Raw genomic sequence first — 56,917 nt, 5'->3', positions numbered from 1 at the left:
GCGTACGGCCAGCGCGACGTTCTCCGCGGCGGTCATCGAGCCGAACAGGCTGGCGTGCTGGAGGGTCTGCCCGATGCCGAGCCGGGCGCGGCGCACCTCGGAGAGCCGGGTGATGTCCCGCCCGCCCAACGAGACCTGTCCGCCGGAGACCCGTAGCAGCCCGGTGATCAACCGGAACAGCGTGGTCTTGCCCGCCCCGTTGGGCCCGATCAGGGCGTGCCGGGCACCCGGCCGGATCTCCAGATCCACGCCGTCGACCGCCCGCAGCGCACCAAAGGTCCGGCTCACCGACTGGCACGACAGCGCCGCGGTCACGATCGCCTCGCCTCCTCCAACGCGCGGGCTGGGGGAGCTGTGGGCCGGTTTCGGGTGGGCCACTGGAGACCGGCCGCGCCCCGGGGGAGCAAGTACACCACGAGGATGAACACCAGGCCGAGCAGCAGCGGGCCGTGCCCGTCGATGTCCGGGCCGACCACGTCCCGTACGACGATCACCACGGCGGCGCCCAGGCACGGACCCCACAGGCTGCCGGACCCGCCGATGATCACCGCGAGCAGCGCCAGCGCGGCCGTGGTGAAACCCAGATCCGACGGTGTGACAAGGCGTTGCTGCGCGGCGAGCAGCCCGCCGGCCAGCCCGGCGATCGCACCGGACAGGACGAAGGCCAGATATTTGTAGCGCCGGGTGGCGTAGCCCAGCGCACGCATTCTCGGTTCGTTGTCCCGGATTCCGCGCAGCGCCGCGCCGAAGGGGGAGCGGGACACCAGCCACAGCACCAGAAATCCGACGACGAACGCGGCCAGCACGTACCAGTAGACACCGGCGACGGCCAGCGGGGTGTCGCCGATCCGGGTGGCCGGGACGCCGTAGAGGCCGTTGGAGCCGCCGGTCACCGGCTCCCAGGTTTCCGCCGCCTGCGCGACGATCTCGCCGATGGCCAGGGTGAGCATCAGGAAGAACACCCCGTGCGTGCGCACCGCCACCCAGCCGGTGGCCGCAGCGGCCACCGCGCCCGCGCCCAGGGCGATCACCAGCGGGACCGGGCCGGCGCTGCCGACGTTCTTGGCGAACCAGGCCGCGGCGTAGGCCCCGACCCCGACGTAGGCGGCGTGCCCGAGCGCGGGCAGGCCGGCGAACCCGACCAGCAGGTCCAAACTCGCCGCCAGCAGCGCGAACACCAGCATCCGGGTGAGCGTGGTGGTCGCGTACGGGGCGAGAAAATACGGCGCGGCGGCAAGCACCAGCACGGCCGCCCCGCCGGCGTATCCCAGTCGGGCCCGCATCAGCTCGCTCCCGACCGGGTGAAGAGGCCTTGTGGGCGTGCGATGAGCACGATCGCCAGGGCGCCGAACAGGACGAACGAGGCCGCGTCGGCCAGCAGCGCCCGGCCCAGCGACTCGATCTGACCGATCAGCAGCGCGGCGACCAGCGCGCCGCGCACCGAGCCCAGCCCGCCGATCACGACCACGACCAGCGCCAGGATCAGCACGGTCGCGTCGAGGCCGGGCCGGGCGCCGTAGATGGGCGCGCCGAGCACCCCGGCGACCGCGGCCATCAGTGAGCCGAGGCCCAGCACGGCGAGCCGGACCTTCCGGTTGTCCACCCCGATCGCGGACACCATGTCCCGGTCCGCCACGGTGGCCCGGACCAGGGAGCCGACCGTGGTCCGCTCCACCACCAGGTGCACCACCACGGCCAGCACCGCCCCGGCCCCGATCAGCGCGAGCCGGTACACCGGGTACGCCTCGCCGAGCACCGTGACCGTGCGGTCCAGCCCGGGCGGCGGGTTCACCGCCCGGACGTCCCGGCCGAAGAACACCGCCAGCAGTTCGGACACCACCAGGGCCACGCCCAGCGTGAGCAGGGCCTGGTCGAGGTGACCGCGCCGGCGCAGCGGCTCGACCATGACCGCGAGCGCCCCACCGCAGGCGAGCCCCACCAGCCCGGCGACCACGAGCGCGAGCGCAAAAGCGCCCCAGCCCGGATCGGCACCGGCCAGCATCCAGGCCAGGTAGGCGCCGAGCAGGAACAGCGCCCCGTGCGCCAAATTCAGCACGTCCATCATGCCGAAGATCAGCGACAGCCCGATGGCCAGGATGAACAGCAGGAAGCCGATGGCGACCCCGTTGAGGATGCTGACCAGGTTCGCATCCAGCCAGGTAAGCACTGGGCCATCACCTCGCAAGCTCGGTGATGGCATACCTGTCGCCTCGCAGGTTCGGCGGCAGGGCTGCGTTCAATGGCTCGCTCGCAAGCTCGCTCACTCACACATCCTGCGACAGGTCACCGAGCTCGGCCACCACCGTGTTGACGTAGCCGCTGCCGCTCTTGTCCACCTTGCGCAGGTAGAACTTCTGCTTGGGCGTCTGCCCGGCGAAGCTCCACGGGCCGCGCGGGCTGTCCTCGATCGTGCCGACCGAGCCCAGCGCCTTCGACACACTGTCGCCGTCCACCCCGCCGGCCGACTTCAACGCCCGGTTGAGCACCGCGGCCGCGTCCCAGGTCTGTGCCGAGTAGACGGTCGGCGGTTCGTTGTACTTGGCCTTGTAGGCGGCGACGAAATCCTTGTTCGCCGGGTTGTCCAGCTCGCTGGTGTAGTGCAGCGCGGTCTGCACGCCCAGCGCGGCCTCGCCCTGGGCCTTGAGCACCCCGCCCTCGGTGAGGAACCCCGAGCCGTACAACGGAATCGTGCCGGCCAGCCCGAACTGGGCGTACTGCTTGACGAACGCGACGGCCTCGGCACCGGCGAAGAAGCAGAACGTGGCCTTGGCGCCGGACGACCGGATGGTGGACAGGAATGGTTGGTAGTCCTGGGTTTTGCCGAATGGCGGCTTGGCCGAGCCGGCGATCGCGCCGCCACCGGCCTGGAACGCCTTGGTGAAGCCCGCGATCGCCTCGGCGCCGGCGGCGTAGTCCGGAGCGATGGCGTACACCGCGTCCTTGAAACGCTGGCCGGCCAGGTGCTTGCCCATGGCCGCGGCCACTTGGGCGTTGGTGAACGAGGTGCGCCACACGTACGGCGATGCCGCCTTCGCGGTCAGGTCCCCGGCGCCGGCGTTGCTGATCAGGAGCAGCTTCTTCGCCTCGATCACCATGTCCCGCACGCCCAACGCGGTGGACGAGTTCACGATGCCCACCAGCACGTCGCACTGGTCGCTCTGCAGCAGCTTCTGCACCGCCGGCACCCCGGTCTGCGGTGTCTCCCCCTCGTCACCGACCACAGTGGACACCGTGTAGTTGCCGAACTTCCCGTTGTTCTTCTCCAGCCACAGGTCCCAGGCCCGCTTCATGTCCGTGCCCAGCGGGGCGTACACACCCGCCTGCGGGATCACCAACCCCACCTTGACCGAACCGCCCCCACCACCACCGCTGCCGCCCCCGCCGCCCGACCCACCTCCGACGCTGCTGCCGCACCCGGACAGCGCCAGCCCCGACAGCGCCGTCCCGCCCAGCAGGCCCAGCGCACCCCGTCGAGATAACCGCCGCTCGTTCATCGCACCCGCTCCCGCCTTCGCTGGCAGTCGACAATTCGGCTGATGTGCGCAAGTAGTCTGTTGAACGACAGAGCCCGTGTCAACGCACGAATAACACAGGATCCGGCAGTAACCTCAGGGGACCGTGACGGCACCCAGCCACAATCAACCCGGTATCTGCACTGTTCGCCGGAACGCAACCACCGCATTCAAATCCCGGAGAGGCGGGCTAGCTGCAGTCGAAGCTCGCGGCGGAGTTCGGGTCGCCCCTGCCGTCGTAGCGGGCGGCGCCCGGGTAGGCACAGAGCGGGCGGGTCCGCACCACCTGACCATTCTCCACTGTGGACGCGATGATGCGGTCCGGAGCCGACCGGTGCTCCACCCAGTTCACCAGCGTGCCGAACATGTCGAAGGTGTTCGGGCCGGACCCGCCGCCGCAGTGTCCGACACCGGGCGCCAGGAACAGCCGGGCGAAATCACCAACCCGGTGCGTGCGATCCAGCACCCGCTGGTAGTAGTCGATGCTGCCCTGGGGGAAGATGAGCGGGTCGGCCCAGCCGTGCCAGATGAGCAGCCGCCCGCCGGAGGCGCGGAACCGGGACAGGTCGGGGTCGTCGGTGCCGATGACGTCGTTGAACAGCCGCTGCGAGGCGCGAAAGTCCCGCTCGAAGCCGGCGTAGTCGAGCGTCTTCCAATCGAACTGCGGATTCTGCTCGACCCAGAACCGGATGTGGTTCTCCGCGATGGGAAAGGGCACCGGTCCGGCAAGAGCGTTCAATGGTGTGCCTGGCGTCAGCCCATACCACAGGGACCGGCCGCCGGTGGTCCGCGGCCCGTCCCAGATCGCCTGGATCACCCCGGCGTCGGCGGCGGTGAACGCGCCGCACGGCGTCGCCTGGCCGATCAGGGACCGGGGGTCGAAGTCACACCGGCGTGGATCATCGAGCACGCCGTCGACCACGCCGTCGTTCCGGTCGCATCGGGCCACCGCGGCCTCGGTGGCCGCGGTGAGCTTGCACGCCGCGATCGGGGCGCCCAACTCCTGCCGCATGACCACCTGCGGCCACAACTCGGCCGGAATGAACCGGTCCCAGTTGATCGCCGGGGCACCGGAAAGAATGCCGTCGTAGGCGCCGGGCAGCCGCTGCGCCAGCATCAGGCCCTGCCGGCCCCCGGTCGAGCAGCCGTTCCAGTACGAGAACTCGGCCGGCCGGCCGTAGAACGCCCGGATCAGCGTCTTGGCCGTCAGCGTGAGCTCGATCAGCGAGCGGGACGCGAAATCGGTGATCAGCTGCTGGTTGAGCCGGCCGTCCGGCCCCAGCGCGAACGACCCGTCCCGCACCTGGTGCCCGGTGTCGGTCGACGCCGTCGCGTACCCGGACCGCAGGGCGTTGGCCAGCGCCGGATAGCTGATGGCTCCGGCATATCCGCCGCCGCCCACCGCTTCGAACCGCCGGTTGTACGTACCGGTCGGCAACCACACCTCGATGCCGATCTGCGGCACCACGGTCAGCACGACCCGGCAGAACTCCGGCAGGCCGGTCATCCCGGCCGCCTCCCCGTCCGTGTCGAGCTCCGCCGAGGCGCTCGACACCTCCGGCAGGCGGACCTGCGCAAGGTCGGCGCACGCCACCCGCCGGGACGCCGACGCCGCCCCCGGAGTTGCGACCCACACCGTGGTCATCGCCACCACGAGCGCCAGAAACCCAACCAGCCAGCGACGAACGCGAGTGCGGGACATGGTGCCCTCCAAGCTCGCCCCTTCGGGAGCACCCGACATGGTAGAACCGCGCCGCCGAAACTGTCTACAACCTGTTTGCGTGCCGTGGGCATCCTGACGAATGTCACGGCCGCCCGACTGTCTATAGAGGACTCGATTTCCCAGGCTGGTCACAGGCGGCGCACAGGTCGGGCGGGGAGCATGGGGCAGGTGGTGGCGCGACGGCTGACCAGGCGGCAGGTGCTGCGGGCCGCCGGTGGCGCGCTGCTGCCCGTGTCGCTGCTGGGCGGCAGCCTCGGTGGCGAGGCGGTGCTGGTGCCGCCGGCAGCGCTGTTCCCGGTGGAGCGGCGGCAGTTCGCGTTCTCCCGCGGGCCGGACCGTCCGCTGCGGACGGTGGTGTGGTCGCCGGTCGCCCCCGGCCCCTTCCCGCTGGTGTTGTTCAGCCACGGGCTGCACGGCTCGCCCGAGCGGTTCGCCCAGATGATCGCCGACATCGCCGGGGCCGGGTTCGTGGTCGCCGCGCCGGCCTACCCGAACACCATGGCCGGCACGGCGGCGTTCGACGCCGGCGACATGCCCAACCAGCCGGCCGACGCCGCCGCGGTGATCACCGCGGTGCTCGCCGGCGAGCTGGCCGGGCGGGTGCTGCCGGACCGGATCGGTGCGGTCGGGCACTCCGCCGGCGGCTACACCACCGCCGGGCTGCTCGCCGGGAGGTCGCGCGACACCCGCGTGCGCACGGCGGTCGTGCTGGCCGGCGGAGCCATGAACGGGGCCTTCACCGGCCCGGCCACCGAGGTGCTGTTCGTGCAGGGCGACCGCGATCCGATCGTGCCCTACGCCGCCGGCCGGGCCGCCTACCAGGATGTGCCGTGGCCCAAGGCGTTCCTGACCCTGGCCGGCGCCGATCACGAGTCGTGGATGTTCGACCGCTCCCGGGCCGCGGTCGTCACCACCCGCACGGTCCTCGGCTTCCTCCGCGCCTTCCTGCACGCGGACCCCTCCGCGCGGACCCGGCTGGACACCGACGGCGCCCTCCCCGGCGTCGCCCGGCTCGAGGCCGAATGTCTACAACGGGGTTGCGCACCGGAACCGTTCTGAAGATGATTATTGACCGTGACCGGGTGTGCGGCTACCGTGACTTGCTGGGAGCGCTCCCAGAAGCAGATGGCTTCACATGGGAGGAAAGAAATGCAGCGCAGCAAAGTCACGATCGCCGCATTCGTCACGAGCCTGCTGATCGGCCTCGCCAATCCTGTGTTTCCATCTTCGGCGTCCGCCGCCACCCGAATTCGATGGGTTTCATCGGCTGCTCGATGGCGGAGAACGTCTCGCAGGGCTATCGCGCGGCCGGTGGCACGCGCATGTGGGGTCCTTACCGGACGGGCGGCCTGGTCGTGCAGTCGTGGACCAACCCCAACTCCACCGCCTGGCAGAAGTTCGACCAGCAGTCGGCCAGGTTCAGTGCCATGAAGGTGACCTTCAGGACGCTCAATGCCCCGAAGGTCACCTTCATGGCATCAGGCATCGTCAAGGGAGTGCCGCATGCCTCGTAAGCCAGTCCTGTACGCCGTCATCGCCGCCCTGACCGCGGCGCTCGCCTTCGTGCTGGCGCAGCCCGCGGTCTCGGCCGCCACACCGGTGCGGATCATGCCGCTCGGCGACTCGATCACCGCCGGCCCCGGGTGCTGGCGCGCCCTGCTGTGGGATCACCTGCAGCGGACCGGATTCACCGACATCGACTTCGTCGGCACCCAGCCGGGCGGCGGCTGCTCGGTGCCGTTCGACGGCGACCACGAGGGGCACGGCGGCTTCGCGGCCACCGGCATCGCCGACCAGAACCAGCTGCCGCCGTGGCTGGCCGCGACCCACCCCGACATCGTGCTCATGCACCTGGGCACCAACGACATGTGGGGCGGCTTCATCCCCACCAGCGCCATCCTGACGGCGTACTCGAAGCTGGTCGACCAGATGCGGGCCAGCAACCCGAACATGAAGATCATCGTCGCGAAGATCATCCCGATGGAGCCGAGCGGTTGTCCCACGTGCCCGCAGGGGGTGGTTGCGCTCAACAACGCGATCCCGGGCTGGGCGGCTGGAAAGACCACCGCGCAGTCGCCGATCACCGTGGTCGACCAGTGGACCGGCTTCAACGCGGCCACCGACACCAACGACGGCGTGCACCCCATCGACTCCGGCTTCCAGAAGATGGCCGACCGCTGGTACCCCGCCGTGACGGCCGCACTCGGCGGCACCCCGCCGCCGGCCACGACGACGACGCCACCCCCGACCACCACGACCACACCCCCGCCCACCGGCGGGTGCACCGCGACCTACCGCGTGATCAACCAGTGGAGCGACGGCTTCCAGGGCGAGGTGACCGTGCGCAACGGCAGGACGGCCCCGACCTCGGCCTGGACCGCCACGTTCAGCTTCGCCAACGGCCAGCGGATCACCCAGTCCTGGAACGCCACCGTGGTCCAGCAGGCAGCGGCGGTGACCGCGCAGAACGTGAACTGGAACGGCACCCTGCCGCCCGCCGGCACGGCCAGCTTCGGCTTCCTGGCAAGCTCGAGCGCCACCAACACCCCACCGGCGGTCAACTGCACCCTCAACTGAGCGCTCGTTCTCGGCGGCTTGGTTGACAAGCGAACTTGGTAAGTAGAGACTGACCGTCAGTGGAAACTTACCAGCTCGATGGATGGGGCGTGCTCGGTGATCGCACGCGTCGCACGATCTTCGAGCGGGTCGCCGAGCGCGCCCAGACGGTCGGTGAGCTGGCGGCCACGTTGCCGGTAAGCCGACCGGCGGTGTCGCAGCACCTGAAGGTGCTCAAGGACGCTGGATTGGTGGTGGACGAACCAGCCGGCAACCGTCGCATCTATCGGGTCGACCCCGAGGGACTGGCCGCGTTTCGGGCGCAGCTTGACGATTTCTGGACGAGAACATTGGCGGCCTACAAGCAGTCCGCCGAACAGGACGACGCAGGAGACGCGCGATGACCACACAAACGGGACAGACAACGGTGCGGACGCACACCATCGTGGACGCGTCGATCGAGCACGCGTTCGCGGTGTTCACCGAGCGGTTCGGGGACTTCAAACCGGCTGAGCACAACATCCTCGGGGTGGAGCTGGCGGAGACGGTTTTCGAACCTCGGGTGGGCGGCCATATCTACGACCGGGCGGTCGACGGCAGTGAGTGCCGCTGGGCGCGGGTGCTGGCCTACGAGCCGCCACACCGGGTCGTCTTCAGCTGGGATCTCGACCCGCGCTGGCAGGTCGAGTCCGATCCGGACCGAACCAGCGAGGTCGAGGTGCGTTTCATCGCCGAGAATCCGCATCGCACGCGGGTGGAACTGGAGCACCGGCATATCGACCGGCACGGAGACGGCTGGCAAGCCGTCAGCGACGGTGTCGGCAGCGACGGCGGCTGGCCGCTGTACCTGCAGCGCTACGCCGGACTGTTCGACAAGGAAGCCTGACAGCGCCGATGGTGTTGGCCCCTGACGTCGCCATGTTGGCTCGGGGCGTCGCTGTGTTGGCTTGTGGCGTCGCCGTGTTGGCCGGGTGCGCGTCGGGGTTGCCGTCAGCGGTGTCCGGCGGCGTCGTCACCAGCCAACACACCCACGCCAGAGGCCAACACAGCGACGTGGCGCGCCAACACAGCGACGCCAGAGGCCAACACAGCGACGCCATCGACCGCGGCAACTATTGCCCGAACTGGGTGGTGATCCAGTTGGTGACGGCCGCGCGGTAGGTGGGGGCCGTGGGGGACAGGGCGAGAGAGTGGCCGGTTTGGGGGAGGAGGAAAACGTCGAGCCGGGAGGTGAAGTAGGGGGATTCGGCGGCGGTGAGGTCGGCGGGGGCGGTGCAGTGGAACGCGCAGAAAAGGGTGTCGCGTTCGCCGTTGGCGATGAGGACCGGTGCGGTGATCGAGCGGGTCAGGGTACTGGTGAAGGCGAGGGTTACCAGGTCGGGGACGACGGTGGCGGCCACCTGGTCCTTGGTGGCCTCGTCGGCGGTCAGCACACCCGGTTCCACCGCGCCCGGGTCGTAGAAGACGTTGCGGGTGCCAGGAATTGTGGTGACGTAGCCGGGATCGCTGCCCCGGGCGCCCAGCACAGGGTCCAGCGGGGCGGGCTGAATGGCGTCGACGAATATCCCGGTCAGCGCCAGAAGATCCATGGAGTGGGAGAAACCGGTGAGAATGACGCCGTCGACGTCGCGATAGGTGGCGGCCGCCAGTGCCGCGATGCCCGAGCCCATCGAGTGGCCCACCAGGATGACCCGGTCGAAGCGGGTGCCGGACACCTTTCCGGAGCGGAGTTTGCCGGCGACCTGGTGAACCACCGAGGCGAGCCCGGTGCCGGTGATCAGCGCGCTGAGCGGTTGGGAGCTCGCGCCGGAGCCGGGGAGGTCGATGGCGAAGGTGGCCAGGCCGCGCCCGGCCATGTCGCGCTGGTAGGAGTAACGCCCGGAGTCGTACGGCAGGTCCCAGTATTGACCGTTGTACGTGCCGCCATGGACCAGAAGTTGCACCATTGTCGGGACGCCGCCAACCGGCCGGCAGAGTTTGCCGTGAACATTTTGCGGTAGCAGGGTGAGGGTGACGGAAAGATCGGTTTCGGTGCAGCTGATCTCCGGCGCGGCGGTCACCGGCGAGGTGCCGAGCGCACCGGCCAGGACAACGATCAACGATGCGGCAACGACTTTGAGCGGTCGCATGGATGCGTCCTCTCTGGATTGGCGGCCTGGGCGCGGCGTGCATATTACCGTCGCGCGAGCGTCACCACCCGCGGGGCGTGATTCGTCCATTCGGGTAACGGCACTGTAGGTTCACCGGCAACGGCACTAGTGTTTGTGCGCATTTCGGTGACGTGGCAGAGATGAGGCGAGTGGGTGTGAGCGGCCGAACGAACTGGGTCCCGCCGGACGTCGACGTCAGCCGGGCCAGTCCGGCCCGGGTCTACGACTATCTCCTCGGTGGGGCGCTGAACTTCCCGGTCGACCGGGAGATGGCCCGCCAGGCGATCGCGGCGATGCCCTGGGTGGAGAATCTGGCCAAATACAACCGCGCGTTTCTGGTGCGGGCGGTGCAGTTCTGCGTCCGTGCCGGAGTGCGCCAGTTCCTCGATCTCGGTTCGGGTCTGCCGAGCGTGCGCAGCGTGCACGAGGTGGCGCAGGCGCTCGATCCGCGTTGCCGGGTGGTGTACGTGGAGCAGGAACCGGTGGCGGTGGCGCACGGCAGGCTGGTCCTGGGTCCGGTCGAGGGCGCGGGCATGGTGTGGGCGGACATGTGCGACGTGGACACGGTGCTCTCGGATCCGGTGACCAAGGAGCTGCTCGCCCTGGACCAACCCGTCGCGGTCGTCATGGCGTCCTCGCTGCACTACGTGCTGGACGCCGAGCGGGCGGCGGGCATCGTGACGGCCTACCTGGACGCCGTGGTCCCGGACAGCTACTTCGTGCTCTCGCACATCACCGACAACCGGGACGTGGGTTCCTCGGAGGTCAACGCGTTGGTGGAACTGTCCAAGACCACCACGGCCGCGGGTGTGGCCCGGCCGCGAGAATGGATCGCCGGGCTGCTCGAAGGGCTGGACGTGGTCGAACCGGGCCTGGTCTATACCTCACAGTGGCGACCGGACAACCCGTTGCGGCTGGTGACCGATCTGCCCGCACACGCGTCCCTGCTGGCCGCGGTGGCCCGGAAACCCTGATGGGGCAGGCGTGTCCTCGGCGCCGGTAGCCGCGGGCCGGCTGCCGGTCCTCGGTCACCTGCTGCCCCTGGCCCGGGACCCCATGGGGTTTCTGCAGTCGGCGCGGGCTCAGGGCGCCGTGGTCGCGGTCCACCTCGGTCCACGACCGGTGTACCAGGTCAACTCCGCCGAGCTGATCCGCGAGGTGCTGGTCACCCGGGCGCACGAGTTCCGCCGCGGTGAGGTGTTCGCCCAGGCGCGCCGCGTGCTCGGCGACGGGCTGGCGAGCGCGGACGGCAGTGTCCACATGCGACAGCGGCGGACCGTGCAGCCGGCGTTTCACCCCGACCGGCTCGCCTCCTACCTCACCGTGATGTGCGAGCAGATCGACGCCGTGGCCGGATCCTGGGTCCCGCGGCAACGGCTGCGGCTCGACCGCGAGCTCGCCCAGCTCACCGTGGCGGTCACGGCGAAGGCGCTGTTCCGGGCCGAACTCGGGCACGCCGCGGTGCGCGAGGTGTGTCGCTCGCTTTCGCCGGTCCTCAATGGAATCGTCCGGCGCGCCGCGATACCCGTGGAATGGGTCAACCGCCTGCCCACACCGGCAAACCGGCGGTTCGCGGTATCGCTCGGCCGGCTCCGGATGGTTGTCGACGAGGTCGTCGGCGCCTACCGCAGGGACGGCACCGACCACGGCGACCTGCTGTCGATGCTGATCGCCGCCGAGGCCAGCGACGACGAGGTGCGCACCCAGGTGATGCACCTGCTCATGGCCGGCACCGACACCACCGCCACGACGTTGTCGTGGGTGTTCTACGAACTGGCCCGGCGTCCCGCCGTGGCCGCCCGGGTCCGGCAGGAGATCGACACCGCGCGGTTCCGGCGCACCCCCACCCTGGCCGCGCTGGCCGGGCTGACCTACCTCGACCGCGTCCTCACCGAGACGATCCGCCTGCACACGCCGGTGTGGCTGCTGGTACGGCGAGCCGCGACGGCCGTCCGGCTCGGGGACGTCACGCTGCCGCCGGGCGCGCAGGTCCTGATCAACCTGCCCACCCTGCACCGTGATCCCGACCTGTTTCCCGACCCCCTGCGGTTCGACCCCGAACGGTGGCTCATGCCGCCGAACGACCTGGAACAGCGGTCGAGGTTCATCCCCTTCGGCACCGGCGCCCACAAATGCGTCGGCGCCGACTTCGCCTGGACCGAGATGAAGGCCGCCGTCGCGCTGATCAGCACCCGGTGGCAGCTCGACCTCGATCCCCACCACCGCGTGCGGGAAATCCCCAGGGCCTTTCTCCGGCCCAGCAGCCTGCCCATGATCCCGCGGCCCTTGACCTGTTTGCGTCGCACCGCGTTGGGTCCGGCAGGGTGAAGATCGCACACAAACACTGACCATGGCCCCGATGGCAGGGCCCGCCGCGAACCTGGCGTTGTCATCAGCCGGACTTTCGCGGCGACCTGCGCGACCACCAACGACACCGCCACCCCTCGACGCCATCCAACCCACCAGCCACCACAGGCGCGATTCTGGACGGTTTAACCCGGTTCGGGACGTCGTGGACGCGCGACACGCCTACGCCGCTGCGTCACATGGCTGCGCGAGCGCGAGTCACGCCCGGCTAGGGTGTGACCCGCGCGGCGAGGACGGCCACCGCGTCGTCGATCGAGCTGGTGCCGTCCACCACGACGTCCGGGTGCTCGGGCGGTTCGTAGGACTGGCCGACGCCGGTCATGTTCGGCAGCGTGCCGGCTTTCGCCTTGGCATACAGGCCCTTCGGGTCCCGCTCCGCGCACACCCAGGCCGGCGTGTCGATGAACACCTCGTCGAAGTCGCCGTCGGCGAACAGCGCCTTGGCCACCGCGCGGTCGGCGCGGAACGGCGAGACCAGCGCCACGATCACGATCAGGCCGGCGTCCAGCAGCAGTTTCGCCGTCTCCGCCACCCGGCGCACGTTCTCCGCGCGATCCTCCGGGGTGAAGCCGAGATCCTTGTTCAGTCCACTTCGGACATTGTCGCCGTCGAGCACGTAGGTGTGCAGGCCGAGGGCGTGCAGCCGCCGTTCCAGGGCGTCGGCGATGGTCGACTTGCCGGCCCCCGGCATCCCGGTCAGCCACACCACCCTGGCCCGCTGGCCCTTCAGGCGCTGCCGCGCCGCGCGGTCGACCGCGTAGGCCTGCGGGACGATGTTCCGCCCGCGCCGCAGCGCGTAGCGCACCATCCCGGCGGCCACGGTCTGCTTGGTGACCCGGTCGGCGAGCAGGAAGCTCCCGGTGTCCCGGCAGGTTTCGTAGGCGTCCAGGGAGGTCGCCGTGTCGGTGCTCAGCTCGACCGTGCCGATGTCGTTGATCTCCAGGGTCCTGGCCGCGAACTGCTTGCCGGACAGCACGTCCAGCCGTCCGCGCACCGAGGTGACCACCACCGGCACGGTCAGCGGGCCGGCCAGCAGCAGGTAGGACCGGCCGTGCCGGAGCGGCTCCTCGGCGGTCCATACCAGCGTGGCGGAGAACGCCGTGGCCGGGGACAGCCCGTCGCGCCGGGATTCCGGCGTGGTCAGCAGGTCTCCGCGCCGCACGTCGACGTCGCCGGCCAGGGTCACGGTGACCGGGGTGCCCGGCCCGGCGACCTCGACCTCGCCGGCCGGCCCGAGCACCCGGTCCACAGTGGACGAAGCGCCGCTGGCCGCGACCACCACCCGGTCGCCCCGCCGCACCGCGCCGCCGACCACCGTGCCGGCGAAACCCCGGAACTCCTCGGCCCGGACCACGTACTGCACCGGTAGCCGGAAGTCGCCGCCCGCCACCGGCACCGGCTGCCAGGCCGACAGCGCGCCGAGCAGCGTGGGCCCCTGGTACCAGGGCAGCTGCGCCGACGGCCGGACCACGTTGTCCCCGCCGAGCGCGCTGACCGGGATCGCCTCGACGTCCGCGATCCCCAACCCCGCGGCGTTGGCCCGCACCTCGCCGGCCAGCTTGTCGAACAGCACCTGGTCGTAGCCGACCGCGTCCAGCTTGTTGATCACCACGAGGACCGCCCGCACCCGCATCAGCGCGCACACCGCCAGGTGCCGGCAGGTCTGCTCGCGAACGCCCCTGGTGGCGTCCACCAGCAGCAGGGCGACGTCCGACGTCGACGCCGCCACCGCCATGTTCCGGGTGTACTGCTCGTGGCCCGGGGCGTCGGCGATGATCACCCGCCGGCCGGACGGCAGGTCGAGGTAGCGGTGCGCGACGTCGATGGTGATGCCCTGCTCGTGCTCGGCCTCCAGCCCGTCGGTCAGCAGCGAGTAGTCCACCTCCCCGGCCGGGATGGTCGACCCGCCGCGCCGGGTGCGGCGCGCGTAGTCCAGGTGGTCCTCGGCGACGCTGCCGGTCTCCGCGAGCAGCCGGCCGATCAGCGTGGACTTGCCGTCGTCGACCGAGCCGCAGGCGACCACCCGAAGGGTCGGCGTCATCAGAAGTAGCCCTCCGACTTCTTGCTCTCCATGGACGATCCGCCCTCGCCGTCGATGAGCCGGCCGGCCCGCTCGGACCGCCGGTCCCGCCGCATCTCGTCGATCAGCTCGGCCACGGTCGTCGCCGTCGACTCGATCGCGGCGCTGAGCGGGTAGCAGCCGAGCGTGCGGAACCGCACCTCGCGCCGCTCCGGGATCTCGCCGTCCCGCAGGGGAAAGCGCCCGTCGTCCACCATGATCAGCGCGCCGTCCCGGTGCACCACCGGCCGGGGCGCGGCGAAGTACAGCGGCACCACGGGAATCTCCTCGCGCCGGATGTAGTGCCAGATGTCCAGCTCGGTCCAGTTGGACAGCGGGAACACCCGCATCGACTGGCCCTCGGCGAGCTGGGTGTTGGCCGACCGCCAGAACTCGGGCCGCTGCCCGCGCGGTTCCCAGCGGTGCCCGGGCTCCCGCACCGAGAAGATCCTTTCCTTGGCGCGCGAGCGTTCCTCGTCGCGCCGGGCCCCGCCGACGGCCGCGTCGAAGCCGCCGGCGTCCAGCGCCTGCCGCAGTGCCACGGTCTTCATGATCCGGGTGTACTCGTGCGTGCCGTGGGTGAACGGGGTGACCCGCTCGGGGCTGGTGTGCACCCGCAGGTCGAGACCCAGCCGCCCGGCCGTGGCGTCCCGGAACGCGATCATCTCCCGGAACTTCCAGGTGGTGTCGATGTGCAGCACGGGAAACGGCACCCGCCCGGGTGCGAACGCCTTGGTGGCCAGGTGCAGCAGCACCGAGGAGTCCTTGCCGATCGAGTACAGCAGCACCGGCCGGCGGAACGCCCCGGCGGCCTCCCGCAGCACATGGATCGCCTCCGCCTCGAGGACGTCCAGCACCGCGTCCGGGGCGGCGACGGGCACGCGGACCACCTCAAATCCCTAGAAGACTGATAAACCTAACTGACGATGTTAGGTTTTTCTCCGCTGGCGCACAATGTGCGGCATGCGCATCTCCGCGAAAGTTGACTACGCGGTCCGGGCCATGGCCGAACTGGCCGCGGCGGCTCCGGACAACCCGGCCAAGGTCGAGGACATCGCGGCCGCGCAGGACATGTCGGTGGCCTTCGTCCTGGCCATCCTCGGTGACCTGCGGCGGGCGCACCTGGTCCGCAGCCACCGCGGCCGGGCCGGCGGCTACACCCTGGCCCGGCCGGCGGCGGAGATCACCGTCGCGGACATCGCCAGGGCCATCGAGGGCCCGCTCGCCAACATCCGCGACGTCAGCCTGCGCGACCTGCACTACGCCGGCCCGGCGGCCCCCCTGGTCGAGGTGTGGATGGCGGTGCGGACGAGCCTGCGCGGCGTGCTCGAGGCGGTCACCCTCGCCGACCTGGTCTCCGGCCACCTCCCCGCGAACGTGCACGCCATGGCCGAGGAGTACCTGGACGAGGAGCGCAGCCGGGGCCGGCTGCCCCCCTCGAAGACGGCCCGGCAGACAACCCGGTAGACGCCCTGACGTCGCCATGTTGGCCCCTGACGTCGCCATGTTGGCGCGTGGCATCGCTGCGTTGGCTTGTGGCGTCGCCGTGTTGGCCCAGGACTCAATTCACGTCGTGGTGGGGAGGGCCGTCGGCGAGGGCGCGGCACCGGGGTCGATGAGCTCGAGGTCGATGCTCCACCGGCCCTCGCACCCGGCCACCTCCCGCACGCGCGCCTGACCCGCGGCGACCGAGCCGGAGTTGAAGAAGACCTCCGCCTCGTCACCCTCGTTGTCCATCCCGGCCGGGCGGTAGCCGGCCGCGGTGACCGCGTCCTGGATCAGCACCGTGACCTCGTCGAGGGGTTTGGTGCTGACCGCCTGGACCGTGAGGTTTCCTTGTGCCTTCTGGACGTGCGCGACCGTGCCGATCCGGTCGAAGGACAGCCCGGCCGGCAGGAGCGCGGTCTCGGCCGGGGGAGCGGGGCTCGGATTCCCACACGCGGCACCCGCGTCGCCCCCGGACCCGCCGCCGCACCCGGCCAGCACGACGAACAACGCTGCCGCCCCGGTCCCCATCAGCACCCGTCGCACCATGGTTGCGCACTCTACGTACCCGCCGTCCGAACCTGCCAATTCGGATTTCTCGGGTGTTACCGTGTTCCCCACCCTGCTTGCCCTGGGAGGCGCGGCGATGCGCAGAAGAGCACATGTCCCGATCCTGGCCGCGACAGCCATCACGGTTCTCCTGGGAGCCGGCGCCGCCTCCGTCACCGGATCCGCGAGCGGCGGCACGAAGGCACCAACCGGCACGGCCGACCCCGTCGGCGCCGAGGAGTGGATGTACCTGCAGCGGGCCAACGCCGACGGCTCCATCCCGGACGCCGCCGTCAACGCGGCGCTCGCGCAGTCCGCGCAGATGGGTGTGGCGGCCATGGGTTCGCCGAGCACCGACCAGGTCTGGACCGCGCTCGGCCCGAGCAACATCGGTGGCCGGGTCCGGGACATCGCCGCCGACCCCACGGCCAAGGACGTCGTCTACATCGCCACCGGCACCGGCGGCCTGTGGCGGTCCAACGACGGCGGCGCGACCTTCGCCTCCGTGTGGGACAGCCAGCTGCCCCAGTCGATGGGCGCCGTCGCGGTCGACTCGCGGGGCGTCGTCTGGGCCGGCAGCGGCGAGCCCGACCACGGCGGCGGCTCGTCGTACTACGGCAAGGGCGTCTACAAGTCGACCGACAGCGGCGCGACGTGGACCAACATGGGCCTGGCCGACGGCGACACGATCGGCCAGATCGTCATCGACCCGCGCAACGACAACCGGGTGTTCGTCGCGGTCATGGGCGCGCTGCACGACACCGAGCCGACCCGCGGCCTGTTCCTGACCGAGAACGGCGGGGCCAGCTGGACCCGCGTGATCGTCCCGAACAGCACCTCGACCGGCGCGATCGACGTGACGATCAACAAGACCAACCCCGACGTCATGCTGGCCACGACCTGGGACAAGATCCGGGACGAGAAGTCGCGCATCTACGGTAAGAACTCCTTCCTGTACCGCTCCACCGACGGCGGCCGCACCTGGGCGAACATCCACAACCCGCCGCTGCCGCAGAGCGCCGACGTCGAGGGGCAGCCGGTCACCGCGACCTACGTCGGCCGCATGGGCGTCGACTTCAGCGACACCGACCCCAACCGCGCCTACCTCATCTCGAGCGCGGCCGGCGGCAACTTCAACGGCTTCTTCACCAGCACGGACGCCGGCGCCACCTGGACGCCGGTCGGGCCGACCTCCGGCGGCACATTGCAAACCATCAGCGGCGGGTTCGCCTGGTGGTTCGGCCGGGTCTACGTCGACCCGGTCGACCCGCTGCACGTCTTCGTCTCGGGCGTCAGCCTGGCCGAGAGCCTCGACGGCGGCCTCACCTGGACGACGTCCCAAGCCGTGCACGCCGACCAGCACGGCCTCGAGTTCGACCCGTTCCGGCCGGGCAAGGTGTACCTCGGCAACGACGGCGGCTTCTACTGGTCGACCCAGAACGGTGCGGTGCGCGGCCTGTGGACCAAGACCGCCCGCCTGCCGGTGACCCAGTTCTACGCGATGGACGTGTCGATCCAGGACGGTGCCCGGGTCAACGCCGGCTCCCAGGACAACGGCTCGCTGAAGTCGTGGGCCGCCGACAACACCGTCAACGGCGACTGGTTCAACTTCGTCGGCGGCGACGGGATGATGAACCGCATCGACCCGACGAACGACCGGAAGTACTACGGCTGCTCGCAGAACGGCGGCTGCCGCGGCTTCGTCGACGGCACCGGTTTCACCATGACGATCCCCGGCGCGCGGAAGAACTGGGTGGCCCCGCTCGAGTTCGCCGCCGACCCGCGGTTCCTGTTCGGTGGCAGCGAGTTCGTCAACCGGATCGACACCGACCCCGGCCAGCGGGTGTGGCAGCGGATCAGCCCGGATCTCACCGAGGGCACCGAGCCCCGCGCCCCCGGGTTCGGCACCGTCACCGCGATCGGCACCACGCCGGCCAACCCGAACCTCGTCTTCGCCGGCACCGACAGCGGCCTGATGTGGGTCAGCCGCAACGCCATGGCCGCTCCCGACCAGGTCACCTGGCAGAAGCTGCAGAGCCCGGTCTTCCCGGGCCGCTGGGTCACCCGCATCACCGTCGACCCCCAGGATGCGAACACGGCCTGGGCCAGCTTCTCCGGCTGGCGCTCCGGCGACCCCTACCCGCACCTCGTCATGACCACCGACGGCGGCAACACCTGGGCCGACATCGCCGGCAAACGCATCCCGCAGGCGCCCATCAACGACGTCATCCGCCACCCGGCGAAATCGCGCTGGCTCTTCATCGCGACCGACGTCGGCGTCTACCGCACCACCAACCTCGGCAAGACCTGGGTCAAGGTCGGCGCCAACCTTCCCCTCGTACCGATCAACGACATCGACCTCCCCGCCGGCAGCGACACCCTCTACGCCGCGACCTACGGCCGCAGCGTCTGGACAACCTCCCTCGCCGACGCCAACTGACCGTCGTGGTGATCACGTGGTGGCCGTCGCCGCACTGATGTTGGCCAGTACGGAGTCGGGATCCTTCTCGATGGCGGCGTCGCCGAGGGAGAGCACCCCGACCGGCCGGCCTCCGTCGAGGACCGGGATGCGGCGCACGGCGTTGTGGCGCATCCGGGCGATGGCGCTGTCGGCGTCGTCGTCGGGCGTGGCGGTGATCGGTTGCCGGGTGCACACCTCGCCCAGGGTGCAGCCGGACAGGTCGTCGCGCTCGGCCAGCCCACGGACGACCAGGTCACGGTCGGTCACGATGCCGTGCAGCTGGTCGCCCTGAACCACGAGTACGTCGCCGATGTCCTGGTCGCGCATGGCCTGCGCGGCCTGGCGGACCGGGGTGTCGGCGGGCATCGCCACCGGATCGGGCGTCATGATGTCTCGCACGAGTTGAGCCATGTCAGGTCACCTCATCTGGTTACCACTCGCTCTCCAGGGCTATCTCCTAATCGTCCGGACTAAACCCTGCCGTTGGGTTCGTCGGCGACGGTGAGCCCAACCCGGCACACGCAGGCTGGCACGGACAGCCGGCAGCGGCTAACATGGCTCGGTCACTGGGGGTGATGCCAAATGTCGGTAGAGAACCGACGAACATTCCTGTCCTGGCTGTCGAAGAGCGGGTTGGTGCTCGCCGCGGCAGGCACAACCATGGCCGGCCGGACCGCGGCAGCGGCCGATCCGCGCGACATTCTCGTGTTCACCAACGCCACCCTGATCGACGGCACCGGCGCCGCTCCGCGTCCGGACACCACGATCGTCGTGGCCGGCAACCGGATCCTGGCCGTCGGACAGCACGGGATCGCGCCCCCGGCCGGGGTCCGCGTGGTCGATCTGCGCGGCAAGTATGTCCTACCGGGACTGTGGGACATGCACACGCACACCGTCGACCTGGACCGGATCCTGCTCCCGCTGTACATCGCCAACGGTGTCACGAGCGTGCGGGAGATGTGGGGCGTCCCGTTCGTCCGCGCGGTGCACCGGCGGATCGCCTCGGGCGAGATCCTCGGACCGCGGATGGTGGTCGCCAGCAACATCGTGGACGGACCGAACTCGTGGCTGGTCAACCTGTGGCGCGACAACAGTCCCATCCAGGTGCGGACGGCGGCCGAAGCCAGGGCCGCGGTGCGCCAGGCGAAACGGGACGGTGCCGACTTCGTCAAGGTGTACTCACTCCTCCGCGACGACACGCTCGCCGCGGTCGCCGGTGAGGCGGAGCGGCTGCGTCTGCCGATCGCCGGGCACGCGCCGGACACGGTTTCGGTGGTCCGGTCGAGCGCCCTGGGCATGCGCACCCAGGAGCACCTGTACGCGCTGTACGTCGACGTGTCCAGCGCCCGCGACGAGATCCGGCACGCCATCGAGAACACGCCCGTCGACCCCGCCAGTCCGTTCGACTACTTCTTCGCGGTGCGCGAGCTGGAGCGGCAGGCGATCAAGTCCTACGACCCGCGGCGCGCGGCCGGGGTGTTCGACACTCTGGCGCGCAACCGCACCGCGCTGACCCCGACGCTGACCGTGCTGAAGCTCTTCACGTCCTCGCCCGACGAAATCAGGGACGTGAGCCGCGAGAAATACGTGCCGGAGTGGGTGCTCCGCCTGCGCTGGGCGGTGGGGGAGGGATCACTGCCACCGGACCAGGTCGCGGCGAACCGAGCGTTCTTCGAGGCGTCGGCGCGGCTCGTGCGCGACGCCGCCGACGCCGGCGTGACCATGGTCGCCGGTACCGACGGCGGGTTCCTGGCCCCGTACGTCCTCGCGGGATTCTGCCTCCACGACGAGCTGGAGCTGATGGTGCGGATCGGGTTGACCCCCATGCAGGCCATCCTGTCCGCGACCCGGGATGCCGCCCGTACGGTGGGTATGGGACAGGTGAGCGGAACCGTCACGCCCGGAAGGTTCGCCGACCTCCTGGTCGTGGACGGCAACCCGCTCACGGACATCCGCAATACCCGGCGCATTCACGCGATCGTCGCCAATGGACGGTTCATCAACCGGGCCGAGCGGGAACGCATGCTCGCCGAAGTCGTAGCCGAGGCCAAGCGCATCCCACCGCCTGCGGTGCAACACCTCGGGTCATGCTGCACGCCATTGCCCACAGGGTCATAGGCTGGCCGCGTAGGCTTCCATCAGGCGCACGACCATGTTCCGGTATGCGGTGGAGCGGTTGTAGCTGAGGATGGCCGCGTCGCGGTCCGCCGGGTCGGCCAGGTTCCGGTTGCCGGAGCAGAGGTAGCGGGCCGCGCCGAGGCTCGCGTCGTAGACGTTGTGCGGGTCGAGCTTGCCGTCACCGTTCCCGTCGGCGCCCCAACGCCGCCAGGTACCCGGGATGAACTGCATCGGCCCCACCGCACGGTCCCAGGTGGGGTTTCCGTCCAGCACACCGTCGTCGGTGTCGGCGATCGCGGCGAACCCGTTGCCGTCGAGCACCGGGCCGAGGATCGGGGTCACCGTGGTGCCGTTCTTGTCGACCCGCCCGCCCCTGGCGTGCCCGCTCTCGACCTTTCCAATGGCCGCAAGGAGTTCCACCGGGATATGGCAGCGGGGCGCCATCGGGTTCATCGTCTCCGCCGCGGTGCGGTACGCGTCGAGCACGGGGGAGGGGACCCCGCCACTGAACGACCGCGGCGCCTGCGGGCCGGCGTCGACCTCCGGCATCATCTCGCCCATGCCGGTCATGTCGCTCATGCTGGCCGGCACGTCGGGTACATCGGCGAAAGGAATCGGGCCCGAGTAGTCGGTGAACCACAAACCCGGCTTGATCTTCTCGACGTCGACGCTCTCGCCGGCCCTGCCCAGCGCGGACACGTTCCGCTGCTCGGCTGGACGTGCGCTGAGCACCTCCGGCGCGGCCGCGGTCGTCGCGAGCGCGATGGTGGCACCGGCAACGGCCGCGGCGCCCACCCTCGCCGCCGGCCACCGCCGATCCGCCCGGTGCCTGCCTGTGGTCGAACGCCTCACCAGTAGCCCCTGTCCTGTGCCCCGCGGTTCGTGACGCTTGTTCTTCGCACGCCGGACGGGCGCGGATGGGTCGCTACGGCAAAGCTCCACTGTGGACAGAAGGGTAGGGGTGAGCCGCTTCTGTCACGAAGGGGCCCTTCCTGTCGTTGAGCGTCCCGAAGGGACCCTTCATGGCATTTGCCCGGCTCACCCCCTTTGCGACACGCGCTAGCGGGTGATCCGGTAGGTGACGAGCGACCGGGCCGGGACGTTCGCGCCGAACGCGCCGCCGTTGAGCGGAATCGCGGTCTGTGCGGCGGTGCTGGCGGTTGCGTTGGTGAGGAACGGGGTGACCGTCCCGCTCGTCAGGCCGGCGTTGGCCACCGTGAACGTGGTGGACGCGCTGCTGGTGCCGGTGTTGAGGACCACGATGGCGAGGGAGCCGTCGGTGTTGCGGTAGGCGGAGACGTTCAGCGCGCTGTCCCCGCTGCTGGCCGCGATCCGGGTCGCACCGGGACGGATGAACCGGCTGTAGTTGGCCAGCGCGTAGAACCGCTTGGTCGGCGTCAGGGTCGAACCGTTCAACCCGATCAGGGAACTGTCGTGGCTGGTCGAACTGACGCCCCAGAAGTACAGGAACGCGTTGAGGTTGGCGCGGGTCATGCCGGTGTGGACGCGCTGCGCCCAGGTGAGTCCGGAACTCTGGCTGCCGTCGTCCCATGCGGTGACGAAGGTGCTGCCGTTGATCGACCACTCGGACTCCCAGACCGGCCGGCCGCCGGTGCTGACCGGCGAGGTGGGTGCGCCGGAGTAGCCGTGGCTGGTGAACAGCCCGACGCCGGAGTTCGCCGCCGGGTTGCCGGCCAGAGAGCTGACGTAGTTGGGCAGGAGGTTGAAGCCCAGGGTGTCGCAACACACGACCTTGGTGGGCAGCCCGGAAGCCCGCATGGCGGGGCCGAGGACCGCGAGGAAACTGGTGGCCTGCGTCGGGTTCACCAGCATGCTGGAGTAGCTGGCGGTCAGCGACGGCTCGTTCACGAACCCGACCGCGGACGGGGTGAGCCCGACCGAGGCCCAGAACCTCGCGTGCTGGACCAGGTAGTTGGCGTAGGCCTGCCGCCAGTCTCCGGAGGCGCAGGAGGCGCCCGGGGTGCCGCACAGCGAGCCGCCGTTGGCCTCGCTGTTGTTGGTCTTCATGAACCCCGGCGCACTCCAGGCGTCGTTGTAGAAATTGGTGACGCCATAGCCCCGCGCCTGCCGGGCCAACCACACCTGACCCTGGTCCTGGGCGTCGTTGTTGCCGTTCCAGACATAGGTCGGGGTCGCCGACGGACTGCCCGGTGACCTCGGCTCGATGGAGTCGCCACCCGAGGGAATGATGCTGCGCAGAATGCTGAACCCGGCGCCGGTGGTCGTGCTGAACAGCAGGTCCAGCGCTCGTTGCCGGGTCGTGCTGTTCGCGTTGCGGATCGAGTTGGCCTGACCGAACGCCTCGGACACACCGAATCCGTCGATCCGCTGGAAGGTCGTGCCGCCGTCAACCGCCACCGTCGACGCGGCACTCGCCGGTAACGGAGCTGTGGCAAGGAACAGCGTGACGACCCCTGCGCAACCGAGGACTGCTCTCCTGGCCTTCATGAGATCTCCCTTGAACCGGTGTCGGCTCTGCGACGAAGGCGTCCTTCGCCACGCCCGGCGCGAACGGACGCCTTCGTCGCATTGATGGCATGGTCAGCCGAGCCGCCATTGCTGGTTGCTTTGGCCGTTGCAGGCCCAGAGTTGGACTTTGGCGCCGTTGGCGGTGGAGGCGCCGCTCACGTCGAGGCACAGTCCGGACTGGACGCCGGTGACGGTGCCATTGGCGTTGAGGTTCCACTGCTGGTTGGTCTGCCCGTTGCAGGCCCAGATGATCACCGGGGTGCCGTTGGTGGTACCGCGGCCGGAGGCGTCCAGACACAGCGTCGTGCCACCGACGGTGATCGTCAGTTGGTTCGACGCGGTACGCGTCCAGGTCTGGGCGGCCAGGCCGTTGCAGTCGAAGATCTGCTGCTGGGTGCCCTGGGTGGCGGTGCCGTTCGGGTCGTCCAGGCACTTTCCGGCGCCGATCGCGTGCAGCGGCCCGGTGGTGCCGCCACCGCCACCGTTGCCGTAGCCGGCGGCGGTGATGTTGGCCTGCACCGAGTTCTCGGTGGCCTCGGAGGGGTAGCCGGAGGTCATCACGCCTTCGTAGAAGGTGCCGGCCGAGCCGTTGCTGTTGTCGCCGCCGATGCCGAGAAGGATGGCGCCTTCCTTGCGCATCGGGTTGTAGCCCGCGACGTTGGGCCGCGGTCCGTTGTAGAAGGTGGACAGGCCGCCGGACTGGGCGTTGCCGCCGCGGATGGACCAGTGGTTGGGCTCGCCCTTGACGATGGCGGTGGTGTACCGGAAGTTGATGGTCGGGTCGTTGGCGTTGAAGCCGAAGTTCACCCCGGAGTACAGACCGTTCTCCAGGTCGGCCATGATCCAGGGCCCGTTGCCGGTGCCGGTGCCCCAGACCCTGATGTTGCCGAAGTAGATGGTCTCCATGGTGCCGTTGCCGTTGTCGCGGCTGTTCCGCTCGGCGTTGCCGTAGTCGAAGCAGCAGCCGCCGTTGAAGTGGGTGCCGTCGAAGATCGCGTACATCCCCTCCGGCTGGTCCCCGGTCGCGGTGCCGGTGGCGCTGTTGTTGCGGTAGCCCGTACCCGGGGCCACGAACACGCCGTAGGCCCGCTGGCCGTTGAGCACGGTCGGTGCCGCGGTGGCGTTGGCCAGGTTGTCGAATCCGCCCGGAGCCGGACCCTGGAACCCGCCCGGAGGCGCCTGGGTGAGGTGGTTCCCGCGACTGGTCTGGTCGTAGATGATCGTGATGAGGCAGGTCGTGCCGGCACAGAACGAATCCTGCGCGGCGGCGTTGGCCACCCCGCCCGCGGCGAGCGTGTTGATGTCCAGGGTCTGGTTGTTCGACGCCCGCCGCACCTGATACAGCCGGCCGTTGTACGCGCCGAACAGCGCCCGGGTCGTGCTGTGCGCGGCCACACACGGCGTGCCACCGGAAGCGTAGATGTCACACGGCCCTGGCCCCGCGGCCGAGGAGCTACCGGGCACGGCGACCATTGCGGCGGCGCCGAGCGCGATCGCCCCCACCAGCGTCAACAGGCGAGATCGACGCCGAGGCGGTCGAAAGAACATGGATGTACTCCTTTGTCTCGCAGTGAGGTGTGACCACCCGAGGTGGCGGCGCGGCGCGCGACAAAGCTCCGTTCGGAGGGGACGAGTCGGAACTGGCATCGTTGCCTTCTCTCGCCGGGGAGAGCCGGTGCGTCAAGAGGTGGCGGCCGCGACGCTGCGTTCGGTCAGCCGGCTACCGCGAACCCCTCTCAACCTCGAAGCCGCCCTCCTGGGAGCGCTCCCAGATGTCCGAGATACCGAACACTGTTTGGTCGATCGGACATATGGCATCACGGTAACGACACGAGTCGTCACGGTCAACAGCCGGGGACGAAGGCCGGGACGTGCCTGCCGCCGAAATCGTTTTCGGCGGGAGTACCCTGACCGCGCCTTTCAGCATCCGTGTCAACAGGACCGCGCGTTGTTGATATTGGTCCGACGGACGGTTGTGGCGGTACCCGATCGCCGCCACAGCCATTGCCCGGTCGTGCTGTTCGGCGAGGACCCGGTCGAGCTGGCCTGATCCCCCGCTGGCACGGCCGGCGGTGTCCGCGGGGCAGAATCGCGGAGGTGTGGATCGGGATGCTGGGGCCGCTGGAGGTGCGGGCCGACGACGGGGCCGCCGTCGAGGTGGCGGGGGCCCGGTTGCGCACACTGCTGATCGTGCTGGCGCTGGAGCCGGGGCGGGTGGTGTCGCTGGCGCGGATCGTCGACGGGATCTGGGGGGAGGAGCCGCCGGCCGGGGCGGTGAACGCGGTGCAGGCGCTGGTGTCGCGGCTGCGCCGGGCGGTGCCGCAGGCCGTGGTCGAGTCTCATCCGGCCGGGTACCGCCTGGTGATCGAGCCGGACGCGGTGGACGTGGCGCGGTTCGAGCGGTTGGTCGCGGCCGGCCGGTCGGACCCGGATCCGGCCGGTGCCGCCGGGTTGCTGCGGGAGGCGCTCGGATTGTGGCGGGGCCCGGCGCTGCTGGACGTGGCGGAGGCGGAGTACTTCCGGGCGCCGCTGGCCGGGCTGGCGGAGCTGCGGCTGGCGGCGGTGGAGGCGCGGGTCGAAGCGGATCTCCGGCTGGGTCGCGGCGGTGCGCTGACCACGGAGCTGACGTCGCTGGTGGCCGGGCATCCGCTGCGGGAACGGCTGGTGGGTGCGCTGATGCGGGCGCTGGCGGCGGCCGGGCGGCCGGCCGCGGCGCTCGCCGTCTACGAGCGGGCGCGGGAGGCGCTGGCCGACGCGTTGGGGGCCGACCCGTCGCCGGAGCTGTCCGACCTGCACACCGCGCTGCTGCGCGGGAAGCTGGCTGCGCCCCCGGCCGTGGACGGCCGGCCGCGGACGAACCTGCGGGCCGGGCTGACCAGCTTCGTCGGCCGGGACGACGACGTGGCACAGGTCGGCAAGCTCCTGGGCGAGTTCCGGCTGACGACGCTGACCGGGCCGGGTGGCTCCGGGAAGACCCGGCTGGCCACCGAGGTGGCGCGCACGCTGGTGGAGCAGACCCCGGACGGGGTCTGGCTGGTGGAGCTCGCGCCGGTCACCGACGGCGCGGACGTGCCGCAGGCGGTGCTGTCCGCGTTGGGCCTGCGGGAGCAGGCGCTGGGCGGTCCGGCGCCCGCCGGGGAACCGGCCGACCGGCTCGTGGCGGCGCTGCGGGGCCGCGGCGCCGTGCTGATCATGGACAACTGCGAGCACGTGATCGGCGCGGTCGCGGCGCTGGCCGACCGGTTGCTCGGCGAGTGCCCCCGGCTGCGGATCCTGGCCACCAGCCGGGAGCCGCTCGCCATCACCGGCGAGGCGCTGTGGCCGGTCGAGCCGCTGGCCCTGCCGCCGCGGGACGCGGACCTGACCGGGGCGATGGCGCACGCCGCGGTCCGGTTGCTGGGCGACCGCGCGGCCGCGGCCCGGCCCGGGTTCGCGGTCACCGAGGCGACGCTGCCGGCCGTGGTGCGGGTCTGCCGGGCACTGGACGGCATGCCGCTGGCCATCGAGCTGGCCGCCGCCCGCCTGCGCACCCTGTCCGTCGAGCAGCTGGCCAGCCGGCTCGACGACCGGTTCCAGCTGCTCACCGGCGGCGCGCGGACGGCCCTGCCCCGGCACCAGACGCTGCGCGCGGTGGTCGACTGGAGCTGGGAGATGCTCTCCGCTGCGGAGCGGGTGGTGCTGCGCCGGCTGGCCGTGTTCTCCGGCGGCGCGAGCGTCGAGGCCGCCGGGCGGGTGTGCGGCACCGGCCGGGAACTTGACCTGCTCGACGCGCTGACCGACAAGTCGCTGCTGGTGACCGCGGGCGACGGGCGTTACCGGATGCTGGAGACGATCAAGGCGTACGGGCTCGTCAAGCTCGACGAGGCCGGTGAGCGGGAGACGGTCCGGCTCGCGCACGCGACCTACTTCGCCGAGCTCGCCGAGCAGGCCGATCCGCACCTGCGCCGGGCCGGGCAGCTGCTCTGGCTGGACCGGCTGGCCGCCGAGCACGACAACATCACCTCCGCGGTGCGCGGCGCGATCGCGGCCGGAGACGCCGGCACCGCCGCGCGGCTGGTCGCGGCCGCCGCCTGGTACTGGTGGCTGTCCGGGCACAAAGCGGAGGGCTCGGAGCTCGCCGCGGCCGCCCTCGCGGTGCCGGGGCCGGCCGAGAACGGCGCGCTGGCGATGGCCTATGCGGCGTCGGTGCTGTTCGCCACGGCCGGGCTGGGCGACGAGCGGGCCACGGCGGACCATCTGCACAAGGCACTGGTCCTTGCCAGGCAAGCGAAATCCCCGCACCCGCTGCTCCGCTTCCTGGAGCCGCTGGACGTGCTGCTGCAGAGCTCCACGACCGGGACGCCCGTCGCACCGGACGCGTTGGACGTCCTGGTGAGTGATCCGGACCCGTGGGTCCGGGCGCAGACCCTGCTCAGCCGCGCCCGCATGCGGATCTTCTCCGGAGCGCCGCACGCGGAGGCGGAGGCCGACATCGCGGCCGGTCTGGCCGAGTTCCAGGCGATCGGCGAGCGCTGGGGCATCGCGTTCGCCCTCAGCACCCTCGCCGACCTGGTCGCCCAGCGCGGCGACCTGACCGCCGCGATCACCCACTACGAGCAGGCCATCGACGTCGTCACCGAGGTGGGCACCGTCGAGGACGGGGTGTGGATGCGCGCCCGGCAGGCACAGCTGTACTGGTTGCGGGGCGACCACGCGGGCAGTGCGGTGGCGCTGGCCGCGGCCGAGCGGGACGCCGGCCGGGCCGGCTGGCCGGACGCGCTCGCCGGGCTGGCCGGGGCCAAGGCCGAGCTGGCGCTCTGGCAAGGAGATCCGGTCGAGGCGCGGGCGCAGCTCGGGCGGGCCGAGGCGGCGGTGCGGCACATCGCCGTCCATCCGGTCTGGACCGCGAGGGCTCTTGGCGCGCATGGATCTCTGGACGCGCTGGCGGGTGACCTCGACTCGGCCCGCGCCCGGCACGCCGAGGCACTGCGCATCGCGGTCCAGTCCGGGCACGCGCCGACGATCGCCCAGATGCTCGTCGCAGTGGCGGATCTGGCTCTGCGCCAAGGAAAGCCGGGTGAGGCGGCCCGGCTGCTGGCGGCCGCCACGGCGGTGCGCGGCATGCCCGACCGGTCCAACCCGGACGTCGCGCGGGTGGCCGAAGCCGCGCGGGCCGCGCTCGGCGAACGGGAGTTCACCGAGGCGGCCCGGCACGGCGAGGACGCGACCGCCGGTACGGCACTGGAGCTCGCCGCGGTCACGCTTGCCGGTTGAACAGCTTCTTCGCCCACAGGTAGCCGCCCAGCGCGATGGCGGCGGACCAGGCCACCGAGAGGATGGCGCTGCTGCCGATTCCGGTGCCCAGCAGCAGCCCCCGGATGGTCTCCATGAACGGGGTGAACGGCTGGTGCTCGGCGAACACGCGCAGCCAGGACGGCATCGAGTCGGTCGGCACGAACCCGCTGCCCAGGAACGGCAGGAAGATCAACGGTTGCGGGTAGTTGCTCGCCGTCTCCAGGCTCTTGGCGACCATGCCGAGCGCGACACACAGCCAGGTGAGCGCGAAGCTGATCATCACGAGGACACCGAACGCGGCAAGCCACTCGACCGCCGTGGCATTCGGCCGGAACCCGACCAGCAGGGCCACCCCGATGACCAGCACCAGGCCGAGCACCGCCTGGATCAGGCTGCCGACCACGTGCCCGGTCAGCACCGATACCCGGGCGATGGCCATGGTCTTGAACCGGGCGACGATGCCCTCGGTCATGTCCATCGAGACCGAGACCGCCGTCCCGGTGTTCCCGGCGGTCACCATCATCATCAGGATTCCGGGAACCACGTAGTTGACATACGCGTCCCGGCCGCCCGACCCGCCGCCGAGCCCGTCGCCCAGCGTGCCGCCGAAGACGTAGACGAACAGCAGCAGGAACAGGATCGGGATGAGGGCAAGCTGGATCGTCAGGTTCAGGTAGCGCTGCATGTGCTTCAGCTGCCGCCAGATCATGGTCCACGTGTCCCGCAAGGGGTAGGACGCCATGGCTACGGTGCTCATCGAACGGTCTCCTTCTGGGTGTCGTCGGTGCGGCCGGTGAGGGTGAGGAAGACGTCGTCGAGGTCCGGCGTGTGCACGGAAAGCTCCGCGACCTCGATCGACCACTCGTCCAGCCGGGCGAGCAGCTCGCGCAGCGCGGTGACCCCGCTGTCGCCGGGCACCTGCAGGGTGAGCGCCTCGTCGTCGCGGGACGTCGTGCCCAGCACGCGGGCCGCGGTGTTGAGCGCGCCGGCGTCGGCGAACCGCAGGCTGATGTGGCCGCCCGGGATGAGCCGCTTCAGTTCGTCCGGGGTGCCCTCGGCGACGATCCGCCCGTGGTCGAGCAGGGCGATCCGGCCGGCCAGCTCGTCGGCCTCGTCCAGGTACTGCGTGGTGAGGAAGACGGTGACGCCGCCCGCCACCAGCTCGCGGATGATCTGCCACATCCCGCGCCGGCTGCGCGGGTCGAGGCCGGTCGTCGGCTCGTCCAGGAAGATCACCCGCGGTTTCCCGACCAGGGTCATCGCCAGGTCGAGCCGGCGCTGCATGCCGCCGGAGTAGGTCTGCACCGGCTTCTTGGCGGCCTCGACCAGGTCGAACCGTTCCAGCAGCTCGGCCACCCGCCGCCGGCCCTCCTCCCGGTCCAGGTGGTTCAGGGCGGCCATCAGGCGCAGGTTCTCCTCACCGGTGAGGATCTTGTCCACCGCCGAGAACTGGCCGGTCACCCCGATCGCGGCGCGGATCGCGTCCGGTTCGCAGGCCAGGTCGTGCCCGGCGACGGTGACGTCGCCGGCGTCCGAACTGATCAGCGTGGACAGGATCTGGACCATGGTCGTCTTACCGGCGCCGTTCGGCCCCAGCAGAGCGAAGATCGTCCCCTGGTGGACGGTCAGGTTGATCCCGTCGAGCACCAGGTTGTCGCCGAAGGACTTTCGCAGCCCGGTAACGGTGATGGCCGGTTGGTACAGGGTGTTCGTCATCGTGGCTCCCCTTGTGTTTCTTGGTCGCGACGACGATCGCCCGGGTCGCTGACAGCCGGCCAAGCACCCGCTGACACGCCGCTGATACTGGGGAGTGAGCGTGACGATGCTTGCCCTCTAGGCCATCAACGTGACGTTGCTTCCCTGCGACCCCGCCTACCTCGTCCTGCCCCGCTGAGCCGCCATCCGCACCGCGCAGACGTCACCCTGATGCGTTCCCGAACCCTGCCCGATCGCCGCCCTCGTCACCGAGATACTGGAGGGCCACGCATAGGGGGTTCACGATGTACGCAGCACGCCGCGGTCACCGACGGTTTCGGTTGGTGGCGGTGGTTGTCGTCGCCTCGATCTGCCTGACCGCCGCTCCGGCGGTCGCCACCGCGACGGCACCGATCACCGAGTACGGCCCGGTTCCCTCGTCGATCCCGGTGGGCGGGGTGTGCGAGGTCGAGTTCGACCACGGCGGAGCGCTCTGGGTCGAGCAGTACCTGAGCAGCCAGGTCGCCCGGTTCGAACCGGGCACCGGCCAGTTCACCAACCACAGCACGCCGATGCCCCTGTCGGTGCCGGGCGGCATGGACCTCGATCCCGCCGGCAACCTCTGGATGCCCCAAGTGACCGGGAACAGCCTGCTCCGGGTGGACACCAGTGACGGCGGCATGACCGAGTTCGCGCTGCCGTGGGCCAACGCGTTCAACACGCAGCCACTCGGCATCCCGCTGCACACCGGTGTCGGGCTGGCCAACGACATCGCGCTGGGACCGGACGATGCCCTGTGGTTCACCCTCGGCGGGCTCGACTCGATCGGCCGGTACGACCCGGCGACCGGGGCGTGGAGCAGCTATCGCGTGCCGGGCGAGATCCTCGGCCAGCTCGGCGCGCTGTTCGGCATCATCAAGCCGGGCCCGGGCCGCACCGTGGTGTTCGACCTGCCGCAGCTGAACAAGGTGGCCACGCTGGACGTGGACACCCACCGGTTCGTCCAGTACACGATGCCCACCCTCGCCTCGTTCCCGGTCGGCGTGCGCACCGCTGCGGACGGCTCGATCTGGGTCGGCGAGTCGCTCGGCATGAAGATCGCCCGCATCAACCCGGGCAGCGGGCAGATCACCGAATACCCGCTACTGGGCATCAACGGCCTGCTGACCAGCATCCTGGGCGGCCTGCTCGGCGGCAGTATCGGCAACCCGCTGCCGATGGCCGGCCCCATCGCCGAAGCCAGCGACGGAAACATCTATTTCTCGGTCAGCTTCCCCGCGGCCGCCGGACTGGGCAACCAGATCGCCCGGTTCAACCCCACTACCCTTGAGGTCCGGATGTGGAGCACCCCATCCTCGGCCTCCTACCCCTGCGACATCAACACCCACCAACCCGGCGCCGTCTGGTTCGGCCTACTGACCCCCAACAAGATCGGCAAACTGGACATCACCGCTGGCTGAACCCGACCAGGAGCGGCCGTTATCATATCGCAACTTTTCGAAAGAGCTTTCGGGGTGTTCGTAGCTGTTTGACCTGGGTATCGGCATCTTGACGCCAGCAATAGCCACAACTAAATTCGAATACTCCGGTACACATTCGAAAATTTTCGAGAGAGATCCGGTGATCAACATGGGGTCCACAACCACGTCCCGGCGTGCCTTCCTCGGTCTCGCCATGGGCCTGCCCGCCGGCGCGGCGCTCGCGGCAGCCTGCGGAACCGCCGGCCCCAGCGGCAGCGGCACCGGTGGCGGCGCGGGTGCCAAGGCCAGCTACTGGTATCTGACCGGTCAGCCCCAGGAGGGTATCCGGGTGGACGCCGTGAAGCGATTCAACACGGCCAACCCCAACGGCCAGATCACGGCGACCGGCTTCCAGAACGACGCGTTCAAGACGAAGATCAAGACAGCGATCGGGGCCGGTCAGGCGCCGACGCTCATCTGGGGCTGGGGCGGTGGGACGCTGCGTTCCTACGTGCAGGCCGGCCAGGTCGACGACCTCACGTCTTGGTTCAGTGAGAACCCCGCGGTCAAGAGCCGGCTGCTGGCGACCTCGTTCGCGGCCGCCACGGTGGACGGCAAGATCTACGCGATGCCGTGCGAGACGGTGCAGCCGATCGTCCTGTTCTACAACAAGAAGGTCTTCGACTCGGTGGGCGCGAAGCCGCCGCAGTCCTGGGGCGACCTCATGGCGCTGGTGTCGACGTTCAACGCCAAAGGCATCGCGCCGTTCTCCCTCGGTGGGCAGTCACGCTGGACCAACATGATGTGGCTGGAGTTCCTCTTCGACCGCATCGGCGGCCCCGAGGTGTTCCAGGCCGTTTTCGAGGGCGAGAAGAACGCCTGGTCCAACCCGGCCGCCATCACCGCGCTGACCAGGGCGCAGGACCTGGTCAAGGCCAACGGGTTCATCAAGGGGTTCTCCTCGATCACCGCCGACTCCAACGCCGACCAGGCCCTGCTGTACACCAGCAAGGCCGCGATGATGCTGCACGGCACCTGGTCGTACGGCATCCAGCAGAACGACGGCGGCGACTTCGTCTCCAGCGGCAGCCTCGGCTACCTGAACTTCCCGCCGGTCGAGGGCGGCAAGGGCGACCCGAGCAACACCGTGGGCAACCCGGCCCAGTACATGTCGATCTCGTCCAAGGCGAGCGCCGACGAGAAGAAGATCGCCAAGCAGTTCTTCACCGCCGGTGTGCTCACCGACGAGGAGGTCAAACAGTGGATCGGCACCGGCGGGGTGCCGGCCCTCCAGGGCGCCGACAGCCAGCTGGCCTCCTCCAAGGACGCCGATTTCCTGAAGTTCGTCTACAACACGGCCGGCAAGGCCAAGACGTTCGCGCAGTCCTGGGACCAGGCGCTGAGCCCGACCGCGGCGGAGGCGTTGCTGGACAACATCTCCAAGCTGTTCCAGCTGTCGATCTCGCCGCAGCAGTTCGCCGACGCCATGAACGCCGTCATCGGCCAATGAGCGGAGCTCGCGAAGCGAATCGTTGGGCACAGTGTCTGAGCTTCAGCACCGAGCTTGCGAGGTGCTGAAGTGAGTGACGTCGCGACCTCGGCGCGTCGCGGCTCCCTCGGGTGGCTGGCGGTGCCAGCGCTGGTGTTCTTCGTCGGCTTCGGGGTGATCCCGCTGGTCGGTGTGCTCCTGCTCAGCTTCACCTCCTGGGACGGGCTCGGCGTCATCAACCTGGCCGGGACGGCCAGCTGGCGCACGGTGCTCACCGACCCCGGCCTGCCGCACGCGCTCTGGGTGACCTTCCTGGTGATGGCCCTGTCCTGGGTCGCCCAGACGCCGATCAGCCTGCTGCTCGGCGTGTTCCTGGCCGGCCACCAGCGCTACCGCGCCATCCTGGCGGTGCTGTACTTCGTACCGCTGCTGCTCAGCTCCGCGGCCATCGCCATCACCTACAAAGCCCTGCTGGACCCCAACTTCGGGCTCGGCGCCGGGCTGAAGATCAGCCTGCTCAGCCAGGACTGGCTGGGCAAGCCCGGCCTCGCCCTCGGCGTGGTCGTCTTCGTGGTGTCCTGGCAGTTCATCCCATTCCACTCGCTGATCTACCAGGGCGGCGTACGCCAGATTCCGCGCTCACTGTACGAGGCGGCGGAGATCGACGGCGCCGGGCGGGTACGCCAGTTCTTCAGCATCACGCTGCCCCAGCTGAAATACACCATCATCACCTCCTCGACGCTGATGGTCATCGGGTCGCTGACCTTCTTCGACCTCATCTTCGTGCTGACCGCGGGCGGGCCGGGCGACGCCACCCGCGTGCTCGCCCTGGACATGTACAAGCGTGGATTCCAGGCCAACCTGATGGGCCCGGCCAGCGCGATCGCCGTCATCCTCGTTCTGGTCGGACTGGCCCTGGCGCTGCTGCTGCGCCGGCTCGGCGGCCGCGACGCCAGCGCCAGCCAGCTGGAGGGAGCGGCCTGACATGGCGACCACCCTGACCCCCCAACGGGAACAGCACGCCGTGGCAGCCACCCGGCCACGCCTCGCCGGCCCGCGCAAGGTCCGCCGCAACTGGCTCGCCGGCCTGGCCGGATGGCTGTGGCTCGCGGTGATCATCATCCCGCTCTACTGGATCGTCATCACCAGTTTCAAGGCACAGAGCAGCTACTACACCACCAACCCCCTGGTACCGCCGGACAGTCCGACCCTGGCCAACTACCGGCTGGTCATCAAATCGGACTTCGCCCAGTACTTCCTCAACAGCCTCGTGGTCACCGTCGGCGCCGTCGTCCCCGCGGTCGCCGTGTCCTTCATGGCCGCCTACGCCATCGTGCGCGGCGGTCGAGGCTGGTTCCTCCGATCAGTGAACTCCCTGTTCCTGATGGGCCTGGCCATCCCCTTGCAGGCCACCATCATCCCGGTGTACCTGATCATCATCAGGCTGCACCTCTACGACAGCCTGCTCGCGATCGTGCTGCCGTCGATCGCCTTCGCCATCCCGCTGTCGGTACTGGTGCTGTCAAACTTCATCCGCGACGTACCCAAGGAACTGTTCGAATCGATGCGGCTCGACGGCGTCACCGAACGGGGAATGCTGTGGCGCCTGGCACTGCCGCTGACCCGCCCGGCGGTGGTCACCGTGACCATCTACAACGCACTCTTCATCTGGAACGGATTCCTGCTGCCGCTGATCCTCACCCAGAGCCCCAGCAAACGGACGCTCCCGCTGGCCCTCTGGACCTTCCAGGGCCAGTACAGCGTGAACGTCCCGGCGATCCTCGCCTCCGTCGTGCTGACCACACTGCCCATCCTGGCCCTCTACGTAGTGGGCCGGCGCCACATCCTCAGTGGACTGACCGCAGGCTTCAGCAGGTGACCGATCGTCACCCCGGCGCGGCCGTGCGGTGGCCGGCAACATCATGTCCGGACGGTCAGACTCCGATGGCACGTCCGGGCCGGGGGACTGGAACGCCAGCCGTAGCGTCGAGGAGCCGGAGGTAGCCCTGGCCGGTTACCTGACAGTTGCCGTGGGAATCGGTGCAGACGGTGAGCACACCGCCGGTTTCCTCAGCCGGTCCCTGTTTCAGCACGGCAGGTCCGAGGCCGGCCAGTTCCTTGCGGCCGAGCGTGCCGCTGGACTGACGGCGGCGTCAGTGACGCCCGCGCCTCTGAAATCGGCGCCGTCGAGGGTCGCACCGGTGAGGTTCGCGCCGCGAAGGCACGCGTCGGTCAGGTCGGCGCGAGACAGGTTTGTGCCGGTGAGGTTCGCGCCGCGCAGGTCCGCCCGGTGGAGGCGGACGTCTTGGAGATCACCACCATGCAGGTCGGCGCCCGCGAGATGGGCCCCGTCCAGAATGGCGCCCTTCATGGGAACCCCGGGCGCGGTGATCCCTTCGAGTTCGGCGCGGGACAGGTCCAGGCCATTGAGCCTGTTGCCGGTCAGCACGGCCCCGCGGGCGTCGCCGCCGCGCAGTTCGGCCAGGCTCAGCTCCCTGCCGTCCGCCATTGTGATCTTGGGTGACTCGGGGGCCGTCCGGTTGCTGGGAAATTCATTGACGTAGGCGAAGTAAACGACGGTGAGCAGCGCACAGGCGCCGGCGCAGATCGAGAGCTGCACCGGCCGTCTGACAAAACCAGAGCCAACGTACAGTACGAGCACGCCGATTGTGCCGATGCCACCGAGGAGCACCCCAAATGGTCCGAGGAAGTGGCCGAGCAGCGCCATCGCGCCGATGAGGCAGAGTGGCCATAACCAGAGCATTTTGTCGCGCGGGCGAAGATCGTCCGAAGATGTCGGTCCCGATCTCCGGGCTGGCCGAGGAGCGTCCGATTCCAGGCGCTGTACCTCCGCCGGCACCGCTCCCCAGACCGCGTCGAGGTCGGCTGCGGTGGAACCGGTCGGTTCCCCGCCGCTCTGGTCAGCCTTGCTCGCATTCGGCACAGCTGCATCATGGCAGGCGTCGTGGCTGTGATCGTGCTAGTCGGTTTCGGGCGGGTTCGTGTCTGCTCCATCCTGCGGCGTTAGCGACCCCTCCGGTGCGGGTGGCTCCTGGTACCGCAGCGTCTCGTCGGCGAAGTCGAACATCCGCATCAACTTCTCGTTGACCTCGCGTTCGGCGGAGGTGTCGGGCGGATGCGGGAGGTGCAACCGCCGGTAGAGGTCGAATCGGCCGAACTCGGTGAGCACGGCGAGACTCGTGCCGTACTCGTGCGCGATGGCAACGGCTCCACGGTAGGCCAGAAAAGCCACGCCATACGGCACCGCTGCGAGCAGCATCCACAACCCCTGGCGCCACAGGAGCACCACCGTGGCCACAACCGCCGCCCCGGCCAGCAGTGCGGTGCGGATGGCCAGCTCGAGCTGCACCCGCTGGTCTCGGACGTAACCGAGCTCGCGCTGTCCAACGACCATCGCGAGCCGGGGGATGGAGAGCAGCGGATCGAGCCCGTAGGGCTTCCCGACCGTGGTCTCGTAACGGCGAAGCACGTTGCCGAGCCGGGTCGGCAGGAAATCCCGCTGCTCGACGGGATAAGACGCGAACAACCGTTCGCTCTCCGTGGCGTCGATGGTGGCGCGTGTCCGCTCGACCATCCCCGCACCGGGCGCATCGTCCGCGAGCGCGCGACCGTCGAGCTCCGCTGCGCGCCGCTGGTGGTAGATCGTGCGGATGGTCGCGAACTGCACGGCCAGCCGTGAGTTCCCCCAATACCCCTCCATAAGCTGGATCAGGGTGAACTGGAGTGGGTTCAACGCGAGGGCGAGCACCATCACCGCGATACCCGTGATCACCAGGTTCTGCGCCCGGAAATCCGCCAACTCCGACCATTGTAACGGTCCGGACCAGGGATCGGTGCCGGCCAACAGATATATGTAGAGCACCAGCACCGCGGACGGCAACACGCTGACCACGGTGAAATACCTGCCTACCTGCCCGCTGCCGAGGAGATTGGTCGTCATCGGTCATCCCCCCCCCCGGGGATCTTGTGATCGCATGCAGGGCAGACATACTCGCGGGCGCCCCGAAGCCGGACTGGTAATCCGACCCCGCATTCGGGACAGAGCCGGTTCGCATACAGCTCCACAATGTGCCGGCCCGAACGTGTGCATCGCCATTTTCCGGACCGGTCGAAGGCAATGTTCCAGCAGCCCGGGCACAACAGTCCGCGATCGAACCGATGTTGCTGGCGACAGACCCAGATGCCGCGTTCGAAACTGTACGCGAGGTGCGGATTGGATTCGTCTCCATACGGGCACGGACACCAGACGAACCACTGACACTTTTGGCACCTGCCACTACGCGGTGTCAACTGACGCGCCTGATGATTCCTCGGGCACGGAATACGCGCCCCTCTCCGTCCGAACCCCGGAGTTCTGTGACCCGGGTTCGACAGGAGCATCACCATCAGGAGCAGCCGCGGCCAGGGCATGGCACCAGGTGGGTGCGGCTTCCCGGCGCGGTTCACTCGTCAATGCTGGAGCCTGGCCACCGGTTTCTCAAGGTGCCTGACCCCGCGGCCACGAAGCGCGCACACGTGGCAGCGGGTCAGGCGTTGGTCAGCATGGGGCGTTGACCAATGCCCTGAAGGCGGCCTTCAGGACGCTCAACGTCCTGAAGGCCGCCTTCAGGGCAATGTGTCGACCGCCCAATAGTCACACCGGTCCCACCTGCCTCACCAGCCACGGCCCCGGCCGAACTGTCGCTCGTCCGGCATGGACCGCCGACCGTCACCAACGCTGCTGCTGTGCCTCTGCCGGGCACGGTGACGACACGGTGTCATCCATCGAGCCGTATGGATCCACGGATTCTTGCTGAGCCGTAGAGGGCACGTTATACCCGCAGGCCAGATGCTTCCGCCGGAATCACTCCCGTGAGTTCGATGGCGAGGAGGCCGGCGGATAGTCCGGCGATGAGGACGTTGGCCGTGTATTCCATTGCGTGTACGGGGTGATGCGCTTGGATTGCGTCGAGCATTCGACCGTTGGCGGGGTCCCAGATCCGTACCGTACGGTCCCTACCGCCGCTAGCGAGTAGTCTGCGACGGCCGGGTCCCGACACGCTGCACACCGCATAGACCCCATCGGTGTGGCCATTCAGGGTGTGCAGCAGAGTGGCGGTGTCGGGGTCCCAGATGCGCACGGTCTGGTCGCTGCCGGCGCTGGCGAGCAGGGTGCGTTGGCCGGGTGTGCGCAGGGCACACATGGCCCGTACCGCGTCGGTGTGACCGTTCAGGGTGTGCAGCAGAGTGGCGGTGTCGGGGTCCCAGATGCGCACGGTCTGGTCGCTGCCGGCGCTGGCGAGAAGGGTGCGGCCGCTGGGCGCGGCCAGCGCACACATGGCGTGTATTTCATCGGTGTGACCGTTCAGGGTGCGCAGCTGGGAACCGTTATCGAGGTCCCAGATGTGCACGGCGTGGTCTCTGCCGGCGCTGGCGAGCAGGGTGCGGCTGCCGGGCATGGGCAAGGTGCAGATTGTGTACAGCTCTGTGTGCCCCGTCAAGGTGCGCAGCGGGGTGCTTCCGTACCGCGGATCCCAGATCCGAATGGTGGGTGCACTGAAGCCGGCGCTGGCGAGCAGGGTGTGACCATCGGGGGTAGGCACGGCACATATCGTGTACGCACAAGTCCTGTCGGCCTGTATGGCGTGCACGCGGGTCCCGGTATCCCGATCCTTGATCAGAACCGCACCGTCGTCGCCACCGCCGCTGGCGATCAGGTCGCGACCGCCGGGCATCGGCAAGACACACAACGTGGTTACCCACAGGCGGTCACCTTCCACATAGGACTGCAGGATGGAGCGTGGTACCGGCCACGCCGGAATGATGCCGGCATCCGGCTCCCAGATTCGTACGGTCTTGTCTCTCCCGCCGCTGGCGACGAGGGTCTGGCCGCCGGGGGTGAGCAGAGCGCAGACTGTCGTCACATCAAGGTTGTGGCCTTTCATGACCGAGTGCATGAGGCCGGCGTCGGGATCCCAGATCCGCACGATCCCATCACTGTCGGCGCTGGCGAGCAGGGCGCGGCCGTCGGGGGTGGGCAGAGCGCACAATTCGTTTATCTGCCGTGCCCGGCTTTCCAGGGTATGGAGCAGGTTCCCTTGATGGGGGTCCCAGATCCGCACTTTTTCCGTGCCGGTGATCTGGAGATTGTCGCCGCCGGCGCTGGCGAGCAGGGCGCGGCCATCGGGGGTGGGTAGGGCGCAGACCGTGTTGACGACCTTGGCGTGGCCTCTCATGGTGTGCAGCGGGATGCCGGTCTCGGGATCCCAGATCCGCACGGTGTGGTCGGCGCTGCCGCTGGCCAGCAGGGTTCCGCCGGGCGTGGGCAGGGCGCAGACCGTCTTCACGGCGTCGCGGTGGCCTCTGAGGGTGTGCAGCACGCTTCCGGTTTCGATATCCCAGATCTGTATGCTCCCGCTGGGTTCGCCGCCACTGACCAGCCTTGCGCGACCGCCATTCGGCGCGGGCAACGAGCACAGTGCGCGAATCGGTGCGCAACCCTCCAGGGTCTGTAGCAGGCCGCTGTTGGCAGTGTCCCAGATTCTTATGCTTCCGTCGTCGCAACCGCTGACGAGCAGACTGCGGCCGTCGGACGCTGGCAGCACACATACCGCGTCTACGCTGCCGGTTTGACCTTCCAGTACAGCCCGCTCAGTTTGATGCCTGGTGGCCGCCCATCGGGCGCGGTACGGTCCCGGCGAGTTGCCCCTGGTATATGTGCTGCCCAGGTCCTCAAGAGTTTCGGTGACACTGAACATCGCCGTACGCGCTCGTGCGTCGGCGTTGATGGCGTGCGGCGTGAGACGCAGCAGCCGGGCTCTGTCGTGTCCAGCCTGCGTCGTGGCATGATCGCCGAGCGGAACCAGCCGCCGCAGGTCGGCGTGCAGGAGATATGCGGCGTCCGTGAGGAGTTCGTCGAGAATTCCAGCCTTGGCTGCGTGGACGGCCAGCGACCGGAGCAGGTATTGAGGGGCCTCGGTCCAGCCCCCTTTTTTGCGTCCATGGTCGATGAAGGCCCGAGTCAGGGCACGCTCGTCGTCTTTTCGCCGATCGTGCCGTGCGGAGTCGGCGAGCAGGGCGTCGTTGAGCGCTTGGTGGTACAGCCGGTAGGAGCGGTCGGCGCCGCGGTCGCCCGATTCCACCAGGAAGTTGGCGGCCGACGCGTGCGCGAACTCGGCCAGGTCGCAGCGGGGGACATGATGACGGGTAAGCGCCCCAATCGCGATCGTCCACATTTCCACGGTCAGTCCGGGCGCCTCGGCCAGGGCAAGTACGGTCAGCACGGTGGCCGCGGACAGTCCGGCGACCGGTGGGATGGGGCGCAGGTACTCGCGCAGCGCCTGCTCGACGCTCGGTGCGAAGGACAGCCGGTCGGGTTGGACAGCGGTGGTGTCCCACAGGCCGTGCCTGAGCGCGGTCAGTCCGGCGATCAGGAAGTTCTGGTCCGAAAGTGCAGCGATGCGGGCCGCAACCGGAGCGGCGACGTGCGGGTCAGCGTAGGGGTTATCGGTGCGTTCGTCCCCTGAAAGCTGAAGTGTGACGAGCGCGTACTCGGTCAGATCACGGATGTTGAAGTACTCGGGCTGGTCGAGGTCGATCAGCACAGTCGGATTGGTGAAGGTACGCAGCAGATCTCCGTCCGCGTCGGCCCGGCGTACACCAATCACGACCTGTCCCCCGACATCGGCGCAGTCTTCGGCCAACGGGGATGCGATCTCGCGAACGATCGACCGTGCCTCCGCCGGGGTTCTGGCTTGATCGACCGCGTCGATGACCACGTTGAACCGACTGCCACCGCGATCAGCCAACGCCTCCTGGATCGCCGGTACCAGGTCCTCGACCCGCTCGGGCAGGGCTGCCGACGCGGCAAGGGCAATCTCGGTGGCCACCTCCAGCGCGGTCTTGCCATCGGCATGCACGGCACACGCGACCGACCCCGTGGTGGCCCGTACCGCAGCGTCGTCGGCCGGCAACTCGGCCCGCAGCGTCGGGTCGGCGGTGGTCACGATCCGGCCTAGCACCGCGGACTTCCCGACCCCGGGAGAACCCGTGATCACCAACACCCGCCGGTCGGGCCCGGCACGGTCCAGCCAACCGACGATCTCGGTCAAGGCCCTGGTCCGGCCACAGAACCGGTAGCCGCGCTCGCTGTCGCGGATGACCCCGCGACCCCGGGGACGCCAGTGCCGCCGCGCCTGACGATCACCCGTCAGCGCCCAGCCCCACGCCCTCATCGCCTCCTCGCCAGCGTCGACGGCAGACGCCCGGGCGAGCTCGCGGAGGTTCTGGTCGGGGAAACTAAGGTCGGCTTGATGGAAGGTGACGGCCTCGCCGTCGCCCGCTTCATTCGCAGTGATGACTATGCCGACGACAGCCTGGTAGTCAGGTGACCACAGGCCCGCCCCGCTGAAGCCGGGGAGCACCCGATACCGGGACTCCGGCTCCCGGCGGCTGTCGATCCGTACGCACCCATCGGCGAGCGCCGCGCCGACTGTCCCTGACGCATCGTTGCCGTGCTGATAGCCGTCCGGGAACCCGAACGCCCACCAGCGCTTACCGACGAGCTCGGACGCTTTGGGACACCGAACCGGCGCGGCGGTAACACCTTCGGGTGCATCCTCCTCCAGGCTCAGCAACGCCAGATCATGCCTCTCGTCGGACGGCAGCGACAGCTCTGCCCGGCGTCGGCGCGACAACCCGCCATCCCACTTGGGGAACTCCACCCACAACGGCACGGAAGAGCCAGCATCGCAATCGGTAAGGGTATGGCGGCAGGTCAGCACCATACGGTCTGCGATCAGGACGCCCGTGCCGCACCGGTCGAGACCATCAGGGGACCGGTGGATCGTAGCGACCCAGGCGTCCTCCAGCGGGTAATGGGATTGTCCGGACGCCATCTCACCCTGCGTCCTCTGTCGCTTCAGGAGAAGGCGCCGTGCGATGGCATCGCCCAGCCGAGTAAGGTCAGACTCGAAGCTCCGATGCTTGACCTCCACAGCCTGCCGCATCACCAGCCCTTGGATGTCCTGAGGCAGCGTTTCGGACGCCGGCAACTCGACTCCGTCGAGCAGCACCGGGATGATGAGGATCTTACGTTCCAGCGCGCGGCGGATCTCCCGCCGCACCCAGTCGCCCTCGCGATCGAGCAGCCGGACACCAGTTCTGGTGTCTTCGCAGAGCCACTCCGGACCGATGAGCACCACCAGGATGTGAACTTCCTCCAGCGCGGCGCGGATGCTCTCCGGGTACTCCTCGCCGGGACCGATGGACTGATGGTCCAAGAAGACTCGGCCAGGGCCAAACTGGCGGGCAAGCCCATGGTATACAGCGGACGCGCCGAACCGCTCGTCCACCGTCCGGTAGGTCACGAACACGTCGAACACGCCCACATGATCCCGCATCCGTGTCGGCTACGACAAAACAGGTCCAGGTGGCAGCAGGCGATCTTGTGAGCTCGTGCGCCAGCCGTGCACCGGCGAGCCGCATTGGTCGGTCTCGCCCGGAGTGCCGAGGTCGCGTGTCCACAGCTCAATGCGCACCCACAGGTGGTCGTACCGACGTGAGGTAATCGGCTTGCCGTTGGTGTACCGCAGGAACTGCTCGTTCAGTGGCGCGTGACGTTGCTCGGCGTGGTGTTGCAGGTGGGCCATCAAGGTGAGGGAGACGGGTTGCCAGCGAATCGTTTCGCCTTTCTTCCGAAGTCGGATAAGGCATTGATCAGTGTCGAGGTCGGCGGGGGTGAGCGCCAATGCTCCGCCGCGCCTACATGCGGTTTCGGTGTGCAGCCGGAGAATCAGCGTGTCGAGCGTCGGATCTGTGCCGGTAGTCGCGGCTACCTGGTTGATTTCAGCAAGGCGGGTGTCCGGCACGGCTCGCCGGGTGGACGGTAGCCGCCGAGGCTTAGCGACTTTCAAAGCGGGGTTGCCCCCTGCTTTATGTGGCCGTCGTTTTCGGCGTGCCGGTAGATGCACCGTAGTGCGGCTATGAGGTGTTCAGCCGCGCTGCGGCCGCCTCCGGCGTTTCGGCGGCTGACGACATTGGTTTTGATGTGTTCGGCGAGTTGCTGAATCTCTGACGGTGTGGGTTCGTCCAATCGCCGACTACCCCGATGCTCGACAATGCGGTTCCAGTACGACCCGTACACGCGACGTGTTCCCTCGCTTACGGCGTCGTTAACGATGGGGACGTAGGCGGCGAACGTCGGCGCGTGCGGGCGTTCGGCAACACCCCGGCCTACATCGGCTGGTCATCGCCTCGCTCGGGTTGATCGGGCTGCCGGTGCATCTGGCCTCCTACCGCGAACGCGGCGTGCTGCGCCGGTTCCAGGCCGCCCGGATGCCGGCCCGGGTCAGCTACCACGTGCACTGGCCGGTCTCCTGGTGGGGCATGGGCCTGGCGATGATCCTCGGCACCATGACCTTCGCGGCCATCGGGGTGTTCCTCGGCGCGGTCCTGCCCACCGCCCGGGCGGCCCGGGGCGTCGGGGTGCTGCTGTGGTTCCTGATGCGCCGGCGCGACTGAAGACCGGTGGCACCGCGACGAGCACCGATTCCTCAAACGGCATCGCAAGGGAATTGGCCGACGTGCCGCTGGCGGTGTTCGGCATGGGGCCGCGCACGGACACCGAGGACGCCTGGCACCGCTCTTACGCCCAATTCCATCGCGCCCTGAGGAAGCACCGCTGGGCCGTCCAGGCCGTCGCCACGGTCGGGCAGGAATCACGGTCGCGATGAGGCAGTTGGCTTACCGCGTGATCAGGGCTCGGCCCAGGGCAAGTCGTGACTCCGCGTTCTGCAGCGCCACCGCCGAGATCACATGCAGCAGTGCGGGCTCGGGGTAGCCGGCATCCCGGAGGGTCTGCAGATCGGTCGGGCGCATCTGCCACGGCCGGCGGCTGAGCTTGCGGGCGAACGCGTCCAGAAGGGATTCCCTGTCATTGCGCGGTGAGTAGCCGGCCAGCTCGTCGGCGCGCCAGCGGTCGCAGCTCTCCTGTGCGGCGGCGCCCGCCAGCAGCCGGCGTTCCCGTTGGGTGATCGGCTCGTCGGAGTCGAACACGTACTCGCGCCACTGCCGCCAGGCCTCGCTCATCGCCGGGAAGCTCCGGAGCGTCCGGAACTCGCCGGTGATCTCCGGCCAGGTTGCCCGGTCCGGTCGGGTGACCGGTTGCCGGTCACGCTCAGGAGCGAACACCGGAAGGGGTGAGGCGTAGTCGAACTCGATGCCCGACGCGTCGGCCACTCGGGTCAGGTAATTGAACATGGCCACCACCGCGGCCATGGCCTCGATCGCCTCGGCCCCGACACCGTGCGGCGCGAGCTCGGGCGTGACCGACCACGGTTGGGCGGTCAGCGTGACGGCGAACCGGGCCAGCGCGGCACCGCGCTGCGGCAGCCGTTCGTCCTCACCCTTGAGCACGGCCTCGGGTAAGGCGGCATCGCCGCTGGCGACACGCAGAAACTCTGCGTGAGCTGACGTTCAATAGAAGCACTGATTGGTGCGCGAGGTGACGCTGCTGATCAGCTCCCGGTCCGCCCAGTCCAGCGCCGTGCGGTGCAACGATCCCGACACCGCGAACGTCCGCCGCATGAGCTCGGCATCCAAGCTGTGCGCCCGAATGATCCCGGGCGCGTCATCGTGCGGCGGGCGGTAGACATCCGGGATCGGCCGGGCGGCCATCGCCGCGTAGGTCTCCGCGAGCGCGCCCTCCGCGTCACGCCGCGAGATGGTCGCCAACCAGGCCATATCGCGCACTCTAGATCATGGCGTTCCGGTATGGCGAGCCTCCTGAATGCCGGCTGCCGGAGGGTCAGGGTTCCAGTTGCTCGGGGATTGAGTCGACCGGACCGTCGGGGCGTTCGGTTTTGCCGTCCTCGTCGTAGATCTTGACCCAGTCGACGGTGGGGAACTGTTTGAGTGTCGGGGTGATCTCGTTGGCGATGGTGATGACTGCGGAGCCGTCGCTGCTGATCGGTCCGAGCAGGCGGACATGCGCGACCTTCCCCTCGCTGACGCGCAGGTCGGCGAATCCGGTCGCGTGGCTGTCGACGAAGAGCAACCCGCGTTCCCGTTCGGCTTCGTTCGGGCCCTTGAACAACTCCTGGAGGGCGGCACCGGCCACGGCCGGCTTGGTGAGCCGGCGTTCGACCGCGGTCACCGGCGGGTCGATGCCGTTGATGATCTTCTGCTGGTCGGCGAAGTAGACCTGCCCGCAGTACCACGGGTTCTGGCCGGCGTGCGCGATGTCGATCACCAGCCGGTGACCGGGCAGCGCGTAGGCGCGGAACGGCGCCGGGTCGCCGGCCGGAGCCACCGCGATCCCGAACGACAGAACTGCCTCGAAATCGCCGGCCCGTCTCACCTGTCTGATGCGGGGAAGATTCGGCCGCAGGTCGAGATCCCCCGGCGGCACGGTCGGGTTGCCGTTCTCGTGGGCGGCGGCCCAGCGCATGGTCACGAGTAGCTTGGCGCCGGGAAGCATCGGCAGCGGGTTGCCGCTCGGGTCCTCGAGGATCTCCTCCTCATAGCTGACCGAAAATCCGGGCGTCGAGGTGTTGTCACGGAAGTCGAAAACCACCCGGTCGTAACCCTCGTCCGGGCGGGTGCCGGTTCGCACATCGACGAGAATCGCCGGCGGGCTGTTCGCCGGCGGTAGCAGCTCGATGACCGGTGACGTACAGGGTTGTGTTGGCATGATCGCTGTACTCCCTTCCATCACCGATGGTGTTGTCAAAGCTGGACACGGGGAAGAGGCGGAAGTCCCCGGTGCGTCAGGCTTTCTCAGCCCGATTGAACGGCCAATTCGCAGAGCCCATGAGTTTCGTCATTCACGTAGCCGGGCCTTTGGTCGGTGCGACGAGGGAACCGGTGCTCTGCCGGCGGGCTTTCACGTCGGGTTGTCTGAATGCGGTGACGACGGAGGAGGTCATCACCTCCGCGGCGTTGAGCCGCTGCGACGATCTCATCGCACAACTCCCGTGTGGGTCAACGGAATCGGCACAGCCCGCTGATGCCCTCGGCCGGCGCGCCGGGCAGGTCCGGATCCAGCACGCGGACCTGCGCGCCGGTGAGCAGGGCGGCGCGGACCGCCACGTCGGTCAGCGGGCCGCGGTCGTGCCGGGTCCAGGACGGCGGCGGCGTTCGGGTGGTCGGCAGGATCTGCGCGGGTTCCGGCCCGAACCAGGCGGTTCGGTCGTCGTCGCGGCCGGCGGTCACCAGCAGCACCGCGACCCGGCCGGTGGCCAGCGTCTCGTCGGTCCCGGCCACGGCCAGCCCGTGGGGCGAGCTCTCCTCGGCGAATCGGGCCAACAGGTCGGCCGTCCATTGCGCGGCGGTGGACCGGGCGATCCCGGCGACCACCTCGGGCCGGTGCGGCTGCGAGCCGTCGGGGCTGCGGCTGCCGGATGGTGACGGTGTCGCGCACCCACGCCGGGAGTCGTTCGGTCAGGAGCTGCACGGCGCGGACGTCGCCGGAGACCACCAGCAGCCGGGCACCGCTCTCGCGCAGTTCACGCTCGGCTGCCCGGGCGACCGCACCGGCGCGGTGCTGGTAGCGCGGCTGCGCCCAGCCGCCCGGGGCGTTGCGCTCGATCTCGTCGTCCGGACCGCTCACCGACCGGCGGCGCGGTGGCTGGCAGCCGCCGGCCGCGAGGGTTGCCTCATCCGCTCCGGCCTGCGGAGCCGTCCGGACGGGCCATGCCACCGGGCATGCCACTCCACGACGCCACCCGGCATGTGTCCGAAGTAGACGGATGTGGTGCCGCTGGTGGCCCGAAGCACGTCGAGGATCGCCTGCTCGTCGGGCAGGGAGATCGTTCTGGTGGACATCGTGCTCCTGTTCTCCGCGTCGAGATGTTCATCGTGGGCCCGTTCCGCGGCCGGTTGAATCGGTCCTTGGCCACCGCCCACCGGGACCTTCGCCCCTGCTCGGCGTGCCGGCCCGGTGCCAGAGTCAAGGTGTCCAAGGGAGGAACCATGAGCCACCCCGCACCGCGAAAGCATGCCCGCGTCCACATCGGACACCATGTGCGCGCACCCGCGGACTACGCCCACGACAGCATCGCCGCGGTCCTGCGCGAGGCCCCGGAGCCGGTGCGATTCGCCTGCGTCCGGCTGATCCGGCACGATGGTCCGGTTGTGGCGCAGGCCAAGCTGGACCTGGCCGGCCGTGCGGTACAGGCCAGTGCCACCGCCGCCACGCCGTGCGACGCCGTCGACCTGCTCGCCGAGCGGTTGCGGCACCGCCTCGCGTCCTGACGCTTCCCTTCCCACGCAATGGGTTCGCCCGCCACCCGGAAGGGGGGTGGCGGGCGGTGCCTGGCGGTCAGCTGAACAGCTGGACCGGGTGGTGGGTGATCGCCTCGATGTCCTTGACGGTGGCGTCGAGCAGTTGATGGGCCAGGTCGGACAGCGCGCGGGCGACGGCGAGCTCGTCACCGATCTCCGGCACGTTGGTGTCCGCGGGGTTGAGCCGGGCAAGGCCGACCCCGACCAGCTTGGTCTCGTCCGGGTTGTGTAGCCGTGCCCGGGCCCGGGTGCGCGCGTCGTGCTCGTCGATGTAGATGTCCACTCGCCACTGTTTCGCTTGGGTCATGGTTATCGCCTCCTCCTCACAGCGTGCAGCTGGCCAGGCCGGCCGCGGAGGGGCGAAGGTCCCTCGGGTTCAGGGAACCTGGTCGCGAGCCTCGGCGTCGCCGGTGCCGCGGCGACTCGACGATGGCCTCGTGTCGTCGGACACCGCGTACCGGTGATGAACGCACGGATCCGCCAGGTGCGTGCCGGCCCGGTGAGGAGCCAGATCTCCGGCGCATGTCCTCCCTGATCGATACGAACGCTCATGTTTGGGGTCATCGTCCGTTGGTGCCATGCCGGGCAGGAAACTGATCGCCTCGGTGTTCGGCCGGCGTGGGCCTTGCGGCAGGAATTCGGTAGCGGTGAGCAGGACCGCACTCGCGCCTCGCCGGCCCGTAGTCGGGACCGGGTCGTCGTTGGGGGTGGCGAGTACGAGCAGTTCCCCGCAGCACCCTTCACCGGTGACGGGGTCCTAGCCGCGAGCTCGCCAACGCCCGGTCCAGCGGGCCAGTTCGGCGCTGTACTCGGAGCTGTCTGCATCCCGATGTCCTCTTCGGACGGACAGTGCGGGGTGCGGTTCGAGGGCCACCAGACGAACCAAAGTCCTTTGGACGCTATCGCGCCGGCATAGGCCACTCGTACTCCTGGCGTACCTTCACCTTCCGCCGTGGCCGGCCGAGGTGGCAGAACAGGAGACCCGGTGCGAGCGGGACCGCCGGCGCGGTCTGGCCCGACAGGGACGGAGGTCCCGGGTCGGCAGGGACGAGCGGTGTGGTCGCGGGGTCCGTCGGACTCTCACGCGCGGGCGCGGGGTCCAGCACGGTAGAGGCAGGATTGTTGACGGAATCGAGGAAGTTATGGGCTACGTGCGGGATTTCGCTCACATTCGGGTCACCGACGCCGAGGAGGCCGGTGGCAAGGGCGCGAACCTGGGGGAGTTGGTGTCGGCCGAGCTGCCGGTGCCGCCGGGGTTCGTCGTGTTGCGAGACGCTTATCTGGATTCGATGGAGCGTGCCGGGGTGCGCGCCGAGCTCGCCGCGGCGCACGACGAGGCCATGTCCCTGGTGGACGAGGACAGGTTGGCCGCGGCGAGTGAGCGGATGCAGGAGTTGGTGGTCAAGGCGGGGATGAGCCCGCAGGCGCGGGAGCAGGTGCTGGCCGCCTACCAGAACCTGGGCAGTGACCTGTATGTGGCGGTGCGCTCGTCGGCGACGGGAGAGGACGGCGCCGATGCCTCGTTCGCCGGGATGAACGCGACGTTCACCAACGTGCGCGGAGCCGACGACCTGATCGGCCGGGTGGTGGACTGCTGGGCGTCGCTGTTCGGTGCCCGGGTGGTGGCCTACCGGGCCAGCCGGGGATTCAATGCCGAGCCGGCGATCGCCGTGGTCGTCCAGAAAATGGTGAAGTCCGAGCGGTCCGGCGTGGCGTTCACCGCCGATCCCAGCAACGGCAACGTGGACCAGATCGTGGTCGAGGGTGCGCTGGGGCTGGGCGAGGTCGTGGTGAGCGGGTCGGTTGAGCCGGACACCTACGTGCTGGCCAAGGACGGTTTGCGGGTGCTGCGGACCCGGGTGGGCAGACAGGCCTACCAGCTGGTCCGCGGCCCGGATGGCGGGGACGTGCGGATCGATCTCGATGAGGACACCGCCACCGCCCGGGTGCTCACCGACGACCAGATTCTGGAGGTGGCCCGGTTGGCGGCGGCGGTCGAGGCGCACTACGGGTCGCCGCAGGATGTGGAGTGGGCGATCGAGGACGGCCGCACCTGGTTGGTGCAGGCCCGGCCGATCACCACGCTCGGCACGGCCAAGGCCGAGGAGTCCGAGCCGGCCGACCTGGAGCCGCTGGTGAGCGGTCTGGCCGCGTCGCCGGGCCGGGTGGCCGGGACGGTGCGGGTGCTGACCGTGCCGCAGCAGGGAAAGCGGCTGCGCGACGGTGAGGTGCTGGTGGCGCCGATGACCAACCCGGACTGGGTGCCGACGATGCGCCGGGCCGGCGCGCTGGTGACCGACAGCGGCGGGATGACCTGCCACGCGGCGATCGTGGCCCGCGAGCTGGGCGTGCCGTGCGTGGTCGGCACCGGCACCGCGACCACCGACCTGACCGACGGCCAACTGGTCACTGTGGACGGTTCGCTGGGTGAGGTCCTTGCCGGCGACCAGACCCGGAAGAGCACCACGACCGCGCCCGTCGTGGCGGTGGCGCCGGCCGCGGTGGAGTCCACCGGCACCAAGGTGTACGTGAACCTGGCCATCGCGGAGCGGGCGGAAGCCGTTGCGGCGCTTCCGGTTGACGGCGTGGGTCTGCTGCGAGCGGAGTTCATGCTGACCGAGGCCCTCGGCGGCCAGCACCCGCGGGACCTGCTGGCGAACGGTGGGCAGGAGAAGTTCGTGTCGGCGATGTCCCGCTCGCTGCTGCGGATCACCCAGGCGTTCAACCCGCGGCCGGTGATCTACCGGGCGATTGACTTCCGCACCAACGAGTTCCGTGGCCTGACCGGCGGCGAGGCCTATGAGGCGCAGGAGAGCAACCCGATGATCGGCTACCGGGGCTGCTACCGCTACGTCCGCGAGCCCGAGCTGTTCACCCTGGAGCTCAGCGCGCTGGCCCGGGTGCGAGAGCACACCCCGAACCTGCACCTGATGATCCCCTTCGTGCGCACGAAGTGGGAGCTGGAGGCCTGCCTGGAGCTGATCGACGCCAGCCCGCTGGGGCGGCACCGCGGCATGCACCGCTGGGTCATGGCCGAGGTCCCCTCCGTCGTGCACTGGCTGCCCGAGTACGTCGGGCTCGGCATCGACGGAGTGTCCATCGGCAGCAACGACCTCACCCAGCTCATGCTCGGCGTGGACCGCGACTCGGAGACCTGCGCGGAGCTGTTCGACGAGTCCGACCCGGCCGTGCTCGACGCCATCGGTCAGATCGTCGGCACCGCCCGCCGCCTGGGCATCACCAGTTCCCTGTGCGGGCAGGCGCCGTCCACCCAGCTCGGTTTCGCCGAGCGCCTGGTGCGCATGGGCATCACGTCGATCTCGGTCAACCCCGACGTCGTCTGTGTCGCCCGGGCCACCATCGCCGCCGCCGAACGCCGGCTGCTGCTCGACGGTGCGCTGCGCACCCCTGAACGGTAAGGAGAAAGCCATGCCCCCGACCCGTGTCGCGGTGCTGGGAAGTGGGTTCGCCGGATTGGAGACCGCGTTCCTGTTGCGGTCGCTGCTGGACGACGACCAGGTCCGGGTGACCCTGGTGTCCGACCGGGACGACTTCCTGTTCAAGCCGAACACGATCTACCTGCCGTTCGGCGGCGCCGAGGGACCACTGCACATCCCGCTGCGCAAACCGCTGGCGCGCCAGCACATCACCCACCGGATCGGCGCCGTCGAGGGGATCGACCCGGACCGGGGCGTGGTGCACGCCAGCCGCGGCCTGCCGATCCACTACGACCGGCTGGTGATCGCCACCGGGGCCACCATGCGCCCGGAGGAGATCCCCGGGATGGCCGAGCACGCGCACCAGATCTGGACCCCGGCCCAGATGCACCGGCTGGGCGAGGCCCTGCAGTGGGTGGCCCAGCACGCCGCCCACGGCCGGCCGCAACGCGTGCTGTTCCTGGTGCCGCCCAACAACAAGTGCGCCGGACCGCTCTACGAACTCGTGTTCATGCTGGACACCTGGCTGCGCCGGCGCGACGTTCGGCACGAGGTGGACATCACGTTCACCACCTACGAGCGCTCGTTCATCCAGGCGTTCGGGCCGCGCCTGGACGAGGTGGTGACCGCCGAGTTCGCCGACCGCGAGATCCACGGGCACACCGGCGCGGTGGTGACCAAGGTGGGCGACGGGCAGGTGGCCTACTCCGACGGCACGGAGCGGGAGTTCGACCTGCTGGTCGCCTTCCCGCCCTACGTCGCCGCGGTGCGCTACGACGGTCTGCCCGCCGATGACCGCGGGTTCCTCGCCTGCGATCCGGGCACCCGGGCGGTCGCCGGCCATCCGGAGATCTTCGCGCCCGGTGATGCCGGTGACTTCCCGGTCAAGCAGGCGTTCCTGGCGTTCCTGCAGGCCGACGCGGTGGCCGGCACCATCGCCGCGGAGGTCCGGGGGTCCACACCGGACAGTGTGTTCGAGCCGGTCAGCATGTGCGTCATGGAGATGCTCGACAAGGCGACCTTCGCCCAGGTTCCGCTCATCCTGACCGGTGATGCGGCCGCACCGGTCGCGGTGGACCCGGCGGCCCCGGAGGCCTACCGGGTCGGCACCGGGAAGATCTGGCGCCTGGGCAAGAAGACCCTCGGCCTGTACCTGCCGATGCGGTTCCGCCGTGGGCGGCCGTTCCACGCCGGCGCCCCCTGGCGGGCGATGGAGCTCGGTCTGCGGGCCGGCTCCCGGTGGCTGGCCAGCTGATGCCGACCGCCTCAGCCGAGTGCGGTCTGACCGTTGCGGTGACCGGCCCGACCGGAACGTTCGGGTTCGGGCTGGTCCCGCTCCTGCAGGCGGACGGCCGGATCGAGTGGATCATCGGCACAGCCCGCCGCCCATTCGATCCGGCCGCGCGCGGCTGGTCCAAATGGACTACCGGCGCGGCGACGTACACAACCTGTACACCCTCGAGATGGAAACCCCGTTACACCGCAGGGGAAGCACCTCGTGAAGCGCTCGGGCGGGGCTAGTGCCATAAAGGACTCCTTCGGGGTGTTCAGCGTCCCGAAGGAGTCCCTCATGGCACTTACGGTTGCGCGCCACCACGCTGGCCGGACCGGCCGCGCTCGCCTCGGTCAGGCGCGGCGGCTCCAGTCCGGCTCGACCTTGGCCCACGCGCGGCCCCAGGAGGCCGACCGGTGGTGGTTGAGGCCGGCGACCGCCGCGAAGTAGGCGGCGGTCAGCAACCCCACGGCGGACAGCCAGATCAGCGCGGCGGCCGTGATCCCGGCAGCGGTGGCGTCGCCGAGGTCGAGCGGCTGGCTGACGACGTTTCCGTTCTGGTCCAACCAAGTCTGCGCCTCGTCGCCGGCCCGCAGGCCGCTGGTGGCCGGCACGATCCCGACCCGGGTGCCCTCGGGCAGCAGCCAGTGTGCCCGGACCGGCACTCCTCGCCCTGCGACGGAACATGACCCGTCCACGATCGCCTCACCGGCCGTCGGCAAGGCAGAGTCCGAGGTCGCCCACCGGCCGTGACGGGTGTCCCGGCGGCACGGGGACCAATGGCCCTGTGCGGCCCGGCGAACGGGGTCGACAGTATGGACTAGATGATCTGCAGGCGTTCCTGCGTGAGGTGATCCCGTTCTACGAGTGGGCCGGGCGGGATCCGCGTCCGGCTGCTGTGGGACGTGGTCGAGCCGGACCTACCGCGTCTGGTAGGGAATCAGCCGACCCCTTCTGTCTGATGTGGACGGTCCTGATCCGAAGGTCCCGGGTAATTGGGGTCGTGCCGCTCTGGGTGCGTGGTGGGCGACGGCGTTAGCTGAAAGTGGAGCGACAGACGAGGAGAAAGGAGTGGAAGTGACAAGCCTGGTTCCGCATCCGACCCTCTTCCCGGACCTGTTCCGGGTCCTGGAGGGCGGTTGGCCGTTCACCCAGTTCGGTGATCGTCATCTGGCGCGGATCGAGCACTACCGGGACAACGGCAATTACGTGCTGCGTGCGGAGCTGCCGGGGATGGACCCGGAGAAGGACATCCACGTCACTGTGGAAGGCAACGACCTGGTCGTCACGGCGGAGCGGACCGAGGAGAAGCACGACGAAACCCACAGTGAGTTCTCCTACGGATCGTTCGCCAGGAGCGTCCGGCTGCCCGTCGGTGCCGACACCGGCAACGTCAAGGCCGGCTACCGCGCCGGCATCCTCGAGGTGACTGTGCCGATCAAGGAGGAGGTGAAGGGCCGCCAGATCCCGGTCAGCGGGTAACCGCGTGACCGCGTGACACGGCGGGTGCATCGGCCGATGCACCCGCCGTTCGGCGTCTTGTCCGCTCCCGGTCGGAGACCCGACCTAGGTCCCCGGCGTCACGGGTCCAACGACGGCGGCGCGGGGGAACGGTGAATGCCTACGGTGCGGTTATGACGGTGCAGGATGTGCTCCCCGCTTTGCTTTACCGGGCACGGCAGCGACGAATCGACCTGGTGGACGTGCCGGAGCTGGGCTATCTGATGATCAGGGGCCGGGGTGCACCGGAGGACCCCGAGTTCGGCGCCGCGGTTCAGGCTCTCTACGCGGTCAGCTACGGTGCGCACTTCGAGCTGCGCAAGCGGAACGGCTGGGCGCCGCGGATGACGCCGCTGGAGGCGCTGTGGTGGGTCGACGACCCGGACCTGGCCGACACCATGGCGGCGATCGTGCGCGGGGAGACGATCGCGGTGGACACCGACCGGGCGTGCTGGCGGTGGCAGGCAATGATCGTGCAGCCGGAGCCGCTCGATGCCAGAACCGTCACCGACGCGGTCGCGCGGGTCCGGTCGGCCAAGGACCTGCCGGCCGTCGACCGGCTCCGCTACGAGCGGTGGACCGAGGGCCGGTGCGCCCAGTTGCTGCACGTCGGCCCGTACGTGACGGAGTGGCCGTCGATCGTCCGGCTGCACCAGGAAATCGCCGCGCTGGACTACCGCCCGCACGGCCGGCACCACGAGATCTACCTGAATGATCCGTGCCGCACCGAGCCGGAGCGGCTGCGCACGATCCTGCGCCAACCGATCGAGCCCGTGCCCGTCCAGGAAGGACTCCGGTGACGCGGCTCGACCGGCCCGGCCCGACAACCGATCAGTCCAAGGGGCGGTAAGCGGTCGCCGAGGTTGTGCCCAACGTGCCACCGATCAGCAACCTGCACCCGGTCGTGCGGCACCTCCGGGTGCGATGAATGCGTCTTTCCTCGCGCTGGGCGTGATGAAAGCGTCGTTCACCGCACTTCGGAGTGTGCACGGTCAGCAGGTCGAGGTCGCGGGCGGCTCGCCAGGTCCGGTCCGGAGCGGCGTGCACCAGTCGGTGCTCGGCGATCTCCACGTCCCAGCGGGGCAGGCTGGCATCGATGATCAGCTTTTCGTCACTCATGATCGGCTCCCTGGCTATGTCCGCAACCCACGCTGCGCCCACGCCGGCCGCCGCGGCAGAGACCTTCGGTCTGCCGGTCGCGACCGAACGTCCCTCGGATGCCGGCCGCGATGCTCGTCCGAGTCGACCCGAGATGGGTGAGGACGTTGGTCCCTGATCGGGAGAGCCTTTGATCACTGTCACGCCCCGGCCGGCCGGCGGAGGCTGACCCGGGCGGTGCCGAGGGCCGGCCGCGGTGAAAGGCGGGGTGAGGATGACGACGACCGGCCTGTCGCGAGGCGTTGGTGCCGGTCCGGCGGTCGGCGGCCGGCGGGTGATGATGCTGGGCCTGGCCACGACGGGGTTCGCGGTGAACTTCTGGGCCTGGGCGCTGCTGAGCCCGCTGGGCCCGCGGTTCAAGGATTCGCTGGGGTTGAGCGCTTTCCAGCAGGCGTTGGTGGTGGCGGTACCGGTGGTGGTGGGCTCGGTCGGGCGGATTCCGGTGGGGGCGTTGACGGATCGGTACGGCGGGCGGGTGATGTTCCCGCTGATCACCGTGATCACGATCGTGCCGGCGCTGTTTCTGGGCCTGGTCGGGCATTCCTCGCTGACGGCGCTGCTGGTCGGCGGGTTCTTTCTCGGGGTGGGCGGCACGGCCTTCGCGGTGGGGGTGCCGTTCGTGAGTGCCTGGTTCCCGCCGGAGCGGCGGGGGTTGGCCATCGGCGTCTTCGGTGCGGGAATGGGTGGGACCGCGATCAGTGCGCTGACGACCGTGAATTTGGTGCGCGCGGGCGGGGTGGCCACGCCGTTCGTGGTGACGGCCCTGGCCCTGGCGGCCTACGCGGTCGTGGCGGCGGTGGCGCTGCGCGACGCGCCGGGGCGGCCGGTACCGGTGGAGTCGCTGTGGCGCCGGCTGGTCCACATCACCAGGTTGGCGGTGACCTGGCAGGCGTCGGTGTTGTATGCGGTGGTGTTCGGTGGATACGTGGCCTTCTCGGTGTATCTGCCCGCGTACCTGCGGACCGGGTACGGGCTCGAGCAGGCGGACGCGGCCAACCGGATGGCGGGGTTCGTTCTGGTCGCGGTGGTGATGCGACCCCTGGGTGGCTGGTTGTCCGACCGGGTGGGTCCGGTCCGGGTCCTGGGGCTCGCGCTGGGTGTGGTCGCCGCGGGGGCCGCGCTGCAGGCGTTCGCGCCGGCGTTGATGCCGTTGGGCACGGTCGCGTTTCTGTCCATGGCGGCGGCGCTCGGAGCGGGGAGCGGGGCGGTGTTCGCGCTGGTGGCGTTGCTGGCCCCGGCCAACCGGGTGGGGGCGATGACCGGTGTGGTCGGCGCGGCCGGCGGGCTGGGTGGGTTCCTGCCGCCGCTGGTGATGGGCGCGGTGTACGGCGCGCTGGGGTCCTACGCGCTCGGGTTGGCGGCGCTGGCGGTCGTCGCCGCGGGCCTGCTGGTCTTCACGCTGACCGCCGTGCGGGTCCAGGTGTTGCGGCAGGCGTCGTCGTGACCGAGCGTGCGAGGTGATGGAGTGAGCGGTGGCTTGGACAACGAGTTGGTGGACGCTCTGGTGCGGACCCGGCGATTCTTCACCCGCGCCGAGATATCGCCGGATTTGCGGACGCTGCACAAGATCGGTGGGCGGCAGGCGGACGAGTTCTACCGGGACCGGTGGAGCCATGACAAGGTGGTGCGCTCGACGCACGGGGTGAACTGCACCGGGTCGTGCTCGTGGAAGGTGTACGTCAAGGACGGGATCATCACCTGGGAGGCGCAGCAGACCGACTACCCGTCGGTGGGTCCGGATCGCCCGGAGTACGAGCCGCGGGGGTGTCCGCGGGGTGCGGCGTTCTCCTGGTACACCTACTCGCCGACCCGGGTGCGTTACCCGTATGTGCGCGGTCTGCTGCTGGAGATGTTCCGGGAGGCGAAGGCGCGCACGGG

At 69.6% G+C, this 56,917-nt stretch carries 50 protein-coding genes and 2 pseudogenes (1 of these 52 cut by a window edge); 24 read left to right on the top strand and 28 right to left on the bottom strand.

The genetic code is table 11. The annotated features are described in order from the left end of the window. The 5 genes from VGR06_RS18695 to VGR06_RS18675 form a co-directional block, all read right to left on the bottom strand. Nucleotides 1-315, bottom strand: the 5' portion of a protein-coding gene (locus tag VGR06_RS18695; protein ID WP_327560372.1) for an ABC transporter ATP-binding protein. It extends 456 nt beyond the left edge of the window; 315 of the gene's 771 nt are visible here — the first part of the coding sequence; the start codon lies at nt 313-315; its stop codon lies off the left edge, out of view. Then, nucleotides 312-1,283, bottom strand: a complete 972-nt coding sequence (locus tag VGR06_RS18690; protein WP_327560371.1) for a branched-chain amino acid ABC transporter permease — start codon at nt 1,281-1,283, stop codon at nt 312-314. The genes VGR06_RS18695 and VGR06_RS18690 overlap by 4 nt, the downstream gene beginning before the upstream one ends. After that, complete coding sequence (locus tag VGR06_RS18685) at nt 1,283-2,167, bottom strand: branched-chain amino acid ABC transporter permease (RefSeq protein WP_327560370.1); 885 nt, start codon at nt 2,165-2,167, stop codon at nt 1,283-1,285. The genes VGR06_RS18690 and VGR06_RS18685 overlap by 1 nt, the downstream gene beginning before the upstream one ends. 97 nt (nt 2,168-2,264) lie before the next feature. Next, on the bottom strand, nt 2,265-3,494 hold the full coding sequence (locus tag VGR06_RS18680; protein ID WP_327560369.1) for an ABC transporter substrate-binding protein: 1,230 nt from the start codon (nt 3,492-3,494) through the stop codon (nt 2,265-2,267). Nucleotides 3,495-3,702: 208 nt separating this feature from the next. After that, nucleotides 3,703-5,214 (bottom strand): tannase/feruloyl esterase family alpha/beta hydrolase, encoded by a 1,512-nt coding sequence (locus VGR06_RS18675; protein WP_327560368.1) that lies wholly within the window; start codon nt 5,212-5,214, stop codon nt 3,703-3,705. Between the two features lie 189 nt (nt 5,215-5,403). On the opposite strand from VGR06_RS18675, the gene VGR06_RS18670 reads away from it, so the two are divergent. Genes VGR06_RS18670 through VGR06_RS18650 form a run of 5 tightly spaced genes read left to right on the top strand, consistent with a single transcriptional unit; the run spans nt 5,404 to nt 8,677 of the window. Continuing rightward, nucleotides 5,404-6,294 carry an alpha/beta hydrolase family protein gene (locus tag VGR06_RS18670; RefSeq protein WP_327560367.1) on the top strand — a complete coding sequence of 297 codons (891 nt, stop codon included), beginning with the start codon at nt 5,404-5,406 and terminating at the stop codon, nt 6,292-6,294. A 2-nt stretch (nt 6,295-6,296) separates the two neighbouring features. Further along, nucleotides 6,297-6,749 carry a hypothetical protein gene (locus VGR06_RS18665; RefSeq protein WP_327560366.1) on the top strand — a complete coding sequence of 151 codons (453 nt, stop codon included), beginning with the start codon at nt 6,297-6,299 and terminating at the stop codon, nt 6,747-6,749. Then, nucleotides 6,739-7,812, top strand: a complete 1,074-nt coding sequence (locus tag VGR06_RS18660; RefSeq protein WP_327560365.1) for a cellulose binding domain-containing protein — start codon at nt 6,739-6,741, stop codon at nt 7,810-7,812. Before VGR06_RS18665 ends, VGR06_RS18660 begins: the two co-directional genes overlap by 11 nt. A 59-nt stretch (nt 7,813-7,871) precedes the next feature. Next, complete coding sequence (locus VGR06_RS18655) at nt 7,872-8,195, top strand: metalloregulator ArsR/SmtB family transcription factor (RefSeq protein ID WP_327560364.1); 324 nt, start codon at nt 7,872-7,874, stop codon at nt 8,193-8,195. Next, nucleotides 8,192-8,677, top strand: a complete 486-nt coding sequence (locus tag VGR06_RS18650) for an SRPBCC family protein (protein WP_327560363.1) — start codon at nt 8,192-8,194, stop codon at nt 8,675-8,677. Before VGR06_RS18655 ends, VGR06_RS18650 begins: the two co-directional genes overlap by 4 nt. A 226-nt stretch (nt 8,678-8,903) precedes the next feature. On the opposite strand, the gene VGR06_RS18645 is transcribed toward VGR06_RS18650, so the two are convergent. After that, nucleotides 8,904-9,920 carry an alpha/beta hydrolase gene (locus tag VGR06_RS18645; protein WP_327560362.1) on the bottom strand — a complete coding sequence of 339 codons (1,017 nt, stop codon included), beginning with the start codon at nt 9,918-9,920 and terminating at the stop codon, nt 8,904-8,906. A 176-nt stretch (nt 9,921-10,096) separates the two neighbouring features. On the opposite strand from VGR06_RS18645, the gene VGR06_RS18640 reads away from it, so the two are divergent. After that, entirely contained in the window at nt 10,097-10,915 is an 819-nt protein-coding gene (locus VGR06_RS18640) for an SAM-dependent methyltransferase (RefSeq protein WP_327560361.1), read from the top strand. Nucleotides 10,916-10,925: 10 nt separating this feature from the next. Continuing rightward, nucleotides 10,926-12,269: a cytochrome P450 gene (locus tag VGR06_RS18635; protein WP_327560360.1), complete on the top strand. Its 1,344-nt coding sequence runs from the start codon at nt 10,926-10,928 to the stop codon at nt 12,267-12,269. Between the two features lie 247 nt (nt 12,270-12,516). Here the strand turns inward: VGR06_RS18635 and cysC are convergent, their stop codons facing one another. Further along, on the bottom strand, nt 12,517-14,349 hold the full coding sequence (gene cysC, locus VGR06_RS18630; RefSeq protein WP_327560359.1) for an adenylyl-sulfate kinase: 1,833 nt from the start codon (nt 14,347-14,349) through the stop codon (nt 12,517-12,519). Further along, on the bottom strand, nt 14,349-15,224 hold the full coding sequence (cysD, locus tag VGR06_RS18625; protein WP_349256893.1) for a sulfate adenylyltransferase subunit CysD: 876 nt from the start codon (nt 15,222-15,224) through the stop codon (nt 14,349-14,351). Before cysD ends, cysC begins: the two co-directional genes overlap by 1 nt. Before the next feature lie 106 nt (nt 15,225-15,330). On the opposite strand from cysD, the gene VGR06_RS18620 reads away from it, so the two are divergent. After that, entirely contained in the window at nt 15,331-15,834 is a 504-nt protein-coding gene (locus VGR06_RS18620; RefSeq protein WP_327560357.1) for an Rrf2 family transcriptional regulator, read from the top strand. A 99-nt stretch (nt 15,835-15,933) separates the two neighbouring features. Here VGR06_RS18620 and VGR06_RS18615 read toward each other — a convergent pair whose 3' ends face one another. Next, entirely contained in the window at nt 15,934-16,401 is a 468-nt protein-coding gene (locus VGR06_RS18615; protein ID WP_327560356.1) for a hypothetical protein, read from the bottom strand. Between the two features lie 97 nt (nt 16,402-16,498). Between VGR06_RS18615 and VGR06_RS18610 the strand changes: the two genes are divergently transcribed. Further along, on the top strand, nt 16,499-18,841 hold the full coding sequence (locus VGR06_RS18610) for a WD40/YVTN/BNR-like repeat-containing protein (RefSeq protein WP_327560355.1): 2,343 nt from the start codon (nt 16,499-16,501) through the stop codon (nt 18,839-18,841). A 12-nt stretch (nt 18,842-18,853) separates the two neighbouring features. On the opposite strand, the gene VGR06_RS18605 is transcribed toward VGR06_RS18610, so the two are convergent. Further along, the gene (locus VGR06_RS18605; protein WP_327560354.1) at nt 18,854-19,273 is read right to left on the bottom strand and encodes a CBS domain-containing protein; all 420 of its coding nucleotides are present in this window, start codon (nt 19,271-19,273) and stop codon (nt 18,854-18,856) included. 171 nt (nt 19,274-19,444) lie between these two features. On the opposite strand from VGR06_RS18605, the gene VGR06_RS18600 reads away from it, so the two are divergent. Continuing rightward, nucleotides 19,445-20,980: an amidohydrolase family protein gene (locus VGR06_RS18600; protein ID WP_327560353.1), complete on the top strand. Its 1,536-nt coding sequence runs from the start codon at nt 19,445-19,447 to the stop codon at nt 20,978-20,980. Here the strand turns inward: VGR06_RS18600 and VGR06_RS18595 are convergent. The 3 genes from VGR06_RS18595 to VGR06_RS18585 all read right to left on the bottom strand — a co-directional run bounded on the left by VGR06_RS18595 (nt 20,975) and on the right by VGR06_RS18585 (nt 24,943). After that, a complete protein-coding gene (locus VGR06_RS18595; RefSeq protein ID WP_327560352.1) occupies nt 20,975-21,775 on the bottom strand; it encodes a lytic transglycosylase domain-containing protein in 801 nt (266 codons plus the stop codon). The two genes, VGR06_RS18600 and VGR06_RS18595, sit on opposite strands and share 6 nt — an antisense overlap. Before the next feature lie 264 nt (nt 21,776-22,039). After that, a complete protein-coding gene (locus VGR06_RS18590) occupies nt 22,040-23,359 on the bottom strand; it encodes a glycoside hydrolase family 30 beta sandwich domain-containing protein (RefSeq protein WP_327560351.1) in 1,320 nt (439 codons plus the stop codon). Nucleotides 23,360-23,542: 183 nt separating this feature from the next. Beyond that, a complete protein-coding gene (locus VGR06_RS18585) occupies nt 23,543-24,943 on the bottom strand; it encodes an arabinofuranosidase catalytic domain-containing protein (protein ID WP_327560412.1) in 1,401 nt (466 codons plus the stop codon). Nucleotides 24,944-25,579: 636 nt separating this feature from the next. Between VGR06_RS18585 and VGR06_RS18580 the strand changes: the two genes are divergently transcribed. Further along, nucleotides 25,580-28,723, top strand: coding sequence for a BTAD domain-containing putative transcriptional regulator (locus VGR06_RS18580; RefSeq protein WP_327560350.1), 3,144 nt, complete (start codon nt 25,580-25,582; stop codon nt 28,721-28,723). On the opposite strand, the gene VGR06_RS18575 is transcribed toward VGR06_RS18580, so the two are convergent. Together VGR06_RS18575 and VGR06_RS18570 are read right to left on the bottom strand one after the other, a co-directional pair. Next, the gene (locus VGR06_RS18575) at nt 28,707-29,501 is read right to left on the bottom strand and encodes an ABC transporter permease (protein ID WP_327560349.1); all 795 of its coding nucleotides are present in this window, start codon (nt 29,499-29,501) and stop codon (nt 28,707-28,709) included. The two genes, VGR06_RS18580 and VGR06_RS18575, sit on opposite strands and share 17 nt — an antisense overlap. Next, nucleotides 29,498-30,460: an ATP-binding cassette domain-containing protein gene (locus tag VGR06_RS18570; protein ID WP_327560348.1), complete on the bottom strand. Its 963-nt coding sequence runs from the start codon at nt 30,458-30,460 to the stop codon at nt 29,498-29,500. Before VGR06_RS18570 ends, VGR06_RS18575 begins: the two co-directional genes overlap by 4 nt. Nucleotides 30,461-30,783: 323 nt before the next feature. Here VGR06_RS18570 and VGR06_RS18565 point away from each other — a divergent pair, with 323 nt between their 5' ends. The 4 genes from VGR06_RS18565 to VGR06_RS18550 all read left to right on the top strand — a co-directional run bounded on the left by VGR06_RS18565 (nt 30,784) and on the right by VGR06_RS18550 (nt 35,267). Beyond that, the gene (locus tag VGR06_RS18565) at nt 30,784-31,899 is read left to right on the top strand and encodes a virginiamycin B lyase family protein (RefSeq protein ID WP_327560347.1); all 1,116 of its coding nucleotides are present in this window, start codon (nt 30,784-30,786) and stop codon (nt 31,897-31,899) included. A gap of 169 nt (nt 31,900-32,068) precedes the next feature. Next, nucleotides 32,069-33,409, top strand: a complete 1,341-nt coding sequence (locus VGR06_RS18560; RefSeq protein ID WP_327560411.1) for an extracellular solute-binding protein — start codon at nt 32,069-32,071, stop codon at nt 33,407-33,409. A 69-nt stretch (nt 33,410-33,478) separates the two neighbouring features. Further along, nucleotides 33,479-34,372 (top strand): sugar ABC transporter permease, encoded by an 894-nt coding sequence (locus VGR06_RS18555; RefSeq protein ID WP_327560346.1) that lies wholly within the window; start codon nt 33,479-33,481, stop codon nt 34,370-34,372. 1 nt (nt 34,373) lies between these two features. Next, complete coding sequence (locus VGR06_RS18550) at nt 34,374-35,267, top strand: carbohydrate ABC transporter permease (protein WP_327560345.1); 894 nt, start codon at nt 34,374-34,376, stop codon at nt 35,265-35,267. Nucleotides 35,268-35,474: 207 nt separating this feature from the next. Here VGR06_RS18550 and VGR06_RS18545 read toward each other — a convergent pair whose 3' ends face one another. From VGR06_RS18545 to VGR06_RS18530, 4 genes are all read right to left on the bottom strand, one after another. Further along, entirely contained in the window at nt 35,475-36,116 is a 642-nt protein-coding gene (locus VGR06_RS18545) for a pentapeptide repeat-containing protein (RefSeq protein WP_327560344.1), read from the bottom strand. A 252-nt stretch (nt 36,117-36,368) separates the two neighbouring features. Then, entirely contained in the window at nt 36,369-37,349 is a 981-nt protein-coding gene (locus VGR06_RS18540; protein WP_327560343.1) for a hypothetical protein, read from the bottom strand. Between the two features lie 871 nt (nt 37,350-38,220). After that, nucleotides 38,221-42,771: a trypsin-like peptidase domain-containing protein gene (locus tag VGR06_RS18535; protein ID WP_327560342.1), complete on the bottom strand. Its 4,551-nt coding sequence runs from the start codon at nt 42,769-42,771 to the stop codon at nt 38,221-38,223. Nucleotides 42,772-42,798: 27 nt separating this feature from the next. Further along, nucleotides 42,799-43,257 (bottom strand): tyrosine-type recombinase/integrase, encoded by a 459-nt coding sequence (locus VGR06_RS18530; RefSeq protein WP_327560341.1) that lies wholly within the window; start codon nt 43,255-43,257, stop codon nt 42,799-42,801. A 394-nt stretch (nt 43,258-43,651) separates the two neighbouring features. Here VGR06_RS18530 and VGR06_RS18525 point away from each other — a divergent pair, with 394 nt between their 5' ends. Continuing rightward, entirely contained in the window at nt 43,652-43,909 is a 258-nt protein-coding gene (locus VGR06_RS18525; RefSeq protein WP_327560340.1) for a hypothetical protein, read from the top strand. Beyond that, entirely contained in the window at nt 43,882-44,121 is a 240-nt protein-coding gene (locus VGR06_RS18520; protein ID WP_327560339.1) for a hypothetical protein, read from the top strand. Before VGR06_RS18525 ends, VGR06_RS18520 begins: the two co-directional genes overlap by 28 nt. A gap of 10 nt (nt 44,122-44,131) precedes the next feature. Here VGR06_RS18520 and VGR06_RS18515 read toward each other — a convergent pair whose 3' ends face one another. The 6 genes and pseudogenes from VGR06_RS18515 to VGR06_RS18495 all read right to left on the bottom strand — a co-directional run bounded on the left by VGR06_RS18515 (nt 44,132) and on the right by VGR06_RS18495 (nt 47,212). Further along, nucleotides 44,132-44,803 (bottom strand): hypothetical protein, encoded by a 672-nt coding sequence (locus VGR06_RS18515; protein ID WP_327560338.1) that lies wholly within the window; start codon nt 44,801-44,803, stop codon nt 44,132-44,134. Nucleotides 44,804-44,863: 60 nt separating this feature from the next. Then, nucleotides 44,864-45,130: a hypothetical protein gene (locus VGR06_RS18510; protein ID WP_327560337.1), complete on the bottom strand. Its 267-nt coding sequence runs from the start codon at nt 45,128-45,130 to the stop codon at nt 44,864-44,866. Nucleotides 45,131-45,194: 64 nt separating this feature from the next. Beyond that, nucleotides 45,195-46,079 (bottom strand): GerMN domain-containing protein, encoded by an 885-nt coding sequence (locus VGR06_RS18505; RefSeq protein WP_327560336.1) that lies wholly within the window; start codon nt 46,077-46,079, stop codon nt 45,195-45,197. A 290-nt stretch (nt 46,080-46,369) separates the two neighbouring features. Further along, nucleotides 46,370-46,744: a hypothetical protein gene (locus VGR06_RS18500; RefSeq protein WP_327560335.1), complete on the bottom strand. Its 375-nt coding sequence runs from the start codon at nt 46,742-46,744 to the stop codon at nt 46,370-46,372. 106 nt (nt 46,745-46,850) lie between these two features. Beyond that, nucleotides 46,851-47,087: pseudogene (locus VGR06_RS43930) on the bottom strand (hypothetical protein); the annotation flags it as partial. Continuing rightward, a complete protein-coding gene (locus VGR06_RS18495) occupies nt 46,994-47,212 on the bottom strand; it encodes a hypothetical protein (protein WP_327560334.1) in 219 nt (72 codons plus the stop codon). The pseudogene VGR06_RS43930 and the gene VGR06_RS18495, both read right to left, overlap by 94 nt. A 147-nt stretch (nt 47,213-47,359) precedes the next feature. Here VGR06_RS18495 and VGR06_RS18490 point away from each other — a divergent pair, with 147 nt between their 5' ends. Continuing rightward, on the top strand, nt 47,360-47,641 hold the full coding sequence (locus tag VGR06_RS18490; RefSeq protein WP_327560333.1) for a hypothetical protein: 282 nt from the start codon (nt 47,360-47,362) through the stop codon (nt 47,639-47,641). Between the two features lie 67 nt (nt 47,642-47,708). Here the strand turns inward: VGR06_RS18490 and VGR06_RS18485 are convergent, their stop codons facing one another. Further along, nucleotides 47,709-47,978, bottom strand: coding sequence for a DUF1876 domain-containing protein (locus tag VGR06_RS18485; protein ID WP_327560332.1), 270 nt, complete (start codon nt 47,976-47,978; stop codon nt 47,709-47,711). Nucleotides 47,979-48,813: 835 nt separating this feature from the next. On the opposite strand from VGR06_RS18485, the gene ppsA reads away from it, so the two are divergent. Together ppsA and VGR06_RS18475 are read left to right on the top strand one after the other, a co-directional pair. Beyond that, a complete protein-coding gene (gene ppsA / locus VGR06_RS18480; RefSeq protein WP_327560331.1) occupies nt 48,814-51,090 on the top strand; it encodes a phosphoenolpyruvate synthase in 2,277 nt (758 codons plus the stop codon). A gap of 10 nt (nt 51,091-51,100) precedes the next feature. Beyond that, nucleotides 51,101-52,363, top strand: a complete 1,263-nt coding sequence (locus tag VGR06_RS18475; protein ID WP_327560330.1) for an NAD(P)/FAD-dependent oxidoreductase — start codon at nt 51,101-51,103, stop codon at nt 52,361-52,363. Between the two features lie 371 nt (nt 52,364-52,734). On the opposite strand, the gene VGR06_RS18470 is transcribed toward VGR06_RS18475, so the two are convergent. Beyond that, nucleotides 52,735-53,046, bottom strand: coding sequence for a hypothetical protein (locus VGR06_RS18470; protein WP_327560329.1), 312 nt, complete (start codon nt 53,044-53,046; stop codon nt 52,735-52,737). A gap of 412 nt (nt 53,047-53,458) precedes the next feature. Here VGR06_RS18470 and VGR06_RS18465 point away from each other — a divergent pair, with 412 nt between their 5' ends. Both VGR06_RS18465 and VGR06_RS18460 read left to right on the top strand, forming a co-directional pair. Continuing rightward, the gene (locus tag VGR06_RS18465) at nt 53,459-53,863 is read left to right on the top strand and encodes an Hsp20/alpha crystallin family protein (protein ID WP_327560328.1); all 405 of its coding nucleotides are present in this window, start codon (nt 53,459-53,461) and stop codon (nt 53,861-53,863) included. A 152-nt stretch (nt 53,864-54,015) separates the two neighbouring features. After that, complete coding sequence (locus VGR06_RS18460; RefSeq protein ID WP_327560327.1) at nt 54,016-54,681, top strand: GyrI-like domain-containing protein; 666 nt, start codon at nt 54,016-54,018, stop codon at nt 54,679-54,681. Nucleotides 54,682-54,712: 31 nt separating this feature from the next. Here the strand turns inward: VGR06_RS18460 and VGR06_RS18455 are convergent, their stop codons facing one another. Continuing rightward, the gene (locus VGR06_RS18455) at nt 54,713-55,000 is read right to left on the bottom strand and encodes a hypothetical protein (protein ID WP_327560326.1); all 288 of its coding nucleotides are present in this window, start codon (nt 54,998-55,000) and stop codon (nt 54,713-54,715) included. Nucleotides 55,001-55,253: 253 nt separating this feature from the next. Between VGR06_RS18455 and VGR06_RS18450 the strand changes: the two genes are divergently transcribed. Both VGR06_RS18450 and VGR06_RS18445 read left to right on the top strand, forming a co-directional pair. Then, entirely contained in the window at nt 55,254-56,483 is a 1,230-nt protein-coding gene (locus VGR06_RS18450; protein ID WP_327560325.1) for an MFS transporter, read from the top strand. 33 nt (nt 56,484-56,516) lie between these two features. Next, nucleotides 56,517-56,917: pseudogene (locus tag VGR06_RS18445) on the top strand (nitrate reductase subunit alpha); the annotation flags it as partial.

Source organism: Actinophytocola sp., assembly GCF_036002505.1.
In the GTDB taxonomy this organism is placed as follows: Bacteria; Actinomycetota; Actinomycetes; order Mycobacteriales; family Pseudonocardiaceae; genus DASYTH01.
The sequence above is the reverse complement of the archived record's forward strand: the minus strand, read 5'-3'. Positions and strand labels throughout refer to the sequence as shown.

What these genes read in the sequence shown, in the direction of transcription:
- VGR06_RS18690 (WP_327560371.1), bottom strand. Translation starts at nt 1,283, where the DNA reads ATGCGGGCCCGACTGGGATACGCCGGCGGGGCGGCCGTGCTGGTGCTT.
- VGR06_RS18680 (WP_327560369.1), bottom strand. Translation starts at nt 3,494, where the DNA reads ATGAACGAGCGGCGGTTATCTCGACGGGGTGCGCTGGGCCTGCTGGGC.
- VGR06_RS18675 (WP_327560368.1), bottom strand. Translation starts at nt 5,214, where the DNA reads ATGTCCCGCACTCGCGTTCGTCGCTGGCTGGTTGGGTTTCTGGCGCTC.
- VGR06_RS18665 (WP_327560366.1), top strand. Translation starts at nt 6,297, where the DNA reads ATGATTATTGACCGTGACCGGGTGTGCGGCTACCGTGACTTGCTGGGA.
- VGR06_RS18660 (WP_327560365.1), top strand. Translation starts at nt 6,739, where the DNA reads ATGCCTCGTAAGCCAGTCCTGTACGCCGTCATCGCCGCCCTGACCGCG.
- VGR06_RS18650 (WP_327560363.1), top strand. Translation starts at nt 8,192, where the DNA reads ATGACCACACAAACGGGACAGACAACGGTGCGGACGCACACCATCGTG.
- VGR06_RS18645 (WP_327560362.1), bottom strand. Translation starts at nt 9,920, where the DNA reads ATGCGACCGCTCAAAGTCGTTGCCGCATCGTTGATCGTTGTCCTGGCC.
- cysC (WP_327560359.1), bottom strand. Translation starts at nt 14,349, where the DNA reads ATGACGCCGACCCTTCGGGTGGTCGCCTGCGGCTCGGTCGACGACGGC.
- VGR06_RS18620 (WP_327560357.1), top strand. Translation starts at nt 15,331, where the DNA reads ATGCGCATCTCCGCGAAAGTTGACTACGCGGTCCGGGCCATGGCCGAA.
- VGR06_RS18615 (WP_327560356.1), bottom strand. Translation starts at nt 16,401, where the DNA reads ATGGTGCGACGGGTGCTGATGGGGACCGGGGCGGCAGCGTTGTTCGTC.
- VGR06_RS18610 (WP_327560355.1), top strand. Translation starts at nt 16,499, where the DNA reads ATGCGCAGAAGAGCACATGTCCCGATCCTGGCCGCGACAGCCATCACG.
- VGR06_RS18605 (WP_327560354.1), bottom strand. Translation starts at nt 19,273, where the DNA reads ATGGCTCAACTCGTGCGAGACATCATGACGCCCGATCCGGTGGCGATG.
- VGR06_RS18600 (WP_327560353.1), top strand. Translation starts at nt 19,445, where the DNA reads ATGTCGGTAGAGAACCGACGAACATTCCTGTCCTGGCTGTCGAAGAGC.
- VGR06_RS18585 (WP_327560412.1), bottom strand. Translation starts at nt 24,943, where the DNA reads ATGGTCGCCGTGCCCGGTAGCTCCTCGGCCGCGGGGCCAGGGCCGTGT.
- VGR06_RS18580 (WP_327560350.1), top strand. Translation starts at nt 25,580, where the DNA reads ATGCTGGGGCCGCTGGAGGTGCGGGCCGACGACGGGGCCGCCGTCGAG.
- VGR06_RS18575 (WP_327560349.1), bottom strand. Translation starts at nt 29,501, where the DNA reads ATGAGCACCGTAGCCATGGCGTCCTACCCCTTGCGGGACACGTGGACC.
- VGR06_RS18570 (WP_327560348.1), bottom strand. Translation starts at nt 30,460, where the DNA reads ATGACGAACACCCTGTACCAACCGGCCATCACCGTTACCGGGCTGCGA.
- VGR06_RS18560 (WP_327560411.1), top strand. Translation starts at nt 32,069, where the DNA reads ATGGGGTCCACAACCACGTCCCGGCGTGCCTTCCTCGGTCTCGCCATG.
- VGR06_RS18550 (WP_327560345.1), top strand. Translation starts at nt 34,374, where the DNA reads ATGGCGACCACCCTGACCCCCCAACGGGAACAGCACGCCGTGGCAGCC.
- VGR06_RS18545 (WP_327560344.1), bottom strand. Translation starts at nt 36,116, where the DNA reads ATGGCGCTGCTCGGCCACTTCCTCGGACCATTTGGGGTGCTCCTCGGT.
- VGR06_RS18540 (WP_327560343.1), bottom strand. Translation starts at nt 37,349, where the DNA reads ATGACGACCAATCTCCTCGGCAGCGGGCAGGTAGGCAGGTATTTCACC.
- VGR06_RS18510 (WP_327560337.1), bottom strand. Translation starts at nt 45,130, where the DNA reads ATGGCCTGGTTGGCGACCATCTCGCGGCGTGACGCGGAGGGCGCGCTC.
- VGR06_RS18505 (WP_327560336.1), bottom strand. Translation starts at nt 46,079, where the DNA reads ATGCCAACACAACCCTGTACGTCACCGGTCATCGAGCTGCTACCGCCG.
- VGR06_RS18495 (WP_327560334.1), bottom strand. Translation starts at nt 47,212, where the DNA reads ATGTCCACCAGAACGATCTCCCTGCCCGACGAGCAGGCGATCCTCGAC.
- VGR06_RS18490 (WP_327560333.1), top strand. Translation starts at nt 47,360, where the DNA reads ATGAGCCACCCCGCACCGCGAAAGCATGCCCGCGTCCACATCGGACAC.
- VGR06_RS18485 (WP_327560332.1), bottom strand. Translation starts at nt 47,978, where the DNA reads ATGACCCAAGCGAAACAGTGGCGAGTGGACATCTACATCGACGAGCAC.
- ppsA (WP_327560331.1), top strand. Translation starts at nt 48,814, where the DNA reads ATGGGCTACGTGCGGGATTTCGCTCACATTCGGGTCACCGACGCCGAG.
- VGR06_RS18475 (WP_327560330.1), top strand. Translation starts at nt 51,101, where the DNA reads ATGCCCCCGACCCGTGTCGCGGTGCTGGGAAGTGGGTTCGCCGGATTG.
- VGR06_RS18460 (WP_327560327.1), top strand. Translation starts at nt 54,016, where the DNA reads ATGACGGTGCAGGATGTGCTCCCCGCTTTGCTTTACCGGGCACGGCAG.
- VGR06_RS18455 (WP_327560326.1), bottom strand. Translation starts at nt 55,000, where the DNA reads ATGAGTGACGAAAAGCTGATCATCGATGCCAGCCTGCCCCGCTGGGAC.
- VGR06_RS18450 (WP_327560325.1), top strand. Translation starts at nt 55,254, where the DNA reads ATGACGACGACCGGCCTGTCGCGAGGCGTTGGTGCCGGTCCGGCGGTC.